Source organism: uncultured Cyclobacterium sp. (genome assembly GCF_963977555.1).
Classification (GTDB): Bacteria; Bacteroidota; Bacteroidia; order Cytophagales; family Cyclobacteriaceae; genus Cyclobacterium.
Map to the genome: position 1 here is coordinate 115,343 of NZ_CAXBPD010000017.1, position 50,370 is coordinate 165,712.

Consider the following 50,370-nt stretch of genomic DNA (forward strand, 5'->3'; position numbering starts at 1 on the left):
GCAAACCTTTCTCTCATGGACCTTATTGGAAACAGTATTGTCAGTGTTGGGATTAATAGGGGTTTTAATATTGGATTTATTTATATAACATAAACTAAAATAATAGAGACATGTCAGCAGAAGCGAAAATTAAGGAATTGGGTTTAGTATTGCCTCCAGCGCCACCTCCAGGAGGTGTATATCGTCCGCTTATTATCACAGGAAACCTATTGTTTCTTTCGGGACATGGTCCGGTCTTGGAAAATGGAGACATGATTAGAGGGAAAATAGGCATTGACCTGGATAAAGTGGAAGGCAAAGCTGCAGCAAGACAAGTAGGTCTGACAATGCTATCTACCCTTCAAACAGAGTTGGGAAGTTTAAATAAGATTAAAAGAGTTGTTAAAGTTTTAGGCATGGTGAACTGTTCTTTGGACTTTGAAGAGCATCCTTTTGTTATCAATGGCTGTAGCGAGCTATTTGCTGAAGTTTGGGGAGAAGAAAATGGACTTGGCTCAAGAAGTGCCATTGGCTTTGGTTCTTTACCTGGCAATATTTCAGTAGAAATAGAAGCTACATTTGAAATCCATCAATAGAAATTATATGATTGACGATTGGTACAAAGTTAACCACCCTGAAAAAATAGACAGTCCAGCATTATTGGTGTATTTGGACAGGGCAAAAGAAAACATTCAAAAAGTAATAAAAGAGGTAGGTACGCCTGATCGGCTACGCCCTCACATAAAGACCAATAAATCTGCAGAGGCCTGTCAATTAATGATGGATGCCGGAATCAAGGCATTCAAGGGAGCAACGATTGCTGAAATAGAATTGCTTGCCAGCATTGGAGCCAAAGATATTCTGCTTGCTTACCAGCCTGTAGGGCCTAAAGTGGATCGGTTTTTGGCTTTAGTTGGGCATTATCCAGCTGTTAAGTTTCATTGTCTTTTAGATCATGTTGATGCGGCCAAGGCTTTGAATGAAAAAGCATTGGCAAGCAATCAAAAAATAGGCGTCTATATAGATTTAAACGCTGGAACAAACAGGACAGGAGTAGTTCCTGGTAAGCCGGGCGAAGATTTATTCGAGCAAATCTTAGAATTGAAAGCCTTGCAAAATACAGGTTTTCATGTCTATGACGGCCACTTAAGAGATCCAGATCTCAAGCTTAGAGAAATAGCTTGCGAAGAGGGGTTTGCACCAATTTCTCAAATGAGGGAGAGGCTAGAAAACAAGCACAAGTTGACACTTGATATTATTGCCGGTGGAACAACGACCTTTCCTTTTCATTCTAAAAGGGAACGTATCACCTGCGCTCCAGGTACATTTATTTATTGGGATGAAGGCTATGCCAGTGGTCTTCCGGAGCAGACCTTTTTATATGCTGCATTGGTAATGTGTAGGGTGATATCCTTGCCAACCTCAAACTATGTTTGCGTGGATCTTGGATACAAAGCAATTGCATCGGAAAACCCATTGCAAGATCGAGTGAAGTTTCTCAATGCTCCGGAGCTAGTGCCGGTGAGTCATAGTGAAGAGCACTTGGTATTGGATGCTAAAGAAGGTCATTCCTATACAATTGGAGATGTACTATATGGCGTCCCAATTCACATTTGTCCGACAGTAGCTTCCTATCAAGAGGTTTTAGTTATTCAAAATGGAGAGCAGGTAGCCTCTTGGAAAACGGTAGCCAGAGACAGGAGAATTACTTTTTGAGGCCAATAATTTAACTCATTTAAATCAAACAAAAAGATGTTTACAATAGATGCCCATTTAGATTTAAGTATGAATGCGCTTGAATGGAACAGGGACCTTACCCAACCTGTAGAAGCGTTGAATGCTAGGGAAAAAGGGATGACGGACAAAACAGACCGGGGAAATGCAACGGTTTCGCTACCTACTTTAAGAAAGGGAGAGATAGGATTGGTGGTAGCCACGCAGATTGCGCGTTATGTGGCGCCGGATAATCCACTTCCAGGCTGGAACAGCCCAGAACAAGCTTGGGCACAAACGCAGGGTCAATTGGCATGGTACGAAGCCATGGAAGCCAAAGGAGAGATGGTCCAAATTCGCGATAAAAAGTCTTTAAATGAACACGTGGCCCTTTGGATGAATGGAGAACCTAATGATAAAAAACCTGTAGGCTATATTCTTTCCTTAGAGGGTGCTGATTCAATAGTGGACCTGAGTTATCTTGAAAAATCCTATAATAAAGGATTGAGGGCTTTAGGCCCCGCTCATTATGGTCCTGGAAGATATGCCCAAGGTACAGATGCTTCTGGGCCTTTGGGTAAAAACGGTAGGGCCTTGCTCAAGGAAATGGAAAGGCTGAACATAATTTTAGATGCCACCCATTTGTGTGATGTTTGTTTTTGGGAAGCCTTGGATCATTTTAATGGAGCTGTATGGGCTAGCCATAATAATTGCAGGGCGCTGGTAGATCACAACAGGCAGTTTAGTGACGAAATGATCAAGGCTCTCGTTGATAGAGGCGCTGTAATAGGAGGTGCTTTAGATGCCTGGATGATGGTGCCTAACTGGATAAGGGGAACTTCCTTGCCAAAAGAAATGGACTGTGATCTTGAGAAAATCATAGACCATATGGATCATATTTGTCAACTAGCTGGGAATGCCAATCATATTGGAATAGGTACTGACTTGGATGGAGCGTATGGAAGAGAGCAAAGCCCTTATGACCTTGAAACTATAGCAGACTTAAGAAGAATTCCTGGAATGTTACAAAAAAGAGGTTATACTGAAGAGGATATAGCCAAAATAATGCATAAAAATTGGTTGCGATTTTTAAATGAAGCTTGGTCTTGATCTATTTTGTTTAATAAAAACCAAAATAATTAAACAAAAATTAAAAACTTATAATTGTTAAAATACCCCTTTAGGCGTCTATTGGGGGATTTTTTATGTGTTTTTTGCTTAAACAGGATTATTGTTTAATATATTTAGAAAAAAATTAGACAAAATATTTGATAAAGTGTTTAACTATACCTAAGTTTGATTAAACAAAAACACAGGATCCATGACAACTTTAGAATTTAGTTATTCGCTTACAAAGCTCAGCACGTCCTTAAAGCCATTTGCTTTAAAATTGACTAGGGATATGGATGATGCAAATGATCTATTACAAGATACCATGGTTAAGGCATTTACCAATAAAGATAAGTTTGCCGACGGTACAAATTTGAAAGCTTGGTTGTATACCATCATGAAAAACACCTTCATTACTAACTACCAACGAATGGTAAGGAGGGGAACCTTCGTTGATACAACTGAAAACCTTCATTTTATCAATTCGGGTGCAGCAGTAATAGAAAATGGAGTTTTTGGAGATTTTACGATGAAGGACATCACCAAAGCCATTGACAAATTGGATGCCGTTTATAAATCTCCTTTTATGATGCATTACAAAGGTTTTAAATACCATGAAATCGCAATTCAACTAAATATCCCTATTGGAACGGTAAAAAATAGAATACATATTGCAAGGAAGATTTTAAAAGACGATCTTAAAGTTTACACTACCATAAATTAATCAATGAGGTCAAAAGAAGTTGTTGTAATAGGTTCGGGTTTTTCAGGACTTTCCACTGCTACACATCTCGCTGCTGCGGGATTGAAAGTGACTGTTTTGGAGAAAAACGATGTTCTTGGAGGAAGGGCAAGGAAATTTAACTCGGCCGGTTTTACCTTTGATATGGGACCTAGCTGGTACTGGATGCCGGATGTCTTTGACAGGTACTTTGGTAATTTCGGCAAAAAAACTTCCGATTATTACGACTTGATTCGTTTAGACCCTTCTTATTCAGTGATTTTCGGGCATGAGGATGTTATGAAAATCCCAGCGAATTTGGATCAATTTAAATTGGCCCTCGAAAAGCTGGAGCCAGGAGTAAGTGAAAAATTCGATGATTTTCTAGAACAGGCAGCTTTCAAGTACCAGAGAGGGATCAATGACCTGGTACATCGACCAAGTGTTTCTTTAACCGAATTTCTAGACCTTAAACTATTCAGGGATGTTTTGAAAATGGATATTTTTCAATCCATGTCCAAGCACATTAGGAAGTACTTTAAAAATGAGAAAATTATTCGTCTCATGGAGTTTCCTGTATTGTTTCTAGGAGAAACAGCGCAAAACATTCCAGCGTTGTACAGCCTAATGAACTATGCAGATATAGCTTTGGGTACCTGGTATCCTCAGGGAGGAATGCATAAAATTATTGAAGGAATGGTGGCATTGGCAAAAGAAAATGGGGTTGTATTTAAAAACAATGCGGAGGTGGTAAAGATTATGACTGATGAGGGCAAGGCCAAGTCAGTTAAACTACTATCTGGAGAGGAGATTGGGTTTGATATATTAGTTGCAAGCGCGGACTATCACCATGTAGACAAACATTTACTCGAACCTAAATATAGTAACTATAGTGATAAATACTGGGACAGTAGAGTTTTAGCGCCTTCATCACTTTTGTTCTACCTGGGAGTTAATAAACGATTAAAAAACCTTCTACACCATAATTTGTTTTTCGACGAGCCCCTTGAACCTCATGCAGATGCCATTTATACCAATCCAAGGTGGCCTGAAAAACCCTTGTTCTATGCCTCGGTGCCTTCCATAACTGATACCACTGTGGCTCCAGAAGGAATGGAGAATTTATTCTTGTTGATACCGCTAGCCCCAAACCTTGAAGACAGCGAAGCTACAAGAAAGAAATATTTTGAAATAATTATGAGAAGACTTGAAAAGCATACAGGTCAAGACATTAGGTCTCATATCGTTTACAATCGATCTTATGCACACAGTGACTTCAAGAAAGATTACCATGCTTTTAAAGGAAATGCATATGGTTTGGCAAATACTTTGAAGCAAACTGCAATTTTAAAGCCATCTCTTAGGAATAAAAAATTAACTAACCTATATTATACAGGACAGTTAACTGTACCAGGGCCAGGAGTTCCTCCTTCTTTAATTTCAGGGGAGGTAGTAGCGAAAGAAATTTTAAAGAATACCATATTTAAATAATTTTCAACCATTGAAAATGAGATGATGGATCCAAAGCAACTCTTTGATGTCACTGCCCTGGAGTGTAGCAAATTGATAACACAACGCTACAGCACTTCATTTACTTTAGGTATTAAAACACTTTGCAAAAAGTTGCATATGCCAATTTATGGAATCTATGGTTATGTCCGTTATGCGGATGAAATTGTTGATACCTTTCATGACAAGGATAAAGTCAGTTTGTTGGAAAATTTTAGGCAGGATACCTATAAGGCCATTGATGAAGGGATAAGCATGAATCCAGTCCTTCATGCCTTCCAATTAATTGTAAACAAATACAATATAGAGAGGGAGTTAATCGATGCTTTTCTGAACAGTATGGCAATGGATCTTGATTTTGCCACTTATAACGACTCTAAATACAAAGAATACATTTATGGTTCAGCTGAAGTCGTGGGATTGATGTGTTTGAGGGTGTTTTGTGAAGGAGACCAAGAAAATTACCAACATTTAAAGCATGCCGCCTGTAAGTTGGGCTCGGCTTTTCAGAAAGTTAATTTCTTGCGAGATTTGAAAAGCGATTATGAAGACAGGGGGAGGGTTTACTTTCCAGGAGTAGATTTTAATAAATTTGACAGCAGTGTAAAGGCTGAAATAGAATCAGATATAAAGCAAGATTTCGATGAAGCGCTAATAGGAATACATCAATTGCCCAAAGGGGCCATGCTGGGAGTAAAAATTGCTTATCTCTATTACCTGAAGCTGTTTTATAAAATTAAATCTTTGTCTCCTGAAACAATTACTAAAAGACGCATAAGAATACCAAATTCTAGAAAATTTGCACTTCTAATCAGCACCTATTTTGGCTACAAAGTTGGGTGGAATTGACAAGTTTTAGCTAACCAGACAGGAACTGTTTGGACAGTCCACAGCGTTTGTGTATTAAAATACTTTTGCTGAGGATCTATATCTGAAAAAGAAGGGTATTAAAAAAACATTTGATTACAAAGTTGGTTTATTAGATATGTTGAAATTGGATGTACATATTGATCAGTATTCAGGCTTTTGCTTTGGTGTAGTTTATGCCATTGAAATGGCGGAAGAAATTTTAGACGATGAAGGTCATCTTTATTGTTTGGGAGATATAGTCCACAATGATGAGGAGGTCAAAAGGTTGACTAAGAAAGGTTTGATTATAATCAATCATGAGGAACTCCATAAGCTATCAAATGAAAAGGTTTTGATCAGGGCGCATGGCGAGCCACCTGCTACCTATGAACTGGCCATTAATAACAATCTTACTTTGGTAGATGCTAGCTGTCCCGTGGTATTGAAGCTTCAGAACCGGATAAAAAACTCATTTGATAAAGACGAAAATATTTACATCTATGGCAAGCATGGGCATGCTGAAGTGATTGGGCTACTTGGTCAAACGAGAAATAAGGCAATCGTTTTTCAAGATATCGAAGAACTTGATCTGCCTAATTTACCAAGAAACATCACCCTTTACAGTCAAACAACCAAGAGTACAGACAAATTTTATGAGATAAATAAGGTCTTAACGGACAATGGTATCACCATTAACACCAACGATACGATTTGCAGACAGGTGTCTAATCGAGACAAAGAACTTAGAGGATTTGCAGCCAAGTTTGACCATATTGTTTTTGTAAGTGGAACCAAATCATCCAATGGAAAAGTATTGTTCAATGTCTGTAAAGAAAAGAATCCACAAACCTATTTTGTATCTTGCCCTGAAGAGGTAGATGCCAATTGGTTTAAAGTCGGGCAAAGTGTTGGGATTTGTGGGGCCACTTCTACACCAATGTGGTTAATGCAAAAAGTTGAAGAAACGATTAAAACCTTTTAGTAGTTTTTTGATCTTTTAATTTTTAATTGTGTTCATGAGTATTTCATTAAAACGGCAGTTGTCTTCATCGGTTGACCCTAAGGGTATTATCATCGCTTTTTCAATTATTGCCCTGTGGACAACTTCATTGCTCTCATTACTTCACCTTCAAGTAGATTATTCAAACCCATTTCTTTACCTAGGGATATTGGTGCAGATGCATCTCTATACTGGGCTTTTTATTACCGCCCATGATGCCATGCATGGGGTAGTTTCAGGGAACAAAAAATTGAATTATTTTATTGGATGGTTTGCAGCCATCTTATTTTCCTTTAATTTCTATTGGAAGTTGTTTCCCAACCACCATAAACACCACAATCATGTGGCAACAGAGGCTGATCCTGACTTTCACTCATCTGGAAAGTTTTTCCCTTGGTACTTGAGTTTCATTTTGAATTATTTAAATATTTGGCAATTCCTTCTGATGGCAATTACCTTCAATTTGCTGAAACTTGTTTTTCCGGTGCCTAATTTGGTGTTGTTTTGGATGTTGCCTGCGATATTGTCTACGCTCCAATTATTTTATTTTGGCACGTATTTACCACATAAAGGAACCCAAAGTAACAAACACCATTCAGGCACTTTGAAAAAGAACCATTTGTGGGCATTCTTCTCCTGTTATTTTTTTGGTTATCACTTTGAACATCATGAATTTCCTTATGCACCCTGGTGGAGGCTTTGGAAAACTAAAAATCTTTCAAACTGACGATCAGGTAATCTTCTTGAATCTCAAAATGCATTAAGAATAGTATCTCAACCCATTGCTATGAAGAAGTTTTTACTATTAACCCTATTCTTTTTATCTTTCCTCACCTTATACGCTCAAGAGGGGACGATAAAAGGGAAAATCATTAACCCAATCAACAATGATCCCATCCCTTTTGCAAATATTATTGTCCAGGGATTAGAAATCGGAGCGGTTTCTGATTTAGACGGAAATTATGAAATCAATGGCTTAGAACCAGGGCTGTATAATTTGAAGGCTTCCTTTGTTGGCTTTAAGGCAAAAACAGTATTTGAGGTTCAGGTAACGAAAGCCAGTGCGGTTCAATTGGATTTTGAGTTGGAAGAGGATGCATCCAACCTTCAAGAAGTTATAGTAGATGCGACCTTTAGTAGAACCGAAGAAAAGCCAATTTCTGTTAGACAGCTTAATGCCAATGAAATAGAAAGGTATCCAGGTGGAAACAGAGACATTAGTAGGGTGATACAGTCCTTACCAGGTGTGGCAAGTTCTGCAAGTTTTAGAAATGATATCATTATTCGTGGAGGCGCACCCAATGAAAACAAATTCTTTATTGATGAAATAGAGGTGCCTGTAATAAACCATTTTGCCACTCAAGGTTCATCAGGTGGACCTGTTGGCATTTTAAACGTGAACCTGATACAAAATGTAGAGGTATTGAGTGGTGGTTTTCCTGCCAATAGGATGAATGCGTTAAGCTCCTTTTTCGAGTTTCAATTAAAAGATGGTCGGCGTGACAAGATGCTTACCCAAGTTACCTTGGGAGCAAGTGAAATAACGCTATCGAATGAAGGGCCTATAGGGGAAAAAACCACTTATATCTTTTCCGCAAGGAGGTCTTACCTCCAGGCGCTATTCAGATTGATTGGCTTGCCTTTTTTACCCACATTTAATGACTTTACCTTTAAAACCAAAACGAAAATCAATGCTAAAACAGAATTAACTGTCTTAGGAGTAGGAGCCATAGATCAATTTGCACTTAATTTTGATGTTCCAGATGATGAGACCAGAGAAGAGAAAGAAGATCGTTTATATTTGCTAGATAATTTGCCGATTTCAACTCAATGGAATTATGCCACGGGAGCGAAATTAAAACGTTTTAGAGACAATGGATTTTGGACGTTCATATTGAGCAGAAACATGCTCAATAACCAATCCTACAAATATGCAGGAAATGATGCGTCTAGCGAAGATAACTTGCAATACAATTACCTGTCTCAGGAGAGTGAAAACAAGTTTAGGGCGGAGAACAGTATCTTTTCTGATGGATATACCCTTCAATATGGCGTAAATTATGAATTCAGCCGTTACTTGATAGAAAATTATGACACCCAATTTCCTGATGAAGATGGTATGCCACGTGATGTCACTACCATCTCCCTGTTTAATAGCTATGGTGGGTTTGTCATGGGGAGTAAGAAGTATTTAGATGATCGTCTAGTAGTTAATTTGGGTATGAGAATGGATGGGAGTGATTTCGGAGAGACTGCCAGGAATCCACTGAATCAACTAAGTCCTAGATTCTCGACAAGTTATCAATTGAAAGACAATTTGTTTTGGAATGCAAATGCAGGAATTTATTATCAGAAACCTCCTTATACAGTGTTGGGGTACCAGAACAATGAAGGGGCTTATGTCAATCAGGAGAATGATGTTAAGTTTATGCGAAGCACCCATTATATCACAGGGTTTGAATGGCAGTATCCCGCTAAAAACCGAAAATTTTCTGCTGAGGTTTTTTATAAAAGTTATGCTAACTACCCTAGTTCTATTAGGAACGGAATTGCCTTGGCTAATCTTGGTGCTGATTTTGGCGTGATAGGAAATGAGCCAGTAACTTCTGATGCAAAGGGAAGAGCCTATGGTTTGGAGCTGCTTGCTCAACAACGTTTATTTAAAGGTTTTTACGGAATAGCAGCACTTACACTCGTAAGAAGTGAATTCACCAATCCATCTACTGGGTACCTGCCATCTTCATGGGACAATCGATTTATTGTAAGTCTAACGGCAGGTAAGCGATTTAAAAGAGACTGGGAAATTGGTGCCAGGTGGAGGTTTTTGGGTGGAACTCCTTATACCCCTTATGATTTGGAATCTTCCTCTTTGCGTGCCAATTGGGACCTTTTCAGCAGAGGACAGCTTGACTATACAAGAATCAATGGGGAACGCCTTAAAAGCTTCCACCAGCTGGACTTGAGGGTAGATAAGAAATATTTTTATAATAAATGGAACCTCAATTTGTATTTTGATATACAAAACGCTTATAATTTTCAGGCCGAACAGCAGACCAATTTAATTCCCCAGCGAAATGACCAGGATGGATTGGTAGTGAATCCTAATGACCCTAGTAGCTATTTAATAAGAGAAGTAGCTAATCCCGCAGGTACGGTGCTACCAACAGTTGGCGTAATTGTAGAATTTTAATTTTTTTGGATGAAATATTGGCTACCTAATGGGAGGCTAAATCCATTCAGACAAATTTCGGCTATAAGGTTTATTAATAGTAGCTTTGTAGCCAAATGGAAAGAATTAAAACTTTATTTCTACTGCTAATAATTACTGACAGTATGTATTTGCTCAGGAAACAGTTACTATTTCAGCAGAAATTGGGATCGTTAATAAGCTGTTTGATTTAATAAATGATTTGGACCTGAATTCTTTCCTCGCCTTCACACTCCTTTAAACCTCAAAAATTAGGTAGCAATTAGATTGGCTGAATTTAATTTTAGTCAATTGGGATGGTTACTGGCTTTGGGTATAGGTGCAAGTTAAATTCTGAGGAATTAAACCTCAGGATTGACTTGGCTTTTGGGGATTAACCCACTTTGTATTTTGGTTTTAATGAAGTGATTCAATTGATGCAATTTATAAGCATGAGCATAAGGTTTACTGTTTCTTCTCAGTTAATACTGCTACGCATGTAGATGGAGATTGTATATTTAAGGTTTAAATATTACTTTGAAAATGAAGACTACTAATCCGCACATTCTTCTTAAAACTTCCAGAATAAATTTATTGAAATATGGAGATTAATGCGTTAAATAAATTGCTTGGAAACATAGATCTTTACCTGCTGGATCAAATATTGAAAAACAGGTTCAGTAAAGAAATGATGATACTAGATGCTGGTTGTGGTGAAGGTAGAAATACACATTATTTTATTCAGAAAGGATATCGGGTTGTAGGGGTGGATGCTAATTCTTCAGCTATCAGCATGGCAAGGATTTCGGGGAGAACTTTGGATTCGAATTTTGACCCTCAGCGTTTTCAGGTGGCAAATTTAGCGGATATTCCATTTCATACAGCTGCATTTGATGTTGTTTTAAGCAGTGCTGTTTTACATTTTGCCACAAGTAAAGACCATTTTCTTATTTTATTAAAAGAGCATATGCGGGTTTTAAAAAATGGGGGGATTTTCTGGCTTCGAATGTGTACCGATGCTGGAGGAGCTTTCGAATTGTTGGATCAGTCGCCACTTTTAATGCAAGAGTTGCCCGATGGAACAGAAAGATTCGTTTTGACAGAGTCTTTAATCAAGGAGATCATGTTAGAATACAAGTTGAGCCTCCTCGAGCCAGCCAAGTCTGTATTGGTTCATAATAAAAGGGCTATGGGGGTGTTTGTATTTCAGAAAGAAGGAAGAACAAAGTGATTGAAACATTAGACATGCAATATGCACTAGAGTTGGTAGGTACCTACTTTTTTGCTATTTCCGGAGCCTTAGCAATTCAGAATAAGGACCAGGATTTATTTGGAGTTGGCTTTATGGGGTTTATTACTGCTATTGGCGGTGGGAGCTTGAGGGATATATTGATCGGAGCTTATCCATTGGTGTGGATAGGGAATGTTAATTTTCTGTATGCGATTTTTGCGGGTCTGATTACTACATTTTTGTTCTTTTCTCACATGGCAAAACTTAGGAAGACCTTGTTTTTATTTGATACTTTGGGAATTGCTTTTTTTACAATTTTAGGAGTAGAAAAATGTCTTTACTTGGGATTCAGACCTGAAGTAGCAGCCATCATGGGAATGTTTAGTGCTGTGATGGGAGGAGTAATTAGAGATACACTTACCAATGAGATTCCCATACTTTTTAGAAAAGAAGTGTATGCATCAGCCTGCCTTGCAGGTGCTGTCGTGTATCTTGCCTTGGATTATTTTGGTCTCGACAGGGACATAAATCTTTTGGGATCTATAGCCTTAATCATTATCATTCGGATAGCAGCTGTAAAATTTAAGCTCAACTTACCTATTCTCAAATAATGATTAATTTGTGCTTTCATTTTCCAATTTACTCAATGGTCATTTACCAACAATTTGAGTATCTCATTAATCATTAATATTTAATTATTATCAAATTATGCGAATACATATTTTTCAAGACGAGGAAAGTTTACATCTTGCCGTTGCTAAGGAGCTGATTGAAGCTGTAAAAACCAAACCAAACACGGTGTTAGGGTTGTCTACTGGAAGCTCTCCGCTGGGAACGTATGCCAATATGATAAAAGACCACCAAATGAATGGTACGGACTATTCAGAGGTGGTGACATTTAACCTGGACGAATATGTAGGGCTTGAGGGTACCCACCCTCAGAGTTACAGGCATTTTATGAATACCTCACTATTGAATCACCTCAACATTCCTTTAAATCAAACCAATGTCCCTGATGGTACTGGAGACCTCAAAAAAACTTGCGAAAATTATGAAGCCAAAATAGTTAGTGCTGGTGGAATAGATTTGCAGTTGTTGGGCATCGGAACCAATGGACATATAGGGTTTAATGAACCTGGGACAGCATTCGATACAAGAACACACGTTACCCAATTGCTTCAGGAGACTATAGATGGCAATGCACGTTTTTTCGATAGTGCCTCAGCTGTGCCAAAAGAAGCTGTAACTATGGGAATTGAGACTATTATGGAAGTGAAAAAGGTTATACTGATAGCGTATGGGAGTAAAAAAGCTGCTGCCGTAAGAGAAATGGTAAACGGGCCTGTTGTAACGGAAATGCCAGCCTCCATTCTCCAAAAGCATCAAAATGTCATCTTGTTCCTTGATGAAGAAGCCGCTTCTTTACTAAAAAAATAAAATATTGGGAATTGGAACCGTAGTGCTTTACAAGGAGTGATTCATGATTAAGTTTCTTAAGTAAACTTTAAATACGGTTCCTTTTCCTACTTCACTCTCAATCTCGATTTTACCATCATGAGCTCTTATTTGTTCTCTAATTAGGTACAATCCAAGACCCTTGCCTTCAACATGGTTGTGAAACCTTTGGTAAAGACCAAAAATCCGATCGCCATACCTTCTGAGATCCAGGCCAATGCCATTGTCTTCAAACCTAATCACACAATATTCATTCTCTATATAAGTTTTGATTTTAACGATGGGGCTTCTTTCCGGATGTTTGTATTTCACAGAATTGGTCATGAAGTTCATGAAGAAATTTTCCAAATGAGCGTAGACATAATTAATGTCATTTAGACCTGAGAAATCTTTTTCGATCTTTATTCCAGACTCCTTAAGCTGATTGAAAAGGCTTTTTTCAATATTGTTAAGTAAGAGTTTGAAGTCAATTTGCTCAACTTTCGGAATCTTTTGTTTTTTTATGGAGACGACTTCTATAAGGTCTTGAAGGGTGGTGTCAAGCAAATTGGTGGAGATTTTAAGATTCTCCCATACCTCTCTGTTACCTGGATCAGCAGGATTTTCATCGTTGTATAAGTCCAAAAGCAATGAAATATTTACTATGGGGGCCCTTAAGTTGTGGGAGACAATATAGGCAAACCTTAAAAGCTCTTCATTGTGGGACTTTAGGTCTTTTATGAGCTTTTCTTTGTCTGATTCTAGCCTTTTAGCCTGTGTTATGTTTTGGGTCACTAGTAGAATACGATCTACTTCCTTAGAGTTGTTAATAAGAGGTACACCACTCTGGAGGAATTTCATGTGGCGCCCCTCTGTTTCATAACTTACTCTTTGGCCTCTTAACACTTTATTAAGACTTATTTTAGTGATCTTCAAATTGTCGCCTGAAAGCTGTTTTAAGAAATTGGTGCCAATTAAGGATTTAGGATCTGTCCCAGACAACTTGTATTCTTCACCATCTGTAAATAAATAATTTAACGATTTGTCCAATACAGCTACCGACCCACGGGGGAAGTTTTCTGCAATACTTCTAAACAGCTGCTCTGAAGCAATTAATTTTTTTTCAGAAAGGGTTCGGTCGGTAATATCATCTACAAAAATGACATAGGATTCTTTGTTTTCATTTCCATATTGAATTTTTGTAAATGATATTTTAAGTTCTTTATAATCATCCTCTCCAATGGGTAAATGGAAATAATCAGTTTTGAGGCCAGATTTTAGAAAGCCTGAAATAACCTCTAGTAGGGTAGCACTAGTATCGCTTTTAATCAATTTGGTCTTCATCAGTTCATCCTTATTTTGAAGGTTGAACACAGGAAGGGTTTTATTATTGATTAATATAAGTTCAAACTGATGATTTACTGCGAATATGGCATAAGCAGTTCCATTTAGAATGGCATCATGCATGAAATTGGTTTCCTGAAGTACATTCTCAAACCGATACCTGTTCAATTCCTTGCTAATCCAATCTCTTAATATGCTAAATAATTCCCCATAATGGGCTTTGTTATTGAATGGCTGATCATGGAGCAAACACAATGTCCCAATTTTATTCATTTCGGTGTCGAACAAAGCCAGTCTTAGAAGCGAAGTGATTTTATGTTCAATAAAATATGAAATATGGCTTAATACATTGTCCTTTTCTGAACTTATCATCAAGAAATTATTGGCCGGATCTATCGGTAATAATTCGTCATTCAGCAAATTTTCCCACCATTTATCACTGTCATTAATATTTTTTCCCGACTCACAGATGGATAGCACTTCCATTTTATTTATTCCAGGATCTACATTACCTATAATACAAAAGCGTATTCCTAATTTTCTATAAATCAGGTGATTGATTTCTTCGAAAAGGTTTTGACCCTTAAATAACGTACAGATGGCCGAAACCTCAGACAACATGTTTTGAATAAAATTTTTCTCTGTCAGATTTTGCAGTACCTCGTTCTTGTCTTCTACAGTTTTACTTTTCTTTTTATGCTGTATGGCATCTATTAATGTTCCTGTCAGTCCTTCTTCTTGGGTAATGGCACTTTTAAAAACCCTTATATTGTTTGTTAAGTATTGAAAAGTACCTTTATTATTTCTTACTCTGTAAGTAAATGAGTAATTGTCTTTATCATAATGCCTTAGGGATACAAAATCCTCTACGAGCTTTCGATCATCGGGATGTATTATTTTAAGCCAATCCCATAAAATAAAACTTCTTAAATTACCGTCCTCATAGCCCAATAGGCCACACAGTGGGCCAGACCATAAAATTTCCTTACTCTTTTTTAAATACTTAAAGTAAATTATTTCATGGTTTTCGTTACCGCTTATTGTAACACTGTTTTGGCCTTCAGATTGAGGTGTGCGATTGTCATGGTATTCCTCAAGTTGAAGAGACCTGTAATCAGCTGAAATGTTTTTGGATTTGAATTTTAAATTAATGAATGAGAATTCAGCATTATCCGTTTCTTGATTCAATAAATTGTCCAGCGTTTCTTGATCCAAAAATGGAAACCTAATCCTCAAATACCCTCGAAAATCATCAAGATTTGACGGGAAATAATCCTCGGTATTATTAACCTCTGTGAGAATAGATTGGTCTTTAAAATTTATGATCCACGTAGGGCAAGAACCAAAAATTTCCTGACTGACAATTGTATTGATAATGTTGCTATTCTCATTATGTGTAAGAATGCACCCTTCAAATTTCAAAAAGATGAAAGATTGGGAATCTATAACGAGGGGGATTTCAAGCGTTTTATTTTTTTCTAAGCTTTCAAATATTAAATCAAAAAGTGAGTTATTAAGTGTCGGGAATAAGGCATTTATTTCTTCAATGTTTAGTATTTCGTCGTTTTCCTTCTTCCATGAATTGAAACTACTGGATTGGTAGATGATCTCAAAGACTCCATTGTTTGACCTTTTTAAAGTTAATAAAAAGGTTTTAAAAATATTATTAACCATCAGGGGGTGAAGTGAAAGATTAAAATCTTCTTAAAAGTTTCAATAAATTTATAAAAATTTCCGGTCTTAATGCAAAAAATATATAAAATTCACTATTTACTATACTAAATTCATTATTTTACTTACATAATGAATTTTCTACAATTGCTTTTCTAGTAAAAATGTAACCTTGTGAATAGTCGTTTTAGTTTTGTCCCCAGGAGCTGCTCTCAGCAGCTCTAAAGAAATGACCTTTCCTTCATTAGACCTAAGTAATTCGGTGATTTCGGATAGCTCCCAAAACATTGCTGGAATCTTGTTAATTGTTAGGATTTCATCCAACTCCTTTGCACCATGTATTTGGGCAGGAGAATTCTCTTTTACACTGTGAATATAGTATCTTTTCTCTTCCAGTGAAATTACCCTAACAGTCAATCCACTCATATCATACTTGAAAGGGGTCTTGTATTTTGCCCCTTTTTTATACAATATCCTTTCACGAGGGTAGTCAATAATGATCTTCATATGATTTAGCAGTTCGGATCCTAAACTGCCCATTCTACCTGTCTTAATAAGCACTTCAGAATACGCATTCTTTTCAGGATAGGAGGTGACGACATTTCTAAAATTCAAGCCAGAAATGGTTAATTTTTTTACCCTCGCCACATGTCCTTCCAAATCCCCTCCCAATGACCTTCCTAAGCTGCTCTTGATATTTTTCTCAGGTAGTATTATGTCATCATCTGTTTCTTGATTAAGCAATAATCCATGATTGGCACCTGTGTCAATGAGTAATTTTGCTTCAAGGTCAGAACCATCGATTTGCTTTATGGTAGTGAGAATGTAAGGTTTGTTACCTAATAGTTCAATAGGCATTTCTCTAAACCAAAAGGGTTTCCATTTGAGTGCTTCTCGATTGTAAAATGTTATGAGTCCATTGTCATAGTCGACTTTGATCGGGTTGTTTTTGAAAAATTCATGTCCGATCACCCCGTATATTGGTACCCCTAAAACTTTTTCCAGTTCCAAAAAATCATCGTCCAAAACAAGGATGGCTTGAAATATACCTTCAATTGGGCCAATGTCAAAGTGGTTGTTGGGGGAAACAGAAGCACTTAAAACCGTCTTTCCATCAGCTCCAACCAAATTGAGTTTTCGGCTGTAAACCATTTCCAGCTCATCTGCTATTGATTTACTGAAAAAAATATTTGATTTAACTCCTGTATCAAAAAGGAAGTTAACGGCAGGGCCGCCATTAATAGAAACCGGTAAAATGATCAGGCTATTGGAATCAATAAAAGGAAGAACGATTTTCTTTTGGTCTCTTTTCATATAAAAACCAGGCACTTGAGCGTTTACAGGACCAGCCAGTAAAAACGAAAACAAAAGATAAAATAGCCACCTTGTCTTATGATACATGATTCTTAATTGTTCCTTTAATATAGAAAATTTATTTCAGTAGTAAAGAATATTTAAGTTCTTAGTTAACCTTAATAGGGAATACCTATACAATTACAAGTTCAGTGCCTTAATGAAGGGTATTAATCAGGTCATGATAAGGTAGCCAATTTCATTTAACCCTTTTACTGGTAGAATAACTTTGAACAAGACTGATTGTTTATATTCATAGTTGCGGATTAAGTATTGGTTCAGAAGCAGGCTGATGGGTGGGCTTTTGGACAAAATAAGGGCCAACCTTTGGGTTTATAATGGTCCAATACATTATTTAGAACTATTGAAAATAGCTGCTCATTCCCAGATTGAAAAGTTTAATGGTTTGAAAAATCTAAAAAATAGCTCATCTTTATTCTTTATAATAATAAACCATGGCCGATAAGTCGATAATTGAGAAAGCAAAAAAAATATTTGAAAATTACCTTGTCCGGCAAGGTAGTCGTAAAACACCTGAAAGGTTTTCTGTAATTGATGAATTATATGCTTTGCCTCAAGATGAGCATATAGACGTCGAGGGACTATTTTTAAGAATGCGGAACAATGGCTATTCCATTAGCCGTGCCACTATATACAATACTCTCGATCTATTAGTAGAGTGTGGATTGGCAGTAAAGCACCAGTTTAAGGACAAGGTGGCATTATATGAACAAGCATTGACTTATAAGCACCATGACCATTACGTCTGCAATCAATGTAGAAAAATTCTAGAATTTTCTGATCAAAGAATTAATTTGATTAAAGAAGAGATGGGGAATACTTTCTCTGCTAATATTACCAGTCACTCACTTGTACTATACGGAGATTGTCAAATCCGCGATTGTAAAAATCTACCAATGCACTAGGATACCCTTAATGCTGGGATTGGATTATTTATTATTTGAAAAGACCTTTTGATAAACAGGCTTTCTCATTGAAAACTGAACATAGAGGAAGGGGTACAATAGATAATCCAAGAGTAGGTTTGGACTTGAAAAACTAATTTCATCTATGATTTTTGCTTTGTCACTCCCATCAAATAGGATGCGGTGCTTGTGACGCCATTTTTTAAGGAAAAAAGGAAGTTTAATGCCTTCATCAATAAAGTAATACTCCGTATCATCCAAATGATCAGCAGTGATTTCACTGGTCCAAACCTGTCTAAAAAATATAAAATTAAGTTCCAAACTGACGAGGTCACCTTTTGCTGACCCATCAAATCTTAGTAATTTTACTGGAGGAAAAGGAGGGTTTAATGCCTTGAATAAATCGGCATTAAACCCCTCTTTAACTTTTAAAAAGTTTTGATTTACTTTGGTTGTTAGACTAATATTCATGAAGTCTTTTTTTGCAATTGATTTATTGCATTTTTTTCAAGTATTTGAAAAGGTCACTGTCTGAGGATATTACCAGACTTGTTTCTTCGTCCATAGAATTTTCTAGAGCTTCCATCGAACGAAGAAATTTATATAAATCGATTGATTGTCTGTTCCGATTATAGGCAGAAGCATAAATTTCAGTGGCTTCAGCATCAGCCCTACCTCTTATTTCTTCACCTTGTCTGATGGCCTCAGATTGGATTTGAGCCAAATCACGTTCCTTGTCACCAAGGATCTTTCTAGCACCACCCTGTCCTTCAGACCTGAATTGGTCGGCTATCCTATTTCTTTCACTTATCATCCTGTCATAAACCCTGTCCCTCACTTCATCAACGTAGTTCATTCTTTTAAAACGGAAATCTAATATTCTTACTCCTAGGTCAGAGGTTCTTTCATTGGCTTTCTGTAAGATAATATCTTCGATTTCATCCCGCCCTACTTCGATTTCCTCTAGGATTTCTAATTCTTCCATGAACTCTTCAGTTATTTCGGGATCTCTATTTGTTGAACGAACAATGTCCAAGAGGTTATGGTTTGCAATAGCATTCCTGGTTTCTCCATCAAGGATATCATCAAGTCTTGATTGAGCAGATCTCTCATCTCTTAGACGGATGAAGAATTGAAGTGGATTGGTGATTTCCCATCTGGCATAGCTGTCTACGAAAATATATTTTTTATCTTTTGTAGGAACCTGGTTTTTGTCTCCATCCCATTCAAGGTAACGTTTATCGAAAAACTGTACTTTTTGAATAAAGGGCATTACGAAATTTACCCCTGGGGTGGTTCTGGGCTCACCAACAGGTTTACCAAATTGAGTGACAATGGCTTGCTGTGTTTCGTCGAGTATAAAAACACTTTGAGCGGATAGCATTATGACTATTACTCCCAGTATTATATAAAATAAATTACTTTTTTTCATGCTTTGATGAGGTTAATTGTGGAGTCCTTATTTTTCTTAAGGGGCCGGAGTAGAGGCATTGGCTTTGTTGATATTGAGCAATGGCAACACGTTGCTTCCTTTTTCATCAGTAATAATTTTATTACCGATTTTTGGCAGAACTTTCTCCAGCGTTTCTAGATAGATTCTCTGCTTGGTTACTTCAGGTGCTTTAATATAAGCTTCGAAAATGGAATTGAACCTTTCTGCTTCTCCTCTTGCGCCATTGACCCTGGTTAAGGCATAAGCTTCTGCCAATTGAATGGTTTCCTCAGCCTCACCTCTAGCTCTTGGTATGATTCGATTGTAATCGGCCTCGGCCTGATTGATTAACGTTTCTCTTTCTTGCTGGGCTTCATTCACCGCATTGAAACTTGGTTTTACAGGTTCAGGCGGATTCACATCCTGTAATACTACTTGGTCTACCCGAATGCCATTTTCATATTCATCGCACATTTCCTGTAACAATACTTCTACGCTGGTAGCTATTTCCTGTCTTCCGACAGTTAATACTTCATTGACGGTCCGGTCTCCTACAATTTTCCTCATTGCAGACTCTGACATGTCATTTAAGGTTTTCTCAGCATTTCTTACTTTAAACAAGTATTTATAAGAATCCACAATTCTATACTGAATTACCCATTCCACATCCGTTAAATTCAGATCGCCGGTTAGCATCATGCTCTCGTCGATATAGCCAGATTTTGCGTATTGCGTCTGTCCATTTGAGCTAGTGGAAGTGGAACGAAAGCCAAATTCTTGCTTTAATTGTCTTTGGACTGGTATTTTATACATGGTTTCCACAAAGGGTATGATAAAACTTAAACCTGGAGAAACTGTGCGGTTATACTCGCCTAGTTGAATAATTACACCTTCTTCTTCTGGGCCTACTGTTTTAATAGCTGAAAACACCATGATAATTACAACCAATCCGAGAATGATTTTGGACAGGTATTTTTTTACCCAGTCCGGATCGATGTTGATTTCAAATTGTTTTTCTGACATAAGTTTACTTTTTTTGCAATTTACGATTAATTGACAGAAATACCTTCGGTAATATTTTTCATTTCCCCAATTGAATTACCTAAACGTAGAATAAGCATATGGGTTGGTAATCTGTTTCCAAGCCTTGAAATCAATGCATTTTTTGGCTTTATGAAGTTTTGATAAAGCATTTATGCGCTTTGAATGCTGAACAGTAAAAGTGGGCAATAATTATTATTGCAATACCCAAAGGAAGAGGCCAAACAATATCAACCAGACGATATCCATAAATTTCCAGTAAATGATGAATAATTCAAGCTTCATTTTTTCATATGGATTTGTTAGTAAAACCAAAGTTTTTACCTCGTCTTTTTCACTATTGTAAATTAGTAGTAACAATACCAAGGCATAGATCATGGCTCCAGTGAGGTGCACAAGGTGGATGCCACTGAGTAAATACAAAAAACTTCCGGCAGGCAATCCAGTAAAATCAACTCCTGAATTGGATAGTTCTTCCCATCCTTTAAATTGAAATGCTGTAAAGGACAATCCTAAAAACAGCGTATAGACAAGATTAATCTTTGTTTTCTTCAGGTCATGTGCTAAAAAAGCGGGAAGAATTTTCTCTGAAATAAAAGCGCTTCCAAACAATATTAAACTACTGATAATAAATGGTTTAGGTATTTTATATTGTGCAAAAGAATTGGTTTCTGATTGTGAGAAAATAAAAGATAGGGTCAAAAAAAGAAAGATTAACCCACTACTAAACATGGCCAAATAAATTAGTGTCTGGTAGGGATGCATTTGTTCCATTCTTTTAAACCAATGCGTTTTTTTTCTTTCTTTTCGTAAGTCCATCCCATGAATAACAATTGAAAAGAGGATATTGTTGTTTTTGGTGGAAAAAAGTCAAATTTTTTAATAAAAATAGGATTAAGCAGCGCTATATATCCTGATGCTACCGAGGGGATTTCAATGTTATTTGATAAATTGCACTCCCTTAATTTGAATGCGGATTTTGTATTGGGAATGCCGGGGAGTAATCGTTTTGCTAAAAATAGAATTGGTATACTGAAACTTTAAATGAGGCCTAATAGTTGCAATCAGCAATAGAAATTAAGTCACCTATTATTAATCGTCATAAATCACGTAGTAAAATGGCCATAGCCTATTTAAGGTGCTACATTAAAAGAATATTAGTTGGACAAGCAGTCGTTTTTATCACTTTATATAGATGATCCATTTGTAAAAAATCTTGGATTAAGCATTAGTTCTGCGGCCCATGCAAAAATGAATGTGAAGGGGCTTTCAGGGAGTATGGATATGTTGGTCGTGCATGCTATTTCTAAAATTACAGGGTCTTTTCATGTAGTTTTAGCAAATGACCGTGAGGAAGCAGCCTATCTTGCGAGTGATTGGCAAACTTTTACAGGAGAAGCTGCTTATCATTTTCCGGCAAGTTATAAAAGGCCATACCATTCCGATGAGGTGGAAAATGCCAATGTGTTGGTGCGTGCTGAAATTCTAAACAAATTGACAAGCACAATGCCAGAAGGAAAGGTTTTTATAACTTCTCCCGAGGCCATTTATGAAAAGGTCGTTAACAAAAAGAGCCTAAAAGAAAACACTTTTGCGGTTAAAGTAGGTGAAAAAGTTGACTTATCCTTTATAGAAGAACTGTTAAGCACCTATGGCTTTGAAAAATCTGATTTCGTTTATGAGGCAGGGCAATTTGCTGTAAGAGGTGGGATAATTGACATCTACTCCTATGCAAATGACATGCCTTTTCGTTTGGAGCTCTTTGGAAAGGAAGTGGACAGCATAAGGACTTTTGATCCAGAAACCCAGTTGTCCACTGGAAAGGTTAAAGAGATTAGTATTCTGCCGAATATTCAAACCAAGATGGAAGCGGAAAGTCGTCAGCCCATCATGGACTTTTTCCCAAAAGGTACTTGCTTTTGGATAAAGGATTATAAAAATTCCACAAACGTTATTCAGGGATTGTATGATAAGGCCAGCCAGCATTTCGCTGGCATAGGAGAAAGTAGCTCACTTCTCATGTCTCCTGAGAAGCTGTTTTTGGATGCCAAATCTTTTGAAGAGCAACTTTCATCTTTCACATTGCTGGCTTTTGGTCATGTATTTGATTGGACAGGTGTTCCCGAATTTCAATTCCAAGGGCAACCTCAGCCCTCCTTTAACAAGCAGTTTGACTTGTTGGTCCAAAACCTTAATGATAATGGAGCCAAAGGAATCACCAATATTATTTGTTCGGAAAGTGAAAAACAAACTGGGCGTTTGATTAATATTTTTCATGAATTAGATCCTACCCTTAAGATTCAAACTTTGCCCATCAATCTTAAGGAAGGCTTTGTGGACAACTCATTAAAATTGGCTTGTTATACGGACCATCAAATTTTTGAAAGATTCTTCAGGTACAAGACAGCCAAAACTACATCAAAATCTAAAGCACTTACCTTAAAAGAAATAAAAAGCCTACATCCTGGAGATTATATTGTCCATGTGGATTATGGAATCGGCCGATTTGCAGGATTGGAAAAGGTGGAAGTCTCTGGGAAGCGGCAGGAAGCAATTCGATTGGTCTTTAGAGATGATGATCTACTTTATGTAAACATCCATTCCTTACACAAAATCTCAAAGTACAGTAGTCAAGAAGGCGCAATGCCGACAATGTCTAAACTAGGAACGCCAGAGTGGGAAAATAAGAAAAATCGAGTTAAGAATAAGGTTAAAGATATAGCGAAGGATTTAATTCATTTGTATTCAAAGCGAAAAGCTGCTCCCGGGCATCAATTTTCAACGGACAGTGTGTTGCAGGTGGAATTGGAAAGTTCATTTATCTATGAAGATACGCCTGATCAGGCCTCTGCTACTTCAGATGTAAAGGATGATATGGAAAAGCCTTATCCAATGGATAGGCTGGTATGCGGTGATGTTGGATTTGGCAAGACGGAGGTTGCTGTTAGAGCGGTTTTTAAGGCTGTAAATGATAGAAAGCAAGTAGCAGTATTGGTGCCCACCACAATTTTGGCGATGCAACATTACCATACCTTTAAAGAGAGGCTAGAGAATTTTCCCGTTTCGATAGATTATATTAACCGATTCAGAACGGCAAAGGAAGTAAAGGGAATCATAGAAAAAGTTGGTAATGGAGAAATAGATATTTTAATCGGTACCCACAAAATTGTAAATAAGGCAATGAAATTCAAAGATCTTGGGCTCTTGGTCATTGATGAGGAGCAAAAGTTTGGCGTCAAGGTCAAGGATCAATTAAAGCAGCTTCGAGTAGACGTTGATGTGCTTACTTTAACAGCTACCCCTATACCTCGAACGCTTCATTTTTCCCTGATGGGTGCGAGAGATCTTTCAGTAATTGCTACTCCTCCGCCAAACCGGCAGCCAGTAACTACAGAAATTTATACTTTTAGAGAAGAGATTATCAGAGATGCCATAGCCAATGAAATTCAGCGTGGCGGACAGGTGTTCTTTGTGCATAATCGTGTGGCAGAGATTGATTCAATTGCCAATTTAATTTTGAGGTTGGTGCCAGATGCCCGGGTAATGGGAGCTCATGGGCAGATGGATGGGAAAAAGCTGGAAAAGATCATGGTGGACTTCATTGAAGGAGCTTATGATGTATTGGTTTCAACCAACATTATAGAATCTGGCTTGGATATTCCGAATGCCAACACCATTATAATTAATCGAGCCCATATGTTTGGGATGAGTGACCTCCATCAAATGAGAGGTAGGGTGGGGAGAAGCAATAAAAAAGCCTATTGTTATCTGCTTACACCACCGACATCTACCTTGACAGTGGAAACCAGAAAAAGACTTCAGGCGATGGAGGAATTTTCTGATCTGGGAGATGGTTTTAAGGTGGCGATGAGAGATTTGGACATTAGAGGAGCAGGAAACTTATTAGGGGCTGAGCAAAGTGGATTTATCTCTGATTTGGGTTTTGAAATGTACCATAAGATTCTGGACGATGCCGTTCAAGAGCTTAAACAAACAGAGTTTGCGGCCCTTTTTGAAAGTGATCTTAAAGAAATAGTCGCTCCACTGGTTCAGGATTGTGTGATTGAGACGGATATGGAATTATTGATACCAGAGAGTTACGTAAGTAATATTTCAGAAAGGTTGAGCCTGTATTCTAAACTAGACGAAATTAAGGAGGTAAAAGCCCTTGACGATTTTAGAGTGGAGATCCGCGATAGGTTCGGTACCATACCAGAAAGGGTACAGGCCTTATTTGAAACTGTTGAACTAAGATGGATGGCTGAGAAACTTGGTTTTGAAAAACTTGCTTTGAAAAATGAACAAATGAAATGTTATTTCGTTAGTTCTGAAAAAGAGGCCTATTTTACGTCTCCGGTTTTTATGAATATTATCAAGTTTATACAATCTAAAAACAGGCTTTGTAAAATAAAAGAAACGAAAGGTCGTTTAATCCTCATAATCAAAGGTGTTGATTCGATTGAGAAAGCTAAGAATTGGCTTTCTGATATGATGATAAATGAAAAGGAGCCCATTTAAATATGGGATTTATTTAATAGAGAGGACTTTAGACCAGAAAATTTGTAGTTGTTTAAGGTTTTTTTTAGTAAATCAGATATATTTTCGTGTGGCCAATAATATAGGTGATACAATTTTTTTTGTAGTATTTCACAAGAATTAGATAAAAATGGTTTTTGCCTTGCGTTTTGTAAGTAAAAGATTATTGGTATAATATATTATTGGTCATATATTAGCGTTTTATTAAGACAAAACATAAAACTTGTCGCATGAAATTTGAGAATAAAAATTTTCAATTTAGTTTTTTTGCTGCAGTAGCATTACTGGGGTTGTTGGTGTCTTCTTGTGGAAATCAAACTTCCAGAAGAACTGCTAGTAATCCTGGAGGCTTCAGTGCATCAACAGGAGCAGAATATAGTTTCGATGAGGAAGACTCAGCCTTTCAGGTCTTTAGGCTTCCAAGAGAAGTAATCGGGCCAAGGCTCGTTTTTATCCAAGGGGGTAGAGCAGTTTTGGGTTCTCAAGAACAAGATGTCATGGGCTTCCGTGACAATGTGGAGCGAACAGTCACCATTGCCTCATTTTACATGGATGAGACAGAGGTGACGAACGTTGATTATAAAGAATTCCTGTTTAATATTGCGGACAGCGTAAGTGCTGATTCTCTTCAAAAACTTGAACCAAACGAAAAGGTATGGGCCAATGCCATGTCCTACAACGATGTTTATTCCACATATTACTTTAGGTATCCAGGGTTTAACTTTTACCCAGTAGCTGGAGTTAGCTGGACGCAAGCAAATGCTTATAGCCATTGGAGAACACTATACGTAAACGAATTAGAACGAGAGAGAAACTTTGGCGGAGGTAAGAAGAAAAACGATGAGGAAGAAGGTGCCGATCCACTTACTTTAGATCAGTTAATAGAGCGTGGCGTGGTTTTTCCAAACTATCGACTTCCTAATGAGGCTGAATGGGAGTTTGCTGCAAAGGGGATGATAGGAACCCAATACATGGATGAAAATCAGGAAAATGGTAGGATCTATCCTTGGGATGGAAGAGGGCCACGGAATCCTTATAATATCAAAAGAAAGTCCCGTCAAGGAGATTTTCTAGCCAACTTTAAAAGAGGGCGTGGTGACTATGCTGGATTATCAGGTAGTGTGTCCAATGATGGAGAAATTATTCCAACGAATGTTTATGATTTCCCTCCAAATGACTTTGGCCTTTACAATATGGCTGGGAATATGAATGAGTGGGTTCAGGATGTCTATCGACCACTTTCCTTCCAGGATTTCGATGACCTTAACCCAATCAGAAAAGATGGTACAAATGACGAAGAGGATACTTATAAAACCACTTTAATTGATGACAGTTATAGGGTTTACAAAGGAGGATCTTGGAGAGACGTTGCTTATTGGTTGGCACCTGGTACCAGGAGATTTATGCACCAAGATTCCGCTTCTAATCATATAGGTTTTAGATGTGCCATGATTGCAGTAGGAGGCAAAGACAGATAAGCTTCAAACTAGAAATTATAGATTTAGAAAAAGGGTGATCTCACCCTTTTTTTTATGCCCTGTTTTATCGATTTGGTAGTACGAAAAAAGCCTTTCAGATGCTAAAGGAGTATTATATTTCTTTTTTCTGTTAAATCCTGAATTATATATTATTTTTGTAAGCACAATTTATTTAAACTTAGGCATTTATATGAAGCGGGGTTTACTTTTATGTTTTTTTGCCCTATTGCTTTTCCAGACTGGTTTTGGACAAAGTTGGAGAAGAGTTGGAGATTGGGGAAATGATTATAAATCAATAAAATGGGTGAATACCAATGTGGGCTTTATAGGTGGGGAAAACATCTTGCTTAAGTCCATAGACGGTGGACTGAGTTGGGTGGAAATGGAGCTTCCAATGCGAATGGATGTCTTGGACATTTCTTTTTTTGACGATCAAAATGGCGTTCTTCTCAACGAAGAAGGAAAGATTTTCAGGTCTACTAATGGAGGTGGAAGTTGGTCTAACCCTAGCTATCCGGAGAATTTAAAACTGAATAGGGTTCTTCATATAGATGAAAATCGATTGATTATCAGTGGGGATGATGGGCTTATCTTGAGATCTGTAAATGGAGGTGCAAATTGGAATATTATCGACGTGCCAACTGAGGCTTCCATTAAAAAAGTATTTTTTGTAGACCAAGACCTTGGTTACGCCGTGAGTTCAGACTCCGAAATAATTAAGACTTTCAATGCAGGAGAATCCTGGGAATTGTATGATTCGGGATTTGATGTTGCATTGAATGCGGTATATTTTATAAATGACACTACTGGTTACGCTGTTGGTGATGAGGGTGCCATTATCAAAACAGAAGACGGTGCCCTGAACTGGCAGTTTATAAACAGTGGTATAGATACTGACTTGACAGATGTAATTTTCAATCCAGCTTATCCGCTTGTTGGTGTAATTAGTGGAGATGGTGGTACAATTTTGCGTACGACAAATGGAGGGTTAACATTTAAAGAAGCTGGTTCCCGAACGGTACAAAATATAGCACGACTATCGATTAGGCCTGAAACAAATAATATTTTAGCAGTGGCGCCTAGTGGTGTTTTGATCAATTCTAATAATACAGGGTCTACCTGGTCTACAAGACTTTCTGGAACATCTAGTGATTTTGGAGGAGTAGCATTCACAACAGATCTACGGGGTTACCTTGTCGGAGACAATGGATTGATTTTGTATACTACCAATGGAGGCTCAAGCTTTAATGATAGGTCAAGACCAATATCGTTACCTTTTAATTCTTTGTTTTTTGTATCTGCCAGTGCTGGTTATGTCTCAGGAAACAATGGAAACATTATTTCGACTACGAACTCGGGGGCACTTTGGACAACGCTCAACCCAGGTACTAATAAAAATGTTTACGGCTTTTATTTCTTTGATTTTAATAAAGGCTTTGCTGTTGGTGCTGAAGGTCTAATTACAATGACACAAAATCAGGGGGTCAATTGGGAGGTAATTCCCTCTGGCGCTTCGGCGTTTAACTTAAAAGATATTTTATTCTTTAATGAAAATGATGGGATCATCATCGGTGAAAAAGGGCTGGTACTGATCACCTCCAATGGGGGACTGAGTTGGCAAAGAATAAATATGGGGAGCAGTGTCGATTTGAAGGCAATTTCGATATTGGATGACAATACAGCCATTGTGGTAAGCTCTTCTGGAGATTTATTTAAAACTTCTGATAAAGGAATCAATTGGGCCCCTCTATCAACGGGTTTGAATACTCCCTTATCAGATATCGCATTTCTCGATGAGTCAGTAGGATTTATTACTGGAGAAAACGGGTTGATTATGCGTACTTTCGATGCTGGAGAAAACTGGGAAAAGTTGGAAACAGCGACTTATCAAAACTTTACAGGCATAAGCTTTGGTGACCTAAATGTAGGATATGCCGTAGGTGAAAATGGTATTTTTTATCAATATACTTGTCAAGTACCTGATGAGATCCCAACCATTTTTGGGGAAGATAACATTTGTATCAGCCAGCAGATTTACTCCGTACAGGATTTGGGCCTAGAAGATGAAAACTATGAATGGCGAGTAGATGGTGGAAGTATAATTCAAGGACAGGGAAGTGCCAGAGTAGTGGTTAGATGGGACAATCCCGGAAGGAATGCTGTGATGGTCCGTGGAACCAATAATTGTGGAAATGGAGAAACTACCGCGCTGGAAGTCGTGGTCTCAGAAGAACCCAAGCAAACGACCATAATTCAGGGTGAGGGAGTAGTTTGTGTGAATACGCTCGAAGAATATAAGGTTGACTCCATACCAGGGACAGAATATTTTTGGGAAGCTACTGGTGGAGTCGTTAGAGAAGGGCAGGGAACTTCTATAATCACCCTTGAGTGGACCAATTTAAATGAACAAAGCATCTCTGTGTCAACCAGAAACCCATGTGGTCAAGGTCCTACCACAGAAAAAGCTATTCGCGTCATTACTATACCAGACCAACCCTCAACTATACTGGGGGCCGTGAGGGTCGGTTTTCAAGAGGCTGACTATGAAATTACCGGTGAGAGAGATGTTAATTACCAATGGTCTGTTGCAGGCGGGGGTGAAATTATCAGTGGTCAAGGTTCTTCCAAGGTACGGATAAATTGGACGACAGCAGGAGACCATGTGCTAGAAGTAACACCTATAAATGCATGCAATCAAGGAGCCAGTCGTGTGCTTTCTGTAAACGTTAACCTTATTACATCAATAGAAGAAGCAATTGATGCAAATATTGAGGTCTTCCCTAGTCCTTCATTTGGCGGAGATGTTCATGTATCAGTAGCAGGAATAGGAGGGCTGGAATATATAGGAGTCTATAATGCCATGGGGCTAAAAATAAAAGAAGTACCAACCAATGAAGGGCAATTCGTTTATTCTATCAATGGCTTACCGAAAGGATTGCATGTGCTTGTTCTTAGGAGCAGAACGAAAGAATTCAAAAGAAAAATATTGGTGCTGTAATTCTAAATAGGTAATTGTTCCACGTTTACCTATTTAGAATCAATTTCGCCCATATTTTTTAGGTAGATAAGACTGGTTTATTATTTATGTTTGTATTTTTTTTGAAAATAGAGACTTAACAGGATGATGTATTGCAATCGTGGGATTCAAATCCGTGATTTTAATCTTCCATTCCTCCGCCTTTCATTTTCTCTGCATTTTCAGCAAAACGAAGGGCGCCAATAAAGTCTTCGATACTGCCTTCCATTACTTCGGGAAGGTTGTAGACCGTCTTATTTATTCTATGGTCAGTGACCCTACTTTGTGGATAATTATAGGTGCGGATTTTATCTGATCTGTCCCCACTTCCGATCATGGATTTTCTTTGTGCACCTACTGCCTCATTGTGTTTGGCCAATTCTATTTCATAGATTCTGGACCTTAAAACTTTGAGTGCCTTTTCAAAGTTTTTAATTTGTGACTTTTGATCCTGACAAGTAACTACTATTCCAGAGGGTTCATGGGTTAACCTTACGGCCGAATAGGTCGTATTTACAGACTGACCACCTGGGCCAGAGGAGCAGTAAGTGTCCTTTCTTACTTCATTCATGTCAATCTCTACATCTACCTCCTCCATCTCTGGCAAAACGGCAACGGTTGCAGCAGAAGTATGCACCCTTCCCTGGGTTTCGGTAGCAGGAACTCGTTGAACACGATGCACGCCTGATTCATATTTGAGCATGCCATAGACATCGGCTCCAGATACAGAGCTGATAATTTCCTTGTAGCCACCAGAGGTTCCAAAAGTCAAATCAAGTATTGTAAGGTTCAAGTTTTGTTTTTCACAAAACCTTTGGTACATCCTGAAAAGGTCTCCAGCAAAAATAGCGGCCTCATCTCCACCTGTTCCACTTCTAATTTCAAGAATACAGTCTTTGGAGTCATTGGGGTCTTTGGGGATAAGCATTTTGCGGAGCTCTTCCTCCATCTCATCCTTTTGATTTTTCAATTCCTCCCATTCCATCTTAGCCATCTCTCGGAATTCTGGGTCTTTCTCTTTCTCCAATATTGCCTTGGTGCTAGTAATATTATCGAGCGTCAAGCGATAGCTATCGTAGGCCGTAACTACTTTCTCCAGGTCCTTGTATTCCTTAGACAGTTTGGTATAGTTACCCATGTCATTCATAACATCCGGTTGAATGATCAGTTGTGCAACCTCCTCAAATCTATCTTTTATTGCTTCCAGTTTGTCCAGCATGGTTCTTGTATTTGGAGGGCAAAATTAAGCATTATTGTTGATGAATACCCGACACAGAAAAATTTTATACCTAAGTGCATCTAAAAAAAGCCATTAGAATTAGCAGAATTCTAAAATCGATAAACCTATATAACTTTTATTTAAGTGATAGGTCTTCAGAAAAGTAATTTCGATGCTAAAATTCAATTGCTTAGTTATCAATCAGCGAATCCATTTTTGAACTAAATTAACATTAAGACTCCGTCTTTTTATTGGAAATTCCTCAAAAGAAGAAGAATTTCTTTTACAGACTTCGTCTTAACATGCTTTTGAAATCAACATATTTTCACCTTTGAAGCTCCCAAAGCCCCGCTAGTTTTATTCATGTCCGCTTTTTAAAATAAATAGCTACAGCGTATCTGTGTTTTTATGTTTTATGAATCTTTTTAAGCGAATAGTCCTTATATTTAATAGTAAAACTAAATTGATTTGTTTATGAAGATGAAATATTTGTTGTTTTCATTCGGGGTGCTCTTGGCTGTAGGAATTGGGAGTTGTAATGATGGTAAAAAAATCAACCGTGATTTAGTAGATCAAGTAAATAAAGCCAATGAGGTGAAAAGATTGGGAGAAGCACAAATTACAGCACATGCCATGAAGTGGGGAAATGAAATCAGCATGGAAGCTCAAAAGGAGCTTATGGGCGTTTTACAAAAAGCCATACAAGAAAATGGACCTGAAAAGGCTGTCGCTTTTTGTAATGAAGAGGCGCTCGAGATAACGAAAAAAGTTGCAGATAAATACAATGTCAGAATCAGAAGAGTATCTGTGAAAAATCGCAATTCCAAAAATGTACCAAATGAAAAAGAGCAACAATTATTGGGTGCTTATGCCTATAACCAAGAAAATGGCCTTGAGAATCCTCCTAATATTCAGAAATTAGAAGATGGACAGGTCTTATTGTATACCAAAGCGATTACTATTCCGAACGGCCTCTGTCTTAATTGTCACGGGGAGCCAGGAACGGATATTCGAGAGTCAACTTTAGATAAAATTCAACTTTTGTACCCTGAAGACAAAGCCCTTAATTATAAAGTAGGAGATTTAAGAGGCATGTGGAGTATTGCCTTGCCTAAAAAGGAAGTAATAAAAGACATTTAACAGTATAGCTGCTTTTATAATCTACATCCTAATTGAAGACATAATAGGTTAAAGAATTGGTTGATAATGGGTTTACTTTATCGATCAAATAATCGTGAAACATAAGGTAGTATTGTATTTTCATTTACCGTAAATCCGGCATTAACATGAGCGATTATAAGCATGATCAAACGCAAAAATTCCGTTGTCCCTGGTGCCTTGGCTTTGAAGATTATATCAGATACCATGATGAAGAATGGGGAGTCCCTGTATATAGTGATAGGACGCATTTTGAGTTTTTGGTATTGGAAAGTGCCCAGGCAGGCCTAAGTTGGGCAACTATTCTTAAGAAAAGGCAAGGGTATACAAAGGCCTTTAAAGATTTTGATTACCGAAAGGTCGCAGATTTTTCAGAGGAGGAAATAGCCAAGCTACTTGCCGATCCAAGCATAGTCCGTAACCGGTTGAAAATTGAAGCTGCGGTTAACAATGCCAAAAGATTTATGGAGGTTCAAGAGAAATATGGAACTTTTACAGGGTTTATGCTGGATTTTGTCGATGGAAAACCAGTGCAAAATGCCTGGAATAGCATGGGGGAAGTTCCAGCTACAACAGACCTTTCCAATAAGGTTGCCAAAGAACTGAAAAGGTATGGGTTTAAATTTTTGGGAAGTACTACTGTTTATGCACATTTACAAGCCACCGGAATCGTCAATGATCACTTGGTTCATTGTTTTCGCCATCAGGAGGTAAAACGAATGGCCAAATAAAAATCACAGTATAGGTAAACGGTACAATCACATCGGTTTTAACCGCTAGGCTTCTTAATTTTTTCCTATCTCAGGCCATGCTATGATGCATGGCCTGAGATAGGAAGTAGTTATTCTCCACCCAGTAGGTCAGATTTTGTTTGGGCTTTTGATTGTTTAATTCTATAATTTAAGGTAAGATTGATTTGCCTTTTCCTTGGGAATACGTCACCAACAGTTGTAAAACCCGGTCCTTCGAAGATGTAACGGTTTCTTCTGGAGTTAAATACGTCCATGACGTTTAAAATTAAGGTTCCCCTTCCATTCATGATATCCTTACTGGCGGATACATCCATGTAAGAGATTGCTTTTTGCACTCCCTGGGCTACTTTTCTTCTTCCTTCATAGTTCCCTCGAATTTGAATATCTAATCCATTTGCAAGTGTGAACCTGGAAGTAAGCCTTGTAAACCAAGAATAAGTATCTGCAGTATAAGTGTCCAGAACATTGCTTCCATCAACCTTAGCGTAGAATAAATTAAAATTAGCATCTAGTTTCCACCACTCCACAGGGATATAATCAGTAGTGAACTCAAAGCCCATGGACTTCTCTCCAATTAGGTTTTCAGGGAGAGTTGTTGCGTTTCCTTCTTCATCAACGCTCCTTATTCTTTCGATTTTATCTTTTGTATCTCTGTAGTATACGGTTGAAAATATGGATCCCTTTTCCATGTATTTAATATGACCAAGCTCGAAAGCGTCTGTATATTCCGGATTTAGGTCAGGATTTCCACTAAAGAAATTTCTGGCATCAGAAAGGGTCATAAAAGGACTTAGGTCATTGTAAACAGGCCTTCTAATCCTTCTGCTGTAACTCACTTGAAAAGCATCATCTTGGCTTAATTTATAGGTAAGGTGTGCAGAAGGAAAAAGATTAGCGTAATCTCTAGGATTTATATCGTTTGAAGTAACCAAAGTAGTGGTTACATCCGTGTATTCTGCACGCAGACCTCCTTGATATGAGAATTTATCGTGTTTGTTGCCCAAAATAGCATAAGCAGCTTGAATGTTCTCATCATAAAGGAAAATGTCATCTAGCCCTGGTAGCGCCTCGAAATTTCCAGACTCTTGACGCTGGCTAACAATGAAATCATTTTTCATGTTTCGAAAGCTACTCCTGAATCCTGTTTCAAATGTTCCTTCTTTGCCGATTGGTTTTGTGTAATCTAACTGGAATAACCACTGTCTGTCAAACTCATCGTTTACCGCTGTTTGGTAAAAAGAGGTTCCTGAAATGGCCGTCCCTTCAGGTAAAAAACCATTTTGAGTGTAGACCTGATCAGAATTTTCCCAATAGTCTAGATAAGTTATGGTGCCAGTTAAGACATGACCACTTTGCTCAAAACTTCGCTTATAAGCCAGGTTAAATTCTGAGTTTGGCTCTTTTTCATCTTCATCTTGCGTGCGGAGGGTATAGCTTTGCAAAGGACCACCTTCCACTTCATAATCGTTGTACCTTATGTCGGTAAGCCTTCTGGAATCACTGCGTCTCCAGAGATAGGAGCCCGTCAAGATGCTATTTTCATTAAAATAGTAATCCAAGCCCGCACGGATATTGTTGTTGATTCCACTTACTGTTCCAGTGGTGCTTTGATGTGAATAGAATGTAGTGTCACCATTGTTTACTTCTTGCATGATGGTACCTTCCCTAGGGGTGTTTTTATAGGCCACCCCGTAGTTGATAAACCAGTTGATTTTATTGTGTCGGTAATTAAGATTTGCCGCCAATCCGAAATTGTCAGGATTTCCGACTGTTCCCTCAAAAGAAGCATTAAAGCCTTGGGTATTTTCTTTCTTTAGTATGATATTGATCACCCCTGCCATTCCTTCGGCCTCATAACGTGCAGAAGGGTTGGTGATGACCTCCACTGTTTCTATCATGCTGGCCGGTAACTGTTGCAGTCCACTACTGCCTTTAAAACTTACAAGGCCTGAGGGTTTACCATCCACTAGTATCCTAACATTGCTCGATCCACGTAAGCTTACGCCACCTTCTGGGTCGACTGAGATGGAAGGTAAATTCATTAACACATCATTCGCAGTTCTTCCTGCATTGGAAAGGTCCTTTCCTACATTGAATATTCGCTTGTCCAGTGATAATTCCATTAATGTTTTTTCTCCCTGCACTACGACTTCGTCTAAGTTTTCTGTGTCAGCAGATAAACCGATAGTGCCAAGATCAAGTTTGCGAGTTTCCCGATTGATGGATACTTCATTTATTGCTAAAGCTTTGTATCCCATAAATTCCACCAAGACATTGAATTTGCCTTGTGGAAGTGCAACAGAAAAAAGGCCGTCCTCTGTGGTGATTCCACCATTGATAAGTTTTTTGTCACCAGCTTCATCAGTGAAAATGCTGATCGTAGCGAATCCCAATGGATCCTTTCCTTCCTTGTCTACTACTTTTCCATGAATTTCGCCAAAATTGGACGACTGGGAGGCAGCTGGTTGGAAAGCTAAAAATATAAGAATTATTGATAATAGGCTGAGATCTTTCATGAAGGAGACTTGGGTAAAATAAAATAGGGGTAAATATAAATAATCACATTGAAGGAATTTTCTTTTTTTACACGAATGTCTAAAGAAATTTATAATAGGAACCCCTTGTTTTATTAGAAAAGACCAAGCATAGGTTTTTAAGTTTGCGTTGCGATTCTTTTATTTCTACTTCACACTGACCTATTTATAAGGGAAGGATCGTATAAAGGATTAATTATTTAGTCATAAGTAATTTAAGTTTTGCTTAAATATTGTGAGGGATTAGTCTTTTTCGTACGTTTAGAAGTATTTACTAGAAGTTTAATTGGTTTTTCTTTGGCTGTAATTCTAATCCATTTCCAACAATACAGTTGCTTTTACTTTTTTCAACATTTTTCAATTGAGAAAGGCTGAAGTGAAGAATTTCTACTACTATCAAAAGTCTGAAGTCATGATTTTAAGTTAACACTAAGTTAATTTGAAAAGAGCATCCACGAAGTACTTTTATTTAATTTTGCATTTGATTTTTAATACGTAAAAATAACCCCTATGAAAAAAAATTATTATTTATTAATGGTGATTTGGTGCTTGGCTGTTTTTAGTGCCCACTCACAGACCGTCGTCAAAGGGACGGTGTACAGCAATCCTAATGAACAGCCAGTACCAGGGGCTGCTATAGTCCCTGATAACAATACCAATCAAGGAACGATTACAGATATTGACGGGAATTTCTCTCTTACCCTAAGTGAGAATTCCGGTACAGTTACCATTTCCTTTATAGGGATGCAGTCGCAGACGCTTTCTTATAATGGCAATACGGAGCTTAATGTTTACATGGAAGAGTCTATCTTTAATATGGACGAAGTTGTAATGATTGGTTACGGAACTTCCAGGAGAGAAAATCTAACCTCCTCAGTGTCTTCAGTAGCTGGTTTAGATAAGATTAACAGCAGGCCGGTTACAAACCTGAACGACTTCTTACAAGGAAGTGTAGCAGGTGTCACTGTATTACAGCAAGGAGGAGACCCTTCAAGGGAGGGATTGATCGTTATTCGTGGAATTGGTTCTCTTTCTGATGAGAGACCATTGACCGTTGTGGATGGGATGCCTTATTATGGACCTCCGATTAATCCCAACGATATAGAATCTGTTTCCATTCTAAAAGATGCTTCTGCTGCCGCCATATATGGTGCTCAGGCTGCTTCGGGTGTTATCGTTATTAAAACCAAAGAAGGAGCATTCGGCAAACCTGTGGTTACCTTTGATGTGTATTCTGGCACCCAACAAGCAAGTAATTTACCTACTCCATTGAATGCCAAACAACAAGCTGATGTGTACAACTTGGCTGCAGACAATGCCGGAGCGGCCCGTCAGGCTGCCCATGATGGAAGCCAAAATCCTTGGGGGCAAACTACCCGAACCAATTGGATGGATGAGATTTTCAGAACAGCTTCTATTTACAGTGCCAATGTCAATGTAAGTGGTGCAAGTGAGACAGCCAATTATATGGGGTCTTTTGGTTACTTAAATAAGGAAGGACTTCTTCAGGGGACAGAATTTGAAAGGTATTCATTTAGGTTGAAAACAGATTTTCACCTATCAGATAAGGTGACAATAGGTGAAAACATTTATTTTACCAGATCTACTTCAGTGGGTACCAACTCAAGCAGTTCTTATTCAGGAAGCATTATTAGTGCTTTGTACATGCCTTCTGCTGCTCCAGTTTATGATGAAAACGGCATCTTTCATGGGGTAGTGCCTTATGAGCTTTCTCAATTTGCAGGTACCTATGGTGATGTATACAACCCGATGGGCCTTCTTCTTAGACCTAACACCAATAATCCAACCACTAATTTAAATTCTAATACCTATTTAAATTATGAGATTATCCCAGGTTTGTCCTTCAGAAGTACCTTTAGTTACAATCTTAATATGTCTAATAGTAAGCAGTTTAGTCCTAGGATTCCCGAGCTAGGAAGGACAAATCTGCAAAATTATCTTTATCAGGGCAATTCAAATACCCAAAGGTGGATATGGGACAATCAGGTTTCTTTTCAGAGACGGTTTGGCCTACATGACCTGAATGTTACAGCTGTCTACTCTTCTCAATTTACCAAAAGTGAATCCTATTTTCAAGAAGGTAGAGGATTCAGTAGTGAGGCGCCATTTAACCAATACATGAGTAATGCGGAAGAATTCATGACCCCCTCTACGGGTGTTTATGAAGATGCATTGACTTCTGCTATCGGTAGGGTCATGTACAATTATGATGATAAATACTTTGTTTCGGGAAGTGTAAGACGTGATGAGACTTCTCGCTTAGCGATCCAGAATCAATCAAGCATATTCCCTGCAGTTTCAGGTGCATGGAAGATTTCAGGTGAAGACTTCTTCAATGATGAAGCTGTCAACATATTAAAATTGAGAGCCTCTTGGGGTCAGATTGGAAACATTAATTCCGTAGGCTATTATTCTTTTGACGTGCCTTTAGGTACTCAAACGGTTATTTTAGGACAGGATGCTTCCCTTGATTACAGAGCGGTATATGCCAACAGACAGTCTAACCCCGACTTGAAGTGGGAAATATCAGAATCTACCAATATTGGTTTGGATGCAGGTTTGTTTGATAATAAGATTGACCTGACTTTAGATTATTTTGTTAAAACTACCAAAGGTATGATTCTACCAGGTTTGGAAGATTTACACCAAGGAACCACTGCAGCTGATGTGAATGGTGGAGAGGTGAGAAATTCAGGTCTTGAGTTTTCTGCAGGTTATTTCACCCAAATGGGCGAATTAAGTATTGGGGCAAGGGGTAACTTTAGTATTATCAACAATGAGTTAATAAACCTTGATGGATACAATAAAAGTAATATCAATTTTATTGCCCATAGTGATGAAGTAAGAAGCACACTTTACCCATACAGGTCAGAAGTAGGTCAATCATTGTATTCTACCTTTTTGGTGCCTTATGAAGGGATTTTCCAAACACAAGGTGAAATCGATGCCCACATTAAAGATGGTACGTTAATACAGCCTAATGCCAAACCAGGAGATTTTAAATTCACTGATGTAAACAACGATGGCAAAATTACAGACGAAGACAAGGTGTTTATGGAAAGTTATCTTCCTGATTTTACCTATGGTTTCAATCTAAACTTGGATTACAAAAGGTTTGACTTGAGCATGATTTTGCAGGGAGTGGCTGGTGTGAAAGTTTTTAATGGCTACAAATACACTGCCTTGAATGCTTCTCAGTCAGGATATAATTTGGACAATAGGGTATTAGATGCCTGGACTACAGAAAATACCGATTCAGACATTCCAAGATTGTCTACGAAGGATGATAATAGGAACTTCGGTACTGCTTCAAGTTGGTACCTTGAGGAAGCTTCATATATGAGGTTAAAAAACCTAACCATAGGTTACACGCTGCCACAGCAGTTTTTAGAGAAAATAGGGAAGAACAGCAATCTTCGCGTATATATTTCTACTGAGAATTTATTTACAATCACTAAATACTCTGGTATGGATCCAGAAGTCGGTGGTAAAGGTATGGACGTGGGTAGTTATCCGCTACCAAAAACGTTTACAGCAGGTCTTTCTCTTACCCTTTAATGCCTAACAGTGAAAAAAATGAAAAACACTTTATATAAGATATCAACATTAATTGCCCTTAGCTTAGGGCTGATGACGAGCTGCACAGATGAGTTTACCAATCTTGAGCCACTTGGAAGTACTTCTTATGAGAATTTCTTCCAAAATGAACAAGATGCGATAACCGCTGCGAATAGCCTTTATTTTTACATGAAGGATGAGGACATGTTTTCTAGAGGATTTTTCTGGTATATCAATGCATCGGATGATATGGTCACTGGTAGAATCAACGCTACTGCAGACAATATCAAGAATTTTAACATGACTGGAGATGAAGGCTATGCCTATTGGATGTATCCGCAGAGTTTTAAAATTATCCGTCGTGCGAATGATATTATACTCAATGTCCCAGACATGGACATTGCTACCGATTTGAAAAATCGGATTTTGGGCGAAGCTTATTTTATGCGGGCTTTTCATTATTTTTGGATTGCACATACATATGGTGATGATGTAAGTGGGGGTATCCCTATTGTCACTGAGGAAAATATGTTTGACGAAGCAGGTAGCTATTCTCGTCCTGCAAGTGTAGTAGAAAACTATGCGCAGATTGTAGAGGACTTAAAGAAAGCAGCAGATTTATTGCCTCTTTTTACCACTTATAGCGGTGAAGATATGGGACGTGCACACAAAGACGCAGCACTGGCCTATATTGCAAAGACCAACCTTTACTGGGCAGAATATGATGCTTCCAGATATGCTGAGGTCGTGACTTATGTGGATGCCGTTACAAATTCAGGCTCTAACAGAGACATTTATACTACCAATACCCCATCAGAAGATTTTAGGATGCTCCATAGCCACCTGAACAACTGGGGACCGGAATACATCTGGACAGTAGTGTCAGGCGTGAATGGAGGAAGCAAGCTTCCAGGCGTGTCTTTGGAAAATAAAGGTTGGGGAAAATACAACGGTTGGGGTTATTACATGCCTACAAATGAACTGTATGAAGAATTTGAAGAAGGAGATTATAGAAGAGAGGTTACCATATTAAAATTTGGTGATGATTTTAAATTCTTTGGAGAGGAAAGAAAGTATCAATCCGAAAACTCTCTTTCTGGTTTACAATTCAATAAATACCTATACGAGTACCAATTTGAAAATCCAATAGGTACTTATGTCAATTCCAATGGAAATGATCCAACGACCATTCTCAATGTGCCCTTATTAAGGTATTCTGAGCTTTTATTGTTAAAAGCAGAAGCATTGATTATGCAAGGACAAAATGGTGATGCTCCTTTGAACCGCGTAAGAGAAAGGGCTGGTTTAGCTCCTAAAACCAATGCTACCATGGAGGATTTAAAACATGAGCGAAGGGTAGAGTTAGCTGGTGAATTTGCCAACAGACATTTTGATTTGGTGAGATGGGGCGATGCAGAAGCTGCTTACAACAAGCCGCTTCACGGTCGTCTTCACTCGGATAGAGCAAATCCAAACTCATCTTATACTATAGGTGAAGTTTGGCCAGCAAGGAATTTCGACGCCAGCACTATGGGGGTTTGGCCTATTCCAACCCGTGTGGTAAGCTCTTCAGGAATTGACCAGAATAAAGGATGGTAAACATTGATTTAGAATAAAATAATTGAAGGGGCTGTTGAAAAACAAGCCCCTTTTTTATTGCTCTTAGTGTGAAAAATACACAAATAATTGACTTAAAAATGATTTATTTCAGCCATTGATAAATAAGGTTTTTTTTATATAACGATAATAAAGTAGATTGGGTCCGTATTTTAATTGATTAAATCCCATTTTGACAGTACCATTAATTTATGAACCCATTTTATAACCTCTTGTTTCTCCTGTTTTTTACAGTTTTTTGTTGGTCATGTAGTTCTAAAGACAAACCTTTGGAAGAATTGATTCCCATGGATCAAACCAGCCTGGAAGCCGGAGAAAATTTATTCCAGGCAAATTGCAGTAGTTGTCACGCCTTTGATAAGAATGGTATTGGACCCCAACTTGGAGGCATCACCAAAGAACAATCCCTTGAATGGATGCGCTCTTTTATTCAAAACCCTACTGAAATGATTGAAAAAGGCGATGAGAGAGCCAAGAAAGTCTTTGACAGGTACAAGACTTATATGCCTTCTTTCAATCATTTAGAAGAAAAAGAATTGGACAATATTATTGCCTATATGCACCAGCATGAAGCACCGCCAGAGAATTTAGAAGCAGTAATGGATTCTATAGGAAACCCAATACCTGAAAAAATACCCATGTCTGACCTGGTTGTTAACCTGGAATTGATCAGTACTATTCCTGCTTCTGCAGAAAAAAAACCCGTTACCCGTATAGCTAAAATGGACTATCATCCGGTAACCAAAGACATGTACATGTTGGATTTACGGGGTAAAATGTACCTAATGGAAGGGGCAAAATCCACGTTATATCTTGATATGGCTAAGGAAATGCCTGAATTTATAAATCAACCTGGCCTGGCCACTGGTTTTGGCAGTTTTGCCTTCCATCCCAATTTTGGTGACAATGGTTTGTTCTATACCAGCCATACCGAAAAACCTCATACAGTACCTGCTGATTTTGCCTTCGGAGACAGTATTAAAAGTGACATGCAGTGGGTGGTGACAGAATGGACAACAAACGACCCGTTACAAATACCCCTCAATACTTCTGAACACAGAGAATTGTTTAGGATAGACATGGCGTCTGCTATTCACGGCATGCAAGAAATTACTTTCAATCCACTTGCTAAAAAAGGAGACAAAGATTATGGCTTACTCTATATAGGAATAGGTGATGGAGGATCTGAAGGAAGGGGACATGCCTGGATTTCTTATGGAGCCACTCAACCTTGGGGAGCAGTTTACCGGATTGATCCACAAGGAAATAACAGTAGTAATGGCAAATACGGAATCCCTGGAGACAATCCCTTTGTAGGGAATGACAAAGATTGGATGCCTGAGATCTATGCACATGGTTTCAGGAATCCACATAGAATTACCTGGACAAAGGGCGGTGAAATGCTTGTTTCCAATATTGGTCAGGGGCAAATTGAATCCCTTTACATGCTTCGTGCAGGAGATGATTATGGTTGGCCTGTTAGGGAGGGGACCTTTAAATTAAAACCAGAAGACGATTCTAACATGGTTTTCCCTTTGCCTGAGAATGAGGCATCCTTTGGATTTACCTATCCGGTAGCCATGTATGACCACGATGAAGGGAATGCTATTTCAGGTGGTTATGAATATACAGGGACAGAAGTACCAGGCTTGAATGGGAAATATCTTTTTGGAGACATAACCAGAGGGAGACTATTTTATGTAAACATAGCCGATCTTGAAATAGGCAAACAGGCGCCAATTTATGAATGGACAGTTGAATATGAAGGCGTCTCTATACCCCTTGAAAAATTGGCAGGAAGTAGAAGAGTGGACCTCCGATTTGGCAAAGATGCCAGTGGAGAAATGTACCTTTTTACCAAAGCAGATGGGAAAGTCTATAAGATGGCAAGTGTAAAAAATTAAAATGAAAAAGATCAGTCGACGTAAAACAATATTCACCTTAAGTGGTATGCTTTCTTTGACTCCACTGTGGGGGATCGGTGAGCGAAAGCCTAAAATCCGTATTGGTGCTTGTGACTGGTCGATCGGCAAAGCTTCTGAGCCTAGTGCATTTGCACTGGCCAGAGAGATAGGTTTGGATGGAGTTCAGGTAAGTTTAGGGAATGTGGCAAATAACATGCACCTCCGACAAAAAGAGATGCAAAAAACCTACCTTAAGGCAGCAAAAGAAAACAAAGTAAAAATCGCCGGACTGGCAATAGGTGAGCTCAATAGGGTGCCCTACAAATCTGCTCCTGAAACTGAGGCTTGGGTTTCGGACAGTATTGATGTAGCCACGGTATTGGGTTGCAAAAATGTCTTATTGGCCTTTTTTTCAGCTGGAGACCTAAGAAATGATCCTGCCGGGAAAGCAGAAGTGATTCGTAGATTAAAGAAAGTTGCCCCCAAGGCGGAAAAAGCCAATGTGGTTTTAGGCATTGAATCTTGGCTTTCTGCTGAAGAACACCTGGAGATTTTAGCAGAAGTGGGTTCTTCCCATGTCAAGGTCTATTATGATTTGGCCAATGCTACAGAAATGGGTTATGATATTTTTAAAGAAATAGCCCTCTTAGGGGCTGAAAATATCTGCGAAATTCACTTTAAAGAAAATGGGCAATTGCTTGGGCAAGGGAAGGTGGATTTTGAGAAAGTAAAAGTAAGCCTCGATAAAATAGGCTATAATGGTTGGTGCATCATGGAAGGAGCCATTCCAAAGGGGATGGAGGTACTCCCGGCTTATCGAGAAAATCTCAACTTTGTTTCACAACTTATGAAATCTTAAATAATGGTAAAGTGGTCGATCTGTTGCAGTGTTTTATTCCTTGGGTTGTTTTCTTGCAACACCGGAAACCAACAGGAAGTCCAACCAATGTTATTTGTTCCGGAAGGATTGGAAGTAAATGTATGGGCCGAAAGCCCCTTATTCTATAATCCTACCAATATGGATGTAGATGCCAAGGGGAGGTTATGGATCACCGAAGGGGTCAACTATAGGGATTTTCGCAATGCCGATGGTCACAAGGTTCAAGACAAAGGTGACCGAATAATGATCTTGGAGGACACAAATGGCGATGGTAAAGCAGATGCTTCAAAAGTTTTTGTTCAAGACACCTTATTGAGAAGCCCTTTGGGTATTGCCGTTCTTGGCAATCAGGTAATCGTCTCCTGTTCTCCCAACGTAATTATCTATACAGACGAGGATGGAGATGATATTCCTGATAGCAAAGAGATTTTTTTATCCGGATTTGGAGGAAAAGACCATGATCATGGACTTCATGCCGGACAGCTAGGCCCAGATGGGAAATGGTATTTTATTACAGGAAATGCAGGGCCACATCAAGTGGCAGGAAAAGACGGTTGGACCCTTCGCTCAGGAAGTGTTTACAATGAATATACCCCATACAGTACAGAAAATCTACCCTCCCAAATCAGTGATGATGGGCAAATATACAACGGTGGCCTGGTTATTCGAATCAACCCGGATGGCACCGATATGGAGGTAGTGTCGCATAATTTCAGAAATGCCTTTGAAGTTGCTGTAGATTCCTATGGGAATATGTGGCAGAGTGACAATGATGATCAGACGGCCTCTTGCAGGACTACATGGTTAATGGAAGGAAGCAATGCAGGCTATTTTAGTGAGAAGGGGGACCGGACATGGCAAGCGGACAGAAGGCCAGGGCAAACAATCGCCGAAGCGCATTGGCACCAACATGATCCCGGTGTTTTACCCGTCGGTGATGTGTATGGTGCAGGATCCCCTACCGGTATGGTGAGAATTGAGGAGGATGAATTGGGAGAGCAATTCAGAGGGCTCTTGTTAAGTGCTGATGCTGGAAGAAATATTATTTTTGGCTATCAACCTGAGGTAAAAGGTGCCGGTTATCCCCTTCAAAATAGACAAGCCTTTGTTTCTTCAGTTGACCAAGACAATACTGGTTATATCTGGCATCAGGTGGAGGAAGATACCCGGAAATGGTTCAGGCCAAGCGATGTAACAGTAGGCACTGACGGTTCGCTGTTTATTGCAGATTGGTATGATCCTATCGTGGGAGGCCATCAAATGAGGGACACAGTGGGAGAGGGTAAGATTTACCGCATTGTTCCAAAGGACAAAAAGCTTACCGTACCAAAGATTGATTTTTCTACCACAGAAGGTCAATTGATCGCACTTAAAAATCCTGCGGTTCATGTGCGTGCTTTTGCCATGCAGAAATTAAAAGAACAAGGTGCTGCTGTTTTGCCTGAACTGGAAAACATTATACAGAATGGCGACAATCCTTTTTACAAAGCCAGGGCAATCTGGACCATCGCAGGTATGGGTGAGCAAGGGATCCATTCAGTTTTGCCCTTGCTAAAAGATGCAAATCAGGAAATCGTATTGACCACGCTCAGGGCTTTGGCTACCTATGCGCCGGATCAATTGCTCGAAAAGGGATTAATGCTGGCCAATGAAAGTTCACCATTGATCAGAAGAGAGCTGGCCTTATTGCTAAGGGACGAAGATTGGGAAAAAACTTCCGAAATCTATGAAGAATTAGTCAACCGATATGATGGGATTGATCCTTGGTACAGAAATGCATTGGGCATAGGGATGAAAGACAATGCTGAAACCTATTACGGGGCCAATGTGGCTTCTATGGATCCAGCAAAATGGAGTTCTCAAATTGCCTCTCTGGTATGGGAGTGGCATCCCAAAGCTGCAATCCCCGCTTTGAAAGCCAGAGTAGAAAACAAGGACTTAGAAATTGATGAAAGAGACCTGGCTTTGGAAACCCTGGCTTTTATTTTCGAAAAAGAGGCAGTGGAGGCAGTAAAGCTAGCAGCTGAAACGGAGGGGGTACTTGGAGAAAAAGCCCAATGGTGGCTTCAATTCAGAAAATACAATGAGTGGAGTACTTTCCTGCAGGATTGGGATTCTCAAATTGTTTTACCTGATGCCCAGCCCGATTTATTGGCGTTAAAAGCGCAACTAAAAGACAGTTTAAGCAACCAGGAACAAAAGCATCTTACATTAACGCAATTGGCGGAAAACCCTGTGGGTAGACTCCATTTGGCTTTGATGGGGGCAGAAGGCTTATTCAAAAATGAAGAATTGGATTTTTCAGCTGTAACTAAAGATGAGAAAAGGCCCTCAGTGCTTAAAGTATTGAGGCATTATTTTGGAGGAGACCAGGCAATTGATGAAGAAGAAATTTTAGCCCTAGGCAAAGACCCTGTAGCAGGCAAGGTAAAAGCCATACAAAATTGTGCTGCCTGTCATAGAATAGCTGGCTCAGGCAATGAAATAGGTCCTGACCTGAGTCAAATCGGGCAAAAGATGGATTACCCAACCTTAGTCAACACCATTGCTGAACCTGATGCAGCCATAGGCTTTGGTTCGGAAGCTTATTTGATTGCGCTTAAAAATGGAGCGGTACTTTTAGGTTTATTACAAGCTGCAGGGCCGGTGGTTACGGTGCTGGATTTTCAAGGAAAACGACATGTTTTACCTGCAGAAGAAGTGCTGACCAGAAAACAGCTACGAATAAGTCTGATGCCAGGACCTTTAGAAATGGATCTTAAGGCGCAAGATATCGCAGATATTGCTGCTTTCCTGATACAAAGCCATACCAGTAACTGAAAAACCTTGTAGAGTATAGGTTTTTGCTTAATTTTGCGCCTATGGCAAAATCAGGACAAAAGCAGGAATCCGGCCTGCTAAAAGATATCATTGCCCATGCCAAAGAGTATGGGTTTGTTTACCCTTCATCTGAAATTTATGATGGGCTTCAGGCGGTGTACGATTACGGGCCTTATGGGGTAGAGTTAAAGAACAATCTTAAAAGGTTATGGTGGGAATCCATGACCCGACTCAATGGCAATATCGTTGGTTTGGATGCAGCTATTTTTATGCACCCAACTACCTGGAAAGCTTCCGGCCATGTGGATAGTTTTAATGATCCAATGGTGGACAACAAAGACAGTAAAAAGCGCTACCGAGCGGATGTACTGATCGAAGAAAAAGCTGCTGGCTATGAAAACGAGGGCAACCAAGAGAAAGCGGATAGCCTTTTGGCTACCATGGGGCGTTTGTTGGAAGAAGAAGATTTTACTGCCCTTCGCGAATTTTTAATTGAAGAGAACATTACCTGCCCTGTAAGTGGTACCACCAACTGGACCGAAATAAGGCAATTCAACCTTATGTTCTCCACCCAAGTGGGTTCTGTATCAGAAGATTCAAGCACCATCTACCTAAGACCGGAAACGGCTCAGGGGATATTTGTAAACTTCTTGAATGTGCAGAAAACGGCCAGAATGAAAGTTCCTTTTGGGATTGCGCAAATAGGAAAGGCTTTCAGGAATGAGATTGTTGCGAGACAATTTATTTTCAGAATGCGGGAATTTGAACAAATGGAAATGCAATTCTTTGTTCGTCCCGGTACCGAACTAGAATGGTACAAGCACTGGGCGGATACACGTATGAGCTGGCACAAGGCTTTGGGTATTCCTGAGGAAAACCTAAGAAGACATGACCATGAGAAGCTGGCACATTATGCCAATGCTGCTTTGGATATAGAATACAAATTCCCTTTTGGATTCAAAGAGGTGGAGGGAATTCACTCCCGAACAGACTTTGACCTAAAGGCCCATCAGGAGTTCAGTAAAAAGAAGCAACAGTACTTCGATCCTGAGATCAATCAGAATTACATTCCTTATGTAGTCGAAACGTCTATTGGAGCAGACAGGTTATTTTTGATGACCCTTTGCAATGCCTTTACCACGGAAGAAGTGGAAGGAAAATCGAGGGCTTATTTGGCACTTCACCCTGCATTGGCACCGGTGAAAGCGGCCATTTTGCCATTGACCAAGAAAGATGGCTTACCTGATAAAGGAAAAGCGATTTTTGATCAATTGAAATATGATTTCAATATCATCTACGAAGAAGCCGGATCCATAGGAAAACGCTATACAAGGCAGGATTTGATAGGTACTCCATTCTGTATTGCCGTAGATCACCAGACCTTGGAAGATGACACGGTAACCATCCGTCATAGAGACACCACCGAACAGGAGCGTGTGCCAATTGCTGATTTGCATGGCAGGCTTGCTGCGGCATGTAGTTTCAGAAATGTTTTCGAAAAAATATAAAATTCAAATTTCATAAAAGTAAAAAGACCGGCCCAACAGCCGGTCATTTTTTTGGTGTTGTCTTCCAATCGGATTGGCTTATTCAGCAGTCAATTCACGTTCCCGCAACTCCCCCTTGACAAGGGGGCAGTGCCTGTCCCGACAGAATCGGGAAGGATTATTACGGAAATGTTATTGTTTTTCAAGCTGGAATTTTAAAATATTTACGTCAAAAATCCCCCTGAGTCCCCCTTTTGAAAGGGGGAATTCGTAGTCATTAAGATTTTCGGGTACATATCTGAATTTAAATTGAGTCAGCTCGTTTCAATTGAATACCCGTGTTCATAAGCCAGCCAAATAACCGGTCCCTTCACGAAGCCGAAGGAGTAGGTATAACGGACACGTTGGCCTAAGGCTTCGGTTCCGCTCAACTTTCGGCAGAATTAGCAATTCAACATTAATATCAACTTTTATCAAACTATGTCAGCCGTATAAGTTATTCGATTCCAATTTCTGGTATCACTTAAGCCTAATTATAGAAAGAAGCGAGGTGGGCATGCCAGAGAACAAGGCAGCGTTGGCCCTTGTGGGGAGAAGTTTTCTGCTGGCTTGATTTTTCTGCAGATAAAAGGTAAGATTACCACACCCTCACCTCGCTCAATTCATCTCAAAAGGGTTCGAAATGAAGTACTTACAGAAATGAATTGCTCACTAATTTCATTCTTTTTAACAATAAAACAGACCTGAAGGGTCTGAACAATAATAGCCGTGGGTGACAACCCACGGAATGGAAATACCTACCCTATTCCCAACACTGAAGGTGTTGAACATACTATAATGAGGGCTTGTTCAACCTACTCCGGGGTTGGAATATTGATAATACATTTGCTGTCCACGGGTTTCACCGTGGTTATTGTTGGTGAAGCCTGTCAGGCTTCCTTAGTTATTCTGGAGTTTAGAAGATTATTTAGTTTCAATAAGCAAACCGCATTAACCGGTTCCTGAGCGGAGCGGAGTAGGTATGATGAACACGTTGCCCTAAGGCTTCGGCTCCGCTCAGCCGCCGGCAGGAAAGGAACTCATTCAGCAGTCAATTTACGTTTCCGCAACTCCCCCTTGACAAGGGGGCAGTGCCTGTCCCGACAGAATCGGGAGGGATTATTCTGACTTTTCAAGCTGGAATTTTAAAATATTTACGTCAAAAATCCCCCTGAGTCCCCCTTTTGAAAGGGGGAGTTCGTAGTCATTAAGATTTTCGGGTACATATCTGAATTTAAATTGAGTCAGCGCATTTCATTTTAATACCAGCCATATAACCGCCGGTAAAAAATAAACGGAAAAAATTGAACGTATTTTATATAGATCTTGTAATACTTGTAGAATAATAAAAGATAAAAACATCCTTTATTATTTAGATGAGTTGGGGTACCTTAATAAGGTATTGATAAATAAATTGAGTTTGAATTTAAAGTACAGGAAATATGGAAGTTGCATCATTTAGTGAAGCTTTACAATTTGGAGATAAGATCAGTACCAAAGTGATTTTGGAATCTTCATTTTCCAAAGAAATACGCATCCTCTTGAAAGAAGGTCAGATAATGAAAGAACACAAAACCAAGTTTCCAATTGTGGTTCAGGTCTTGGAGGGAGAGATTGACTTTGGAGCTGAAGGAGAGATTCACAATTTTAAAAGTGGAGGTATAGTGGCACTAGAAGGGAATATTCCACATGACCTTACTGCTAAAAAGGACAGTGTGATTCGCTTGAGCCTTTCAAAGCTGGATCAGGTGGAACGTGTAGTGAATGTTGTCAAGGAATCAAATAAATAAAGCCTGATGAAACCGATTGAAAACCGCAAAGACATCAATGTGCTGGTGAATGCATTTTATGCAAAAATCAGAAAAGACGAAGTTTTGGGTCCCATTTTCAATGGACATATTGAGGAAGAAAGATGGCCGGATCACCTGGAGAAACTAACTGATTTCTGGGAAACGAATCTTTTTGGAGTGATTAAGTTCAAGGGCAACCCTACGCTCAAGCATATCAATGTGGACAAAAATTTAAACCATACCCTAGAGCAAAAGCATTTTGGAATCTGGCTGCAGTTATGGTTTGAGACAATAAATGAGCTGTATGAAGGAGAATTGGCTGATAAAGCCAAAGAGTCCGCCCGAAGGATGGCCCATTTCCAGTTTATAGCCATGTGGAACAAAAGGCCTGTAGATGCCAAATAGGGGTGAATGAGAGATTATTTACCTACTATTTCAAGCTGAAATTTTAAAATATTTGCGTTAAAAATCCCTCCCGACTATGTCGGGACAGGCTCTTCGCCCCCTTTTGAAAGGGAGAGTTCGTAATTATTAAAATTTCCGGGTGCGTTTCTGACTCTAAATGGAATCAGCCCGTTTCAATTCTACCAATTCAGCAGTCAATTCACATTGTTGCAACTCCCCCTTGACAAGGGGGAAATAGGGGGATTTCTACAAGTTGTCCTATTACTTAAATCTGTAATTTTAAAATATTCAAAATTAAAAAGAAGTTCTTTTAGTGCCATTTTTAAGTCCCCAAGCATCAATAAATGCTCCTATTTCCTGAAGATAAAATGGCATAGATTTCTGCCACACCATTATTTCGCTCAATTCATCTCAAAAGGTTTAGAAATGAAGTGCCTGCATAAATGAATAGCTTGCTAATTTCATTCTTTTAGCAAAAAAAACAGACCTGAAGGGTCTGAACAAAAATAGCCGTGGGTGGCAACCCACGGAAAGTAAATACCTACGCTGTTCTCAACACTGAAGGTGTTGAACAAACTATTATCAGGGCATGTTCAACCCACTTCTATGTTGCTTTCCTAATTTCCGAGAACATTTTTTTCTTGAAAAAGTTCTTT

35 protein-coding genes (1 of these 35 running past the window's edge) are annotated in these 50,370 nt (G+C 38.8%); 27 read left to right on the forward strand and 8 right to left on the reverse strand.

Annotated elements, in window-relative coordinates:
• The 13 genes from AAC073_RS19055 to nagB form a co-directional block, all read left to right on the forward strand.
• Window positions 1-88 carry the end of a gluconate:H+ symporter gene (locus tag AAC073_RS19055; RefSeq protein ID WP_339925400.1) on the forward strand. Its footprint begins 1,232 nt before the window's first position, so 88 of the gene's 1,320 nt are visible here — the last part of the coding sequence; its start codon lies beyond the left edge, outside the window; the stop codon is at window positions 86-88.
• A 22-nt stretch (window positions 89-110) separates the two neighbouring features.
• Window positions 111-575, forward strand: coding sequence for a RidA family protein (locus tag AAC073_RS19060; protein WP_020889220.1), 465 nt, complete (start codon window positions 111-113; stop codon window positions 573-575).
• A 7-nt stretch (window positions 576-582) separates the two neighbouring features.
• On the forward strand, window positions 583-1,695 hold the full coding sequence (locus AAC073_RS19065) for a D-TA family PLP-dependent enzyme (protein WP_339925401.1): 1,113 nt from the start codon (window positions 583-585) through the stop codon (window positions 1,693-1,695).
• 36 nt (window positions 1,696-1,731) lie between these two features.
• Complete coding sequence (locus AAC073_RS19070) at window positions 1,732-2,802, forward strand: membrane dipeptidase (protein WP_339925402.1); 1,071 nt, start codon at window positions 1,732-1,734, stop codon at window positions 2,800-2,802.
• Window positions 2,803-3,013: 211 nt separating this feature from the next.
• Window positions 3,014-3,526 carry an RNA polymerase sigma factor gene (locus AAC073_RS19075; protein WP_339925403.1) on the forward strand — a complete coding sequence of 171 codons (513 nt, stop codon included), beginning with the start codon at window positions 3,014-3,016 and terminating at the stop codon, window positions 3,524-3,526.
• Window positions 3,527-3,529: 3 nt separating this feature from the next.
• The gene (crtI, locus tag AAC073_RS19080; RefSeq protein ID WP_339925404.1) at window positions 3,530-5,014 is read left to right on the forward strand and encodes a phytoene desaturase family protein; all 1,485 of its coding nucleotides are present in this window, start codon (window positions 3,530-3,532) and stop codon (window positions 5,012-5,014) included.
• A 24-nt stretch (window positions 5,015-5,038) separates the two neighbouring features.
• A complete protein-coding gene (locus AAC073_RS19085) occupies window positions 5,039-5,881 on the forward strand; it encodes a phytoene/squalene synthase family protein (protein WP_339925431.1) in 843 nt (280 codons plus the stop codon).
• Window positions 5,882-6,017: 136 nt separating this feature from the next.
• Window positions 6,018-6,863 (forward strand): 4-hydroxy-3-methylbut-2-enyl diphosphate reductase, encoded by an 846-nt coding sequence (locus AAC073_RS19090; protein WP_339925405.1) that lies wholly within the window; start codon window positions 6,018-6,020, stop codon window positions 6,861-6,863.
• A 34-nt stretch (window positions 6,864-6,897) separates the two neighbouring features.
• Window positions 6,898-7,608, forward strand: a complete 711-nt coding sequence (locus AAC073_RS19095) for a fatty acid desaturase (protein ID WP_339925406.1) — start codon at window positions 6,898-6,900, stop codon at window positions 7,606-7,608.
• A gap of 60 nt (window positions 7,609-7,668) precedes the next feature.
• Window positions 7,669-10,071 carry a TonB-dependent receptor gene (locus AAC073_RS19100; protein WP_339925407.1) on the forward strand — a complete coding sequence of 801 codons (2,403 nt, stop codon included), beginning with the start codon at window positions 7,669-7,671 and terminating at the stop codon, window positions 10,069-10,071.
• 598 nt (window positions 10,072-10,669) lie between these two features.
• Complete coding sequence (locus AAC073_RS19105) at window positions 10,670-11,299, forward strand: class I SAM-dependent methyltransferase (protein ID WP_339925408.1); 630 nt, start codon at window positions 10,670-10,672, stop codon at window positions 11,297-11,299.
• A gap of 14 nt (window positions 11,300-11,313) precedes the next feature.
• Window positions 11,314-11,910 (forward strand): trimeric intracellular cation channel family protein, encoded by a 597-nt coding sequence (locus AAC073_RS19110; RefSeq protein WP_339925432.1) that lies wholly within the window; start codon window positions 11,314-11,316, stop codon window positions 11,908-11,910.
• A gap of 97 nt (window positions 11,911-12,007) precedes the next feature.
• Window positions 12,008-12,736 carry a glucosamine-6-phosphate deaminase gene (gene nagB, locus AAC073_RS19115; RefSeq protein WP_339925409.1) on the forward strand — a complete coding sequence of 243 codons (729 nt, stop codon included), beginning with the start codon at window positions 12,008-12,010 and terminating at the stop codon, window positions 12,734-12,736.
• A 27-nt stretch (window positions 12,737-12,763) separates the two neighbouring features.
• Here nagB and AAC073_RS19120 read toward each other — a convergent pair whose 3' ends face one another.
• Complete coding sequence (locus AAC073_RS19120) at window positions 12,764-15,751, reverse strand: ATP-binding protein (RefSeq protein ID WP_339925410.1); 2,988 nt, start codon at window positions 15,749-15,751, stop codon at window positions 12,764-12,766.
• 138 nt (window positions 15,752-15,889) lie between these two features.
• Entirely contained in the window at window positions 15,890-17,149 is a 1,260-nt protein-coding gene (locus tag AAC073_RS19125; protein ID WP_339925411.1) for an aspartyl protease family protein, read from the reverse strand.
• Between the two features lie 407 nt (window positions 17,150-17,556).
• Here AAC073_RS19125 and AAC073_RS19130 point away from each other — a divergent pair, with 407 nt between their 5' ends.
• Complete coding sequence (locus tag AAC073_RS19130; protein WP_020889200.1) at window positions 17,557-18,027, forward strand: transcriptional repressor; 471 nt, start codon at window positions 17,557-17,559, stop codon at window positions 18,025-18,027.
• Between the two features lie 24 nt (window positions 18,028-18,051).
• On the opposite strand, the gene AAC073_RS19135 is transcribed toward AAC073_RS19130, so the two are convergent.
• From AAC073_RS19135 to AAC073_RS19150, 4 genes are all read right to left on the reverse strand, one after another.
• Complete coding sequence (locus AAC073_RS19135; RefSeq protein ID WP_339925412.1) at window positions 18,052-18,498, reverse strand: hypothetical protein; 447 nt, start codon at window positions 18,496-18,498, stop codon at window positions 18,052-18,054.
• Between the two features lie 22 nt (window positions 18,499-18,520).
• A complete protein-coding gene (hflC, locus tag AAC073_RS19140; RefSeq protein WP_339925413.1) occupies window positions 18,521-19,459 on the reverse strand; it encodes a protease modulator HflC in 939 nt (312 codons plus the stop codon).
• A 36-nt stretch (window positions 19,460-19,495) separates the two neighbouring features.
• Entirely contained in the window at window positions 19,496-20,482 is a 987-nt protein-coding gene (hflK, locus tag AAC073_RS19145; protein WP_339925414.1) for an FtsH protease activity modulator HflK, read from the reverse strand.
• A gap of 213 nt (window positions 20,483-20,695) precedes the next feature.
• Window positions 20,696-21,319, reverse strand: a complete 624-nt coding sequence (locus tag AAC073_RS19150; protein ID WP_339925415.1) for a cytochrome c oxidase subunit 3 — start codon at window positions 21,317-21,319, stop codon at window positions 20,696-20,698.
• A 342-nt stretch (window positions 21,320-21,661) separates the two neighbouring features.
• Between AAC073_RS19150 and mfd the strand changes: the two genes are divergently transcribed.
• The 3 genes from mfd (at window position 21,662) to AAC073_RS19165 (ending at window position 29,512) form a co-directional block, all read left to right on the forward strand.
• Entirely contained in the window at window positions 21,662-25,018 is a 3,357-nt protein-coding gene (mfd, locus tag AAC073_RS19155) for a transcription-repair coupling factor (protein ID WP_339925416.1), read from the forward strand.
• A 248-nt stretch (window positions 25,019-25,266) separates the two neighbouring features.
• Window positions 25,267-26,514, forward strand: a complete 1,248-nt coding sequence (gene gldJ / locus AAC073_RS19160; protein ID WP_339925417.1) for a gliding motility lipoprotein GldJ — start codon at window positions 25,267-25,269, stop codon at window positions 26,512-26,514.
• Window positions 26,515-26,704: 190 nt separating this feature from the next.
• Entirely contained in the window at window positions 26,705-29,512 is a 2,808-nt protein-coding gene (locus AAC073_RS19165; protein ID WP_339925418.1) for a YCF48-related protein, read from the forward strand.
• 160 nt (window positions 29,513-29,672) lie between these two features.
• Here the strand turns inward: AAC073_RS19165 and prfA are convergent, their stop codons facing one another.
• Window positions 29,673-30,749, reverse strand: a complete 1,077-nt coding sequence (gene prfA, locus AAC073_RS19170) for a peptide chain release factor 1 (RefSeq protein ID WP_339925419.1) — start codon at window positions 30,747-30,749, stop codon at window positions 29,673-29,675.
• A 474-nt stretch (window positions 30,750-31,223) separates the two neighbouring features.
• Here prfA and AAC073_RS19175 point away from each other — a divergent pair, with 474 nt between their 5' ends.
• Both AAC073_RS19175 and AAC073_RS19180 read left to right on the forward strand, forming a co-directional pair.
• On the forward strand, window positions 31,224-31,889 hold the full coding sequence (locus tag AAC073_RS19175) for a DUF3365 domain-containing protein (protein ID WP_339925420.1): 666 nt from the start codon (window positions 31,224-31,226) through the stop codon (window positions 31,887-31,889).
• A gap of 146 nt (window positions 31,890-32,035) precedes the next feature.
• Entirely contained in the window at window positions 32,036-32,638 is a 603-nt protein-coding gene (locus tag AAC073_RS19180) for a DNA-3-methyladenine glycosylase I (protein WP_339925421.1), read from the forward strand.
• 110 nt (window positions 32,639-32,748) lie between these two features.
• Here the strand turns inward: AAC073_RS19180 and AAC073_RS19185 are convergent, their stop codons facing one another.
• Entirely contained in the window at window positions 32,749-35,175 is a 2,427-nt protein-coding gene (locus tag AAC073_RS19185; RefSeq protein ID WP_339925422.1) for a TonB-dependent receptor, read from the reverse strand.
• Window positions 35,176-35,703: 528 nt separating this feature from the next.
• Here AAC073_RS19185 and AAC073_RS19190 point away from each other — a divergent pair.
• From AAC073_RS19190 to AAC073_RS19225, 8 genes are all read left to right on the forward strand, one after another.
• The gene (locus AAC073_RS19190; RefSeq protein ID WP_339925423.1) at window positions 35,704-38,772 is read left to right on the forward strand and encodes a TonB-dependent receptor; all 3,069 of its coding nucleotides are present in this window, start codon (window positions 35,704-35,706) and stop codon (window positions 38,770-38,772) included.
• An 18-nt stretch (window positions 38,773-38,790) separates the two neighbouring features.
• On the forward strand, window positions 38,791-40,371 hold the full coding sequence (locus AAC073_RS19195; RefSeq protein WP_339925424.1) for a RagB/SusD family nutrient uptake outer membrane protein: 1,581 nt from the start codon (window positions 38,791-38,793) through the stop codon (window positions 40,369-40,371).
• Window positions 40,372-40,580: 209 nt separating this feature from the next.
• Window positions 40,581-42,293 (forward strand): PQQ-dependent sugar dehydrogenase, encoded by a 1,713-nt coding sequence (locus tag AAC073_RS19200; protein ID WP_339925425.1) that lies wholly within the window; start codon window positions 40,581-40,583, stop codon window positions 42,291-42,293.
• Window position 42,294: 1 nt separating this feature from the next.
• Window positions 42,295-43,152, forward strand: coding sequence for a sugar phosphate isomerase/epimerase family protein (locus AAC073_RS19205; protein WP_339925426.1), 858 nt, complete (start codon window positions 42,295-42,297; stop codon window positions 43,150-43,152).
• A gap of 87 nt (window positions 43,153-43,239) precedes the next feature.
• The gene (locus tag AAC073_RS19210) at window positions 43,240-45,993 is read left to right on the forward strand and encodes a PVC-type heme-binding CxxCH protein (protein WP_339925427.1); all 2,754 of its coding nucleotides are present in this window, start codon (window positions 43,240-43,242) and stop codon (window positions 45,991-45,993) included.
• Between the two features lie 41 nt (window positions 45,994-46,034).
• The gene (locus AAC073_RS19215; RefSeq protein ID WP_339925428.1) at window positions 46,035-47,501 is read left to right on the forward strand and encodes a glycine--tRNA ligase; all 1,467 of its coding nucleotides are present in this window, start codon (window positions 46,035-46,037) and stop codon (window positions 47,499-47,501) included.
• A gap of 1,460 nt (window positions 47,502-48,961) precedes the next feature.
• The gene (locus AAC073_RS19220) at window positions 48,962-49,309 is read left to right on the forward strand and encodes a cupin (protein WP_339925429.1); all 348 of its coding nucleotides are present in this window, start codon (window positions 48,962-48,964) and stop codon (window positions 49,307-49,309) included.
• Window positions 49,310-49,315: 6 nt separating this feature from the next.
• On the forward strand, window positions 49,316-49,714 hold the full coding sequence (locus tag AAC073_RS19225) for a group III truncated hemoglobin (protein WP_339925430.1): 399 nt from the start codon (window positions 49,316-49,318) through the stop codon (window positions 49,712-49,714).
• The last annotated feature ends 656 nt before the right edge of the window (window positions 49,715-50,370 follow it).

Coding starts and splice junctions, on each gene's coding strand:
- AAC073_RS19060 (WP_020889220.1), top strand. CDS start 111: ATGTCAGCAGAAGCGAAAATTAAGGAATTGGGTTTAGTATTGCCTCCA.
- AAC073_RS19065 (WP_339925401.1), top strand. CDS start 583: ATGATTGACGATTGGTACAAAGTTAACCACCCTGAAAAAATAGACAGT.
- AAC073_RS19070 (WP_339925402.1), top strand. CDS start 1,732: ATGTTTACAATAGATGCCCATTTAGATTTAAGTATGAATGCGCTTGAA.
- AAC073_RS19075 (WP_339925403.1), top strand. CDS start 3,014: ATGACAACTTTAGAATTTAGTTATTCGCTTACAAAGCTCAGCACGTCC.
- crtI (WP_339925404.1), top strand. CDS start 3,530: ATGAGGTCAAAAGAAGTTGTTGTAATAGGTTCGGGTTTTTCAGGACTT.
- AAC073_RS19085 (WP_339925431.1), top strand. CDS start 5,039: ATGGATCCAAAGCAACTCTTTGATGTCACTGCCCTGGAGTGTAGCAAA.
- AAC073_RS19090 (WP_339925405.1), top strand. CDS start 6,018: ATGTTGAAATTGGATGTACATATTGATCAGTATTCAGGCTTTTGCTTT.
- AAC073_RS19095 (WP_339925406.1), top strand. CDS start 6,898: ATGAGTATTTCATTAAAACGGCAGTTGTCTTCATCGGTTGACCCTAAG.
- AAC073_RS19100 (WP_339925407.1), top strand. CDS start 7,669: ATGAAGAAGTTTTTACTATTAACCCTATTCTTTTTATCTTTCCTCACC.
- AAC073_RS19105 (WP_339925408.1), top strand. CDS start 10,670: ATGGAGATTAATGCGTTAAATAAATTGCTTGGAAACATAGATCTTTAC.
- AAC073_RS19110 (WP_339925432.1), top strand. CDS start 11,314: ATGCAATATGCACTAGAGTTGGTAGGTACCTACTTTTTTGCTATTTCC.
- nagB (WP_339925409.1), top strand. CDS start 12,008: ATGCGAATACATATTTTTCAAGACGAGGAAAGTTTACATCTTGCCGTT.
- AAC073_RS19120 (WP_339925410.1), bottom strand. CDS start 15,751: ATGGTTAATAATATTTTTAAAACCTTTTTATTAACTTTAAAAAGGTCA.
- AAC073_RS19125 (WP_339925411.1), bottom strand. CDS start 17,149: ATGTATCATAAGACAAGGTGGCTATTTTATCTTTTGTTTTCGTTTTTA.
- AAC073_RS19130 (WP_020889200.1), top strand. CDS start 17,557: ATGGCCGATAAGTCGATAATTGAGAAAGCAAAAAAAATATTTGAAAAT.
- AAC073_RS19135 (WP_339925412.1), bottom strand. CDS start 18,498: ATGAATATTAGTCTAACAACCAAAGTAAATCAAAACTTTTTAAAAGTT.
- hflC (WP_339925413.1), bottom strand. CDS start 19,459: ATGAAAAAAAGTAATTTATTTTATATAATACTGGGAGTAATAGTCATA.
- hflK (WP_339925414.1), bottom strand. CDS start 20,482: ATGTCAGAAAAACAATTTGAAATCAACATCGATCCGGACTGGGTAAAA.
- AAC073_RS19150 (WP_339925415.1), bottom strand. CDS start 21,319: ATGGACTTACGAAAAGAAAGAAAAAAAACGCATTGGTTTAAAAGAATG.
- gldJ (WP_339925417.1), top strand. CDS start 25,267: ATGAAATTTGAGAATAAAAATTTTCAATTTAGTTTTTTTGCTGCAGTA.
- AAC073_RS19165 (WP_339925418.1), top strand. CDS start 26,705: ATGAAGCGGGGTTTACTTTTATGTTTTTTTGCCCTATTGCTTTTCCAG.
- prfA (WP_339925419.1), bottom strand. CDS start 30,749: ATGCTGGACAAACTGGAAGCAATAAAAGATAGATTTGAGGAGGTTGCA.
- AAC073_RS19175 (WP_339925420.1), top strand. CDS start 31,224: ATGAAGATGAAATATTTGTTGTTTTCATTCGGGGTGCTCTTGGCTGTA.
- AAC073_RS19180 (WP_339925421.1), top strand. CDS start 32,036: ATGAGCGATTATAAGCATGATCAAACGCAAAAATTCCGTTGTCCCTGG.
- AAC073_RS19185 (WP_339925422.1), bottom strand. CDS start 35,175: ATGAAAGATCTCAGCCTATTATCAATAATTCTTATATTTTTAGCTTTC.
- AAC073_RS19190 (WP_339925423.1), top strand. CDS start 35,704: ATGAAAAAAAATTATTATTTATTAATGGTGATTTGGTGCTTGGCTGTT.
- AAC073_RS19195 (WP_339925424.1), top strand. CDS start 38,791: ATGAAAAACACTTTATATAAGATATCAACATTAATTGCCCTTAGCTTA.
- AAC073_RS19200 (WP_339925425.1), top strand. CDS start 40,581: ATGAACCCATTTTATAACCTCTTGTTTCTCCTGTTTTTTACAGTTTTT.
- AAC073_RS19205 (WP_339925426.1), top strand. CDS start 42,295: ATGAAAAAGATCAGTCGACGTAAAACAATATTCACCTTAAGTGGTATG.
- AAC073_RS19210 (WP_339925427.1), top strand. CDS start 43,240: ATGTTATTTGTTCCGGAAGGATTGGAAGTAAATGTATGGGCCGAAAGC.
- AAC073_RS19215 (WP_339925428.1), top strand. CDS start 46,035: ATGGCAAAATCAGGACAAAAGCAGGAATCCGGCCTGCTAAAAGATATC.
- AAC073_RS19220 (WP_339925429.1), top strand. CDS start 48,962: ATGGAAGTTGCATCATTTAGTGAAGCTTTACAATTTGGAGATAAGATC.
- AAC073_RS19225 (WP_339925430.1), top strand. CDS start 49,316: ATGAAACCGATTGAAAACCGCAAAGACATCAATGTGCTGGTGAATGCA.